Source organism: Myxococcus sp. CA051A, from assembly GCF_013336705.1.
GTDB classification, from domain to species: domain Bacteria; phylum Myxococcota; class Myxococcia; order Myxococcales; family Myxococcaceae; genus Myxococcus; species Myxococcus llanfairpwllgwyngyllgogerychwyrndrobwllllantysiliogogogochensis.
Window position 1 is genome coordinate 971,841 of sequence record NZ_JABUMS010000002.1, and the last position, 57,671, is coordinate 1,029,511.

At 69.8% G+C, this 57,671-nt stretch carries 43 protein-coding genes and 2 riboswitches (2 of these 45 cut by a window edge); of the genes, 27 read left to right on the top strand and 16 right to left on the bottom strand.

Translation table 11 applies throughout. From position 1 onward, the window contains the following. Positions 1-3,599 carry the 5' portion of a MopE-related protein gene (locus tag HUA74_RS09265; protein ID WP_174454215.1) on the bottom strand. 571 nt of this gene lie to the left of the window's left edge, so only the first 3,599 of its 4,170 coding nucleotides appear in the window; it begins with the start codon at positions 3,597-3,599; its stop codon lies off the left edge, out of view. 391 nt (positions 3,600-3,990) lie between these two features. Here HUA74_RS09265 and HUA74_RS09270 point away from each other — a divergent pair, with 391 nt between their 5' ends. After that, complete coding sequence (locus HUA74_RS09270) at positions 3,991-4,512, top strand: RNA polymerase sigma factor (protein ID WP_174454216.1); 522 nt, start codon at positions 3,991-3,993, stop codon at positions 4,510-4,512. Here the strand turns inward: HUA74_RS09270 and HUA74_RS09275 are convergent. Then, positions 4,481-5,647, bottom strand: a complete 1,167-nt coding sequence (locus HUA74_RS09275; protein WP_174454217.1) for a hypothetical protein — start codon at positions 5,645-5,647, stop codon at positions 4,481-4,483. The two genes, HUA74_RS09270 and HUA74_RS09275, sit on opposite strands and share 32 nt — an antisense overlap. Before the next feature lie 142 nt (positions 5,648-5,789). Between HUA74_RS09275 and HUA74_RS09280 the strand changes: the two genes are divergently transcribed. The 3 genes from HUA74_RS09280 to fliB are packed head-to-tail and all read left to right on the top strand — an operon-like array spanning position 5,790 to position 10,671. Then, a complete protein-coding gene (locus tag HUA74_RS09280) occupies positions 5,790-9,137 on the top strand; it encodes a TIGR02266 family protein (protein ID WP_174454218.1) in 3,348 nt (1,115 codons plus the stop codon). Positions 9,138-9,170: 33 nt separating this feature from the next. After that, the gene (locus HUA74_RS09285; protein WP_174454219.1) at positions 9,171-9,383 is read left to right on the top strand and encodes a ClpX C4-type zinc finger protein; all 213 of its coding nucleotides are present in this window, start codon (positions 9,171-9,173) and stop codon (positions 9,381-9,383) included. Between the two features lie 13 nt (positions 9,384-9,396). Next, positions 9,397-10,671, top strand: a complete 1,275-nt coding sequence (gene fliB / locus HUA74_RS09290; protein ID WP_174454220.1) for a flagellin lysine-N-methylase — start codon at positions 9,397-9,399, stop codon at positions 10,669-10,671. A gap of 67 nt (positions 10,672-10,738) precedes the next feature. Here the strand turns inward: fliB and HUA74_RS09295 are convergent, their stop codons facing one another. Continuing rightward, positions 10,739-11,359, bottom strand: a complete 621-nt coding sequence (locus HUA74_RS09295; protein ID WP_141649156.1) for a DsbA family protein — start codon at positions 11,357-11,359, stop codon at positions 10,739-10,741. A 157-nt stretch (positions 11,360-11,516) separates the two neighbouring features. On the opposite strand from HUA74_RS09295, the gene HUA74_RS09300 reads away from it, so the two are divergent. Next, positions 11,517-13,550, top strand: a complete 2,034-nt coding sequence (locus tag HUA74_RS09300; RefSeq protein WP_141649157.1) for a S9 family peptidase — start codon at positions 11,517-11,519, stop codon at positions 13,548-13,550. Between the two features lie 53 nt (positions 13,551-13,603). On the opposite strand, the gene HUA74_RS09305 is transcribed toward HUA74_RS09300, so the two are convergent. The 8 genes from HUA74_RS09305 to HUA74_RS09340 form a co-directional block, all read right to left on the bottom strand. Continuing rightward, entirely contained in the window at positions 13,604-13,882 is a 279-nt protein-coding gene (locus tag HUA74_RS09305) for a hypothetical protein (protein WP_141649158.1), read from the bottom strand. A gap of 51 nt (positions 13,883-13,933) precedes the next feature. Continuing rightward, positions 13,934-14,377 carry a DUF1622 domain-containing protein gene (locus tag HUA74_RS09310; protein ID WP_174454221.1) on the bottom strand — a complete coding sequence of 148 codons (444 nt, stop codon included), beginning with the start codon at positions 14,375-14,377 and terminating at the stop codon, positions 13,934-13,936. Between the two features lie 153 nt (positions 14,378-14,530). Then, a complete protein-coding gene (locus HUA74_RS09315) occupies positions 14,531-16,285 on the bottom strand; it encodes a peptidase MA family metallohydrolase (protein WP_174454222.1) in 1,755 nt (584 codons plus the stop codon). Positions 16,286-16,296: 11 nt separating this feature from the next. Continuing rightward, entirely contained in the window at positions 16,297-19,440 is a 3,144-nt protein-coding gene (locus HUA74_RS09320) for a DUF4175 family protein (RefSeq protein WP_174454223.1), read from the bottom strand. 557 nt (positions 19,441-19,997) lie between these two features. Next, positions 19,998-20,540, bottom strand: coding sequence for a MarR family winged helix-turn-helix transcriptional regulator (locus tag HUA74_RS09325; protein WP_141649414.1), 543 nt, complete (start codon positions 20,538-20,540; stop codon positions 19,998-20,000). Positions 20,541-20,852: 312 nt separating this feature from the next. Continuing rightward, the gene (locus HUA74_RS09330) at positions 20,853-22,565 is read right to left on the bottom strand and encodes a dipeptidase (protein ID WP_141649415.1); all 1,713 of its coding nucleotides are present in this window, start codon (positions 22,563-22,565) and stop codon (positions 20,853-20,855) included. A 168-nt stretch (positions 22,566-22,733) separates the two neighbouring features. Continuing rightward, positions 22,734-23,087, bottom strand: coding sequence for a helix-hairpin-helix domain-containing protein (locus HUA74_RS09335; protein WP_141649416.1), 354 nt, complete (start codon positions 23,085-23,087; stop codon positions 22,734-22,736). Further along, positions 23,084-23,332 carry a hypothetical protein gene (locus HUA74_RS09340; protein ID WP_163863983.1) on the bottom strand — a complete coding sequence of 83 codons (249 nt, stop codon included), beginning with the start codon at positions 23,330-23,332 and terminating at the stop codon, positions 23,084-23,086. Before HUA74_RS09340 ends, HUA74_RS09335 begins: the two co-directional genes overlap by 4 nt. A 549-nt stretch (positions 23,333-23,881) precedes the next feature. On the opposite strand from HUA74_RS09340, the gene HUA74_RS09345 reads away from it, so the two are divergent. From HUA74_RS09345 to HUA74_RS09420, 16 genes are all read left to right on the top strand, one after another. Beyond that, the gene (locus HUA74_RS09345) at positions 23,882-24,778 is read left to right on the top strand and encodes an MBL fold metallo-hydrolase (RefSeq protein ID WP_174454224.1); all 897 of its coding nucleotides are present in this window, start codon (positions 23,882-23,884) and stop codon (positions 24,776-24,778) included. A gap of 85 nt (positions 24,779-24,863) precedes the next feature. Beyond that, positions 24,864-26,123, top strand: a complete 1,260-nt coding sequence (locus tag HUA74_RS09350; protein WP_174454225.1) for a dipeptidase — start codon at positions 24,864-24,866, stop codon at positions 26,121-26,123. A 178-nt stretch (positions 26,124-26,301) separates the two neighbouring features. Beyond that, complete coding sequence (locus HUA74_RS09355) at positions 26,302-27,408, top strand: hypothetical protein (RefSeq protein WP_174454226.1); 1,107 nt, start codon at positions 26,302-26,304, stop codon at positions 27,406-27,408. A 44-nt stretch (positions 27,409-27,452) separates the two neighbouring features. Further along, positions 27,453-28,049, top strand: coding sequence for an RNA polymerase sigma factor (locus HUA74_RS09360; protein ID WP_174454381.1), 597 nt, complete (start codon positions 27,453-27,455; stop codon positions 28,047-28,049). Continuing rightward, positions 28,046-29,038 (top strand): tol-pal system YbgF family protein, encoded by a 993-nt coding sequence (locus tag HUA74_RS45535; protein ID WP_254623601.1) that lies wholly within the window; start codon positions 28,046-28,048, stop codon positions 29,036-29,038. Before HUA74_RS09360 ends, HUA74_RS45535 begins: the two co-directional genes overlap by 4 nt. Beyond that, entirely contained in the window at positions 29,035-30,306 is a 1,272-nt protein-coding gene (locus HUA74_RS09370; RefSeq protein WP_174454227.1) for a hypothetical protein, read from the top strand. Before HUA74_RS45535 ends, HUA74_RS09370 begins: the two co-directional genes overlap by 4 nt. Before the next feature lie 157 nt (positions 30,307-30,463). Beyond that, entirely contained in the window at positions 30,464-30,988 is a 525-nt protein-coding gene (locus HUA74_RS09375) for an FHA domain-containing protein (RefSeq protein WP_174454228.1), read from the top strand. A 6-nt stretch (positions 30,989-30,994) separates the two neighbouring features. Then, a riboswitch (cobalamin riboswitch) is annotated at positions 30,995-31,242 on the top strand. A 58-nt stretch (positions 31,243-31,300) separates the two neighbouring features. Next, on the top strand, positions 31,301-33,316 hold the full coding sequence (locus HUA74_RS09380; RefSeq protein ID WP_174454229.1) for a TonB-dependent siderophore receptor: 2,016 nt from the start codon (positions 31,301-31,303) through the stop codon (positions 33,314-33,316). Continuing rightward, entirely contained in the window at positions 33,291-34,904 is a 1,614-nt protein-coding gene (locus HUA74_RS09385) for an MXAN_6577-like cysteine-rich protein (protein ID WP_174454230.1), read from the top strand. Before HUA74_RS09380 ends, HUA74_RS09385 begins: the two co-directional genes overlap by 26 nt. 20 nt (positions 34,905-34,924) lie before the next feature. Then, a riboswitch (cobalamin riboswitch) is annotated at positions 34,925-35,139 on the top strand. 147 nt (positions 35,140-35,286) lie between these two features. Beyond that, positions 35,287-36,735: a hypothetical protein gene (locus HUA74_RS09390; protein WP_174454231.1), complete on the top strand. Its 1,449-nt coding sequence runs from the start codon at positions 35,287-35,289 to the stop codon at positions 36,733-36,735. Next, the gene (locus HUA74_RS09395) at positions 36,732-37,466 is read left to right on the top strand and encodes a cell surface protein (protein ID WP_371817217.1); all 735 of its coding nucleotides are present in this window, start codon (positions 36,732-36,734) and stop codon (positions 37,464-37,466) included. The genes HUA74_RS09390 and HUA74_RS09395 overlap by 4 nt, the downstream gene beginning before the upstream one ends. Then, a complete protein-coding gene (locus HUA74_RS09400) occupies positions 37,463-37,954 on the top strand; it encodes a ubiquinol-cytochrome c reductase iron-sulfur subunit (protein WP_174454232.1) in 492 nt (163 codons plus the stop codon). The genes HUA74_RS09395 and HUA74_RS09400 overlap by 4 nt, the downstream gene beginning before the upstream one ends. 161 nt (positions 37,955-38,115) lie before the next feature. Next, positions 38,116-39,798: an FHA domain-containing protein gene (locus HUA74_RS09405; protein WP_174454233.1), complete on the top strand. Its 1,683-nt coding sequence runs from the start codon at positions 38,116-38,118 to the stop codon at positions 39,796-39,798. 83 nt (positions 39,799-39,881) lie between these two features. Next, a complete protein-coding gene (locus HUA74_RS09410; protein WP_174454234.1) occupies positions 39,882-43,169 on the top strand; it encodes a serine/threonine-protein kinase in 3,288 nt (1,095 codons plus the stop codon). Between the two features lie 75 nt (positions 43,170-43,244). Continuing rightward, the gene (locus tag HUA74_RS09415) at positions 43,245-44,936 is read left to right on the top strand and encodes a carbon starvation protein A (RefSeq protein ID WP_174454235.1); all 1,692 of its coding nucleotides are present in this window, start codon (positions 43,245-43,247) and stop codon (positions 44,934-44,936) included. A 19-nt stretch (positions 44,937-44,955) separates the two neighbouring features. Further along, positions 44,956-47,373, top strand: a complete 2,418-nt coding sequence (locus HUA74_RS09420) for a spermidine synthase (protein ID WP_174454236.1) — start codon at positions 44,956-44,958, stop codon at positions 47,371-47,373. Position 47,374: 1 nt separating this feature from the next. Here the strand turns inward: HUA74_RS09420 and HUA74_RS09425 are convergent, their stop codons facing one another. Continuing rightward, positions 47,375-47,719, bottom strand: coding sequence for a histidine triad nucleotide-binding protein (locus HUA74_RS09425; RefSeq protein WP_174454237.1), 345 nt, complete (start codon positions 47,717-47,719; stop codon positions 47,375-47,377). Positions 47,720-47,911: 192 nt separating this feature from the next. Between HUA74_RS09425 and hprK the strand changes: the two genes are divergently transcribed. The 6 genes from hprK (at position 47,912) to HUA74_RS09455 (ending at position 53,553) form a co-directional block, all read left to right on the top strand. After that, a complete protein-coding gene (gene hprK / locus HUA74_RS09430; RefSeq protein ID WP_141644414.1) occupies positions 47,912-48,877 on the top strand; it encodes an HPr(Ser) kinase/phosphatase in 966 nt (321 codons plus the stop codon). Further along, a complete protein-coding gene (gene rapZ, locus HUA74_RS09435; RefSeq protein ID WP_141644415.1) occupies positions 48,874-49,737 on the top strand; it encodes an RNase adapter RapZ in 864 nt (287 codons plus the stop codon). Before hprK ends, rapZ begins: the two co-directional genes overlap by 4 nt. 3 nt (positions 49,738-49,740) lie before the next feature. Next, entirely contained in the window at positions 49,741-50,295 is a 555-nt protein-coding gene (locus HUA74_RS09440) for a manganese efflux pump MntP family protein (RefSeq protein WP_174454238.1), read from the top strand. Positions 50,296-50,445: 150 nt separating this feature from the next. Then, complete coding sequence (locus HUA74_RS09445; RefSeq protein WP_174454239.1) at positions 50,446-51,969, top strand: NAD(P)/FAD-dependent oxidoreductase; 1,524 nt, start codon at positions 50,446-50,448, stop codon at positions 51,967-51,969. 34 nt (positions 51,970-52,003) lie between these two features. Continuing rightward, on the top strand, positions 52,004-52,849 hold the full coding sequence (locus tag HUA74_RS09450) for an SDR family oxidoreductase (protein WP_174454240.1): 846 nt from the start codon (positions 52,004-52,006) through the stop codon (positions 52,847-52,849). Continuing rightward, entirely contained in the window at positions 52,846-53,553 is a 708-nt protein-coding gene (locus HUA74_RS09455; protein WP_174454241.1) for a QsdR family transcriptional regulator, read from the top strand. The genes HUA74_RS09450 and HUA74_RS09455 overlap by 4 nt, the downstream gene beginning before the upstream one ends. A 94-nt stretch (positions 53,554-53,647) precedes the next feature. Here the strand turns inward: HUA74_RS09455 and HUA74_RS09460 are convergent, their stop codons facing one another. The 4 genes from HUA74_RS09460 to HUA74_RS09475 all read right to left on the bottom strand — a co-directional run. Beyond that, a complete protein-coding gene (locus HUA74_RS09460; RefSeq protein WP_174454242.1) occupies positions 53,648-54,106 on the bottom strand; it encodes a hypothetical protein in 459 nt (152 codons plus the stop codon). Positions 54,107-54,528: 422 nt separating this feature from the next. After that, positions 54,529-55,176 carry a hypothetical protein gene (locus HUA74_RS09465; protein ID WP_174454243.1) on the bottom strand — a complete coding sequence of 216 codons (648 nt, stop codon included), beginning with the start codon at positions 55,174-55,176 and terminating at the stop codon, positions 54,529-54,531. Beyond that, complete coding sequence (locus tag HUA74_RS09470; protein WP_174454244.1) at positions 55,173-55,727, bottom strand: hypothetical protein; 555 nt, start codon at positions 55,725-55,727, stop codon at positions 55,173-55,175. Before HUA74_RS09470 ends, HUA74_RS09465 begins: the two co-directional genes overlap by 4 nt. Before the next feature lie 10 nt (positions 55,728-55,737). Further along, positions 55,738-57,671, bottom strand: partial view of a glycoside hydrolase family 2 TIM barrel-domain containing protein gene (locus HUA74_RS09475; RefSeq protein ID WP_174454245.1) — the 3' portion only. The gene runs 1,402 nt beyond the window's last position; 1,934 of the gene's 3,336 nt are visible here — the last part of the coding sequence; the start codon falls outside the window, past its right edge; it ends in the stop codon at positions 55,738-55,740.

The window sequence follows — 57,671 nt, forward strand, 5'->3', positions numbered from 1 at the left end:
CCAGGCTGGGTGCAGGAGGCGGTCGGTAGGGTGGGGTTGCCGTAGCCGTCCGCATCCGCATCCCGATAGAAGGTGAGCAGCACGCCTTCGTCCGCGGAGCCGTTGCAGTTGTTGTCCAAGCCGTCGCAGCTCTCCGTCCTCCCGGGAGAGACATTCGAGCGGGCGTCGTCGCAGTCGGAGCTGTTCGCGACGTAGCCGCCGGGCCGGGCACAGGTGGACGCGGAGAGGCTCGAGGCGCCGTATCCATCGCCATCCGCATCCCGGTACCACGTGGGAATCACGCCTTCATCCGCCTGCCCATTGCAGTTGTTGTCCACGGAGTCGCAGACCTCCGAGGCGCTGGGACGGATGCTCGCGCTGCTGTCGTTGCAGTCGGTGGCATCCGCGACATATCCACCGGGCCGCGAGCAGGCCTGGGTGGGCAGGCCCGCGTTGCCATACCCATCACCGTCGGCGTCACGATAGAAGGTGGACTGCACCCCCTCGTCCGCGGCGCCGTTGCAGTTATTGTCCACCGAGTCGCAGACCTCCGTGGCGCCGGGACGAATGCTCGCGCTGGCGTCGTTGCAGTCGGTGGCATCCGCGACATAACCACCGGGCCGCGAGCAGGCCTGGGTCGGCAGGCCCGCGTTGCCAGCCCCGTCACCATCGGCGTCACGGTAGAAGGTGGACTGCACGCCCTCGTCGGTGGCGCCGTTGCAGTTGTTGTCCGCACCGTCACAGACCTCCGTGCCCCCGGGGCGGATGCTCGCGCTGGTGTCGTTGCAGTCGCTGGCGTTCGCCGCGTACCCACCGGGCTGGGCGCAAGCGTGTGTCGGCTGGCTTGCGTTGCCGTACCCGTCACCATCCGCGTCCCGGTAGAAAGTCGACGTCACGCCTTCGTCCGTGACGCCGTCGCAGTTGTTGTCCACCGAGTCGCAGACCTCCGAGGCGCCAGGACGGACGCTCGCGCTGGCGTCGTTGCAGTCAGTGGTGTCCGTCACGTATCCAGCGGGCCGTGAGCACGCCTGGGTGGGCAGACCCGCGTTGCCGTGACCGTCCCCATCCGCGTCCCGATAGAACGTCGACGTCACCCCTTCATCCGTGGAGCCGTCGCAGTTGTTGTCCACGGCGTCGCACGTCTCCGTCGCGCCCGGCCTGATGCTGGCGCTGGTGTCATTGCAGTCACCGGCAATCGACACGTGCCCCGCGGGCTGGTCGCACTTCTGCGAGGTGCTGGAGGCCATGCCGTACCCGTCGCCATCGGCGTCGCGGTACCACGTCTGGGTGGCGAGGCCCTCGTCAGCGGAGCCGTTGCAATTGTTGTCGGCGCCGTCACAGGCCTCCGTCGCGCCCGGCTGGATGCTCGCGTTGCCGTCGTTGCAGTCGCTGGCGTTCGACACGTAGCCGGAAGGTCGCGCACAGGCCTGCATCGACTGCGCCGCGCTGCCGTAACCGTCCCCATCCGCGTCGCGGTACCACGCGCTCATCAGGCCTTCGTCGACCTGGGTGTCGCAGTCGTTGTCCACGCTGTCGCAGACCTCGCTGCCACCGGGCTTGATGGCCGCGTCGCCGTCGTTGCAGTCGACCGCGTTCGACACGTGGCTGGGAGGTTGACGGCAACCCTGGACGGCCTGCCCGACAGCGCCGAAGCCGTCTCCGTCCTGATCGCGATACCACGCCTGCGTGGCCAGCCCTTCGTCCGCCTGTCCATCGCAGTTGTTGTCCACGGCGTCGCACACCTCCGTGGCGCCGGGGTGCAGGCTCGGCTGGACATCGTCGCAGTCACCCGCGTTCGGCGCATGGCCCAGGGGCCGAGCACACGCCTGCGTCGACTGGGACGTCACGCCGTAGTTGTCGCCGTCCTGGTCCCGGTACCACGCCTGGAAGGTGAGCTCCTCGTCCGACTGACCGTCGCAGTCATTGTCCAGGCCATCGCATGTCTCCGACGAGGCGGCCTGCTTCTGCACGCACTCGATGGCACCATGGGAGCAGTGCGTCACGCCGTCACCACAGACGCCCTGGGCACCCGTGGGGCACGCCACCAGGCCGCCAGGGTTCTCCTCGTCCGCCTGTCCATCACAGTCATTGTCCAGGCTGTCGCACGCCTCCGTGGACGCAGCCTGGTTTTGTGTGCAGACCACGCTTCCTTGCGTGCAGGCCGTGGTGCCCGCCGCGCACACGCCGGGCAGTCCCGTGGCGCAGCCCTCGCCGCCGCTCGGGTTGCCGTCGTCCGCCTGTCCGTCACAGCTGTCATCCACGCCGTTGCACTGCTCCGGTGCGCCCGGATAGGTGGTGGGCATGTAGTCGTCGCAGTCGATCTCCTCGACGAAACCGGGAGACGGTGTGCAGGCGGACTCGAAGAAGAACTCATCTCCGAAGCCATCCATGTCCCCGTCGAAATAGAACGTGTTGGTGAGCAGCGTGGACGTGGGCGTCGTCGTCGGCGTGGTGGACGCGAGGGTGGTGGTGCCGAGCTGTCCATGGCTGTTGTTGCCCCAGGCCCACACGGGACAGCCCGGTCTCACCGCCACCACGTGCTGGGCTCCCGCGGAGATGGAGGTGGCGTCAGTGAGCCCTGTCGCGTCCACCGGCGTGGCGCTGTTCACCGTGGTGCCATTGCCGAGCTGGCCCGAGGCGTTGTGGCCCCACACCTTCACGAAGCCGTTGCCCATGATGACGGTGGACGTGTTGTGGCCCGCCGCGATGGCCGTGGCCGCGAACACGCCTCCTACCGGCGAGGGCGACAGTACGGGCGTGGGGGTAGCGCTGCCGGTCCCTGTCTGCCCGAAGGTGTTCTGGCCCCAGGCCCACACATTGCCGAACTGCTCGTCGATGATGAGCGAGTGGCCCGCTCCCGCGGCCATCGCCCTGGCGCGCGGAATTCCCGCCACCCGCGTGGGCGTCAGCACCATCGAGGGCGAGGTGCTTCCGGTGCCCACCTGCCCGGCGCTATTGAAGCCCCAGGCCCAGACCTGCCCGTCCGCGTCCAGTGCGAGGGTGTGATTCAAGCCCGCGGCGATGGCGCGAATGGTCGGCAGTCGCGTCACCTGGAAGGGCGAGGGCACCGATGCGCTCGTGGCCCCCGTGCCCAGCTGTCCCGAGGCGTTCTGTCCCCAGGCCCAGACCTGTCCGTCCAGTGACAGGGCCAGGCAGAAGCTGCCATTGGCCGCGATGGCCTGGATGTTGGACAGCCCGGGCACCTGGGTGGGCACCAACACGAGGCCGCCTGTGTTCCCGAGCCCTGCTTGACCTGAGGCATTCTGGCCCCAGGTCCAGACATGTCCATCCACATCCAGCGCCAGGGAGTGGGCCGTGCCGGCGGCGACGGCCTTGATGGGGGGAAGCCCGTACACCCGGGTGGGCTGCGGCAGGGCCGCGGGGGTGATGCTGCCCGTCCCCACCTGTCCGAACGAGTTCTGTCCCCAGGCCCAGACCTCTCCGTCCTTCTTCAGGAACAGGGAGTGATAGGCGCCTGTCGCCACCATGCGCGGCACTCGCACGGAGGAGAGCCCTTGTCGCTTCGTGGTGAGGCTTGTCTCCTCGGAGACCTTCGGGGCGAGCTCCGGCTCTTCCCCGCAGCTCACGGATGCGACGACGACGAGGACCGCGCACAACACGCGGACTCGTGACGCTTCAGAACATGGACTTTTCAAGGCACGGCTCCTGAGGGCCAACCCAGACCCGGCCTCCCTCGGGTCATGGATGTTTTTGCTGGGGGAGTCCCGCCGGATAAGGCCTGAGTCAGACAGGTCCTTCGGGGTGTCTGAGATACCCCGGATATGGTTGCGAACCGGAGGGAGCGGGAGGCGGAGCCTTTGTCGCCCGAGATGGATTTCCTGGGACAGCGTGCCCGTCATCCATGGGACTGGCTGTCTTGCCAATGTCTTGCAGTCTGGATTATGAAGAGAGGTCTTCGTCGACTGGCTGGTGGAAGGTGGACTCCGGTCGCGATGCGGTCGTGACGCTTCATGTTTCCGAACCGTGCGCCGACGACCCGGGTGGTCAGCCATGTCCTTTCCGCCAGCGCGGCGGCGAATCCCAGCGGGGGCATATCCCCCATGTCTGGAGTTGAGTGAGCTCTATCTCCGACATGGGCGGGCCTTGCGTCAGCGGGCGCGGGCGTTGCTCGGAGGCGTGGACGAATCCGAAGACGTGCTCCAGGACGTCTTCCTGGCCATGCTGGCCAGCCCGGAGCTGCACCGGGGAGAGGCGTCGGTCTTCACGCTGCTGTCCCAGATGGTGACGCACAAGGCCCTGGACCGGTACCGGGCGCGAGCGCGCCGTCTGGTCTGGCACGCCCGACTGGGAAGTGAGGCCCGCTCCGATGATGGGGGCGAGAGCCTTCAGCGCGTCGAGGCAGCCAGGGATTTGCGTTGGATGGTCCGTTCCACGCCTGCCCAGGTCCTCACCGCCGCCCGCCTGCACTTCGTCGAGGGACACACGCAAGGCGAGGTCGCCGAGGTGCTCGGCGTGTCTCGAAAGACGGTGGTGCGCCTGCTCAAGCGACTGTGGGTCCAGGCCCGCTGCTGAGCGGCGCGCTGCCCAGCTTCAAATCCTTGTGCAGCCCCGCGTCGCGACTCACGCGCCAGATTTTCTGGTCCAGGTAGTAGTGGTGCAGCGCGAAGCCCCAGATGAAGCCCGACATGAAATCTCTCAGCGTCAGGCCCGCTCCCAGCGCGAGCTTCGCGTCGAACCCGCCACAGCCCGGATGCGCGCCAAAGCCACACCCCACGCCCCGGTACACCAACGTGAAGACCACGCCGCACACCGCGTAGATGAGGAAGCGCTGACTCACCTTCGGTGCCCAGCCGAAGGACGCCGCATCCGCGCCCGGTGAGTGATAGCGATTGCGGTGATAGAACCAGACGACGCCGTGGTACTGCACGTTGTGGAACGCCGTCACCGCCACGGCGAACATGATGAAGTCCATCCGCGCCGACACCGACGGCCAGAACACCACCGCCGACAGCCCCACCGCCGCCCCCATCATCAACAGCTTGGGCCCGTTCACCCGCTGCCCTGTCCTCCACCGCCACGCCTGCCGCCCCGCGCTCAGCACCCCCACCGCGAGCACCAGCGAGAAGCACGCCGCCGCGACCACCGGCTCCCAGGTGGGCGTCCCCGTCAGCCCCAACTGCTTGCGCGCTCCCGGATGCGTCACCGCGAACGCGACGAAGGGCGCGAGCAACCCCACGTACAGCGTCACGCTGTCGAGCCTCCGGTCCACGAGCGACGTCTCGCCACCCTTGCGCTGGTACAGCGACATCAGCCCGTAGTGCTGTCGCACCACGTGCCAGTACGCCCACAGCGCGGCGAACGTGAGGAACAACAGGAAGGGCAGCTTGCTGCCCACCACCGTCGACACCGCGAAGCACAGGGGCCCCAGCGCGAACCACCCCAGACTCCCCAAGAGCAACCCGCGCCGCGTCTTCCACTCCCTCGCGTCCAGGTACGTGCGCGACACCGTTGCGAACAGGTGCGGCCCGTCCAGCACCAGCACCCACGCCCACCACAACGCCAGGCTGCTCACGCCACCCCAGACGTGAAGCCCGACAAGAGCGAGGCTCGCGCAGGCACCGCCCACCGTGGAAATCAGGTCGTGCTGGCGGTCGACGAGCCAGCCCGCGCGTGGCGCCTCGGAGGCGGTGAGAGGCAGAGTGCTCATGAGGCTCCTCGGGGACTCCACAAGATACAGGAAGGTGCAGGTAGGCCGCAGGCCCACCTGTCGCCGTCCATTGGCCGGTCGACCGACCAAGGGCCCAAAACCCTCTTGAGCCGGGCGCTGCGTACCGCGATGGTGGTGCGTTATGGATCAAGGCAGGCGCACCACGGACCGGAAGGCAGTCGGTCTGTTGGTGAAGCTCAAGCATGAAAGCGTGGGGAGCTTCGCGGAGGAGTTCGCCACCAACCTGAGCCCGGGCGGGATGTTCATCCGTTCGCGCACCCCCCAGCCCGTGGGGACACCCGTCAAATTCGAGGTGCAGATCGCCGGCGGCGTGCGCGTGCTGCATGGCACCGCCGATGTCCGGTGGATCCGCGAAGTGGGAGACCCCTCGGGCCCTCCCGGCATGGGCCTCCAGTTCCACGAACTGGACCCGGCCAGCCGCGCCCTCGTCGACATGATGCTCCTGCAGCGCAGGTCGGAGGCCGCCGCCGCCGTCGTCTCGCCGCTGCCCGCCATCGCGCCCTCCGTCGCCCCGCTGGCTCCCGCCATCGCGCCCCTGGCGCCGGCTGTCGCGCCCGTGCAGATCCGTCCCGCCGCGAAGCCCGCGCCTCGCGCGACGGAAGGCGTGGCGCTCGATTCGCTCTTCGACGACATCGAGGCCCCGCCCACCCCCACGCTGGATGAGCCCTTCGACTTCTCTCCGCCCGCCTCCGCGGAGAACGACGTGGATATTCCGCTCGAGGAGCTCATCGCGAGCACGCCGCCGCCCGTCTCGCTTCCGGATGACGAGCCGCTGCCCGGGTTCGAGTTCGAGATAGAGGCGGGACCGGGTGACGCACCCCTGGCCTTCGGGGAGGTGCTCGATGAGCCGGTGAGCCTCGACGAGGCGCCCATCGAGGTCGGCATCACCGTGGAAGAGGAGTCGGCTTCTTCCGCGCCGTCGCGCGCCAGCGGACCGCTGGAGTTCGACCTGGATATGTCCGAGGCGGCCCTCGCGCCGCCTCCTCCCGCTCCACGCGCGGCGCCGTCGCGGGCCAGCGGGCCGCTCGAGTTCGACCTGGACCTCAGCGAGGCGATGGAGGAGTCCCCTCCCACACCGCCCTCGCGCCCAGCCCCGCCTCCCGCGCGTCCCGCCGCGCCGCCGCCGGCTTCCAAGCCGAGCGGTGGGAGCTTCGAGTTCGAGCTGGATTTCAGCGAGGCCGTGGAGGAGTCCCCTCCCGCGCGCCCCGCCGCGCCGCCGCCCGCCGTGGCCGCCAGGCCGAGCGGTGGAGCCTTCGAGTTCGACCTGGACTTCAGTGAGGCCGTGGAGGAGTCCCCTCGCGCACCGCCTCCGCGCCCGGCCGCGCCGCCGCCTCCTCCGGCGTCCAAGCCGAGCGGTGGGAGCCTCGAGTTCGAGCTGGATTTCAGCGATGCCGTGGAGGAACTCCCTCCGGCGGCGCCGCCTCCGACGCGGACCTCGCCTCCGCCGCCTCCGTCCGCCACTCGCCCCGCTGGTGGCGGCCGCGAGTTCGACCTGGACCTGTCGGGGATGGGCGCGAGGCCCTCTCCCGGAGTCGCGGCGCCTCGGATGCCCGCGCCGCCTCCCGCCGCGGCCCGTCCTCCGCCTCCGCCCGCCGCGTTCCAGCCTCCACCGCCGCCGCCCTCGTTCCAGCCGCCGCCTCCGTCACCCGTGGCGGCCGCGTCGCTGCCCAATGTGCGCCGCGAGGCCCCTCGGGCTCCCGAGCCGGTGGGGACTCCCACGCTGCTCTCGCCGGCGTCAGCGAAGCCCGCGACACCGCTCGCCGCGCCCGCGCTGGATGAGCGGGGCCTGCCGAAGACGGTCTTCCTCCCGCCGCCTCCGCAAATCGTGGGCACGGGGCCCGTCATCGGCATCGACCTGGGCACCACCAACTCGTGCGTGGCGCTCTTGTCCAACGGGCGCCCCATGGTCCTTCGCTCGCGCGAGGGCTACAACACGATTCCGTCGGTCATCTCGCTCAACGCGCAGAACAAGCTGCTCGTCAGCCACCGCGCGAAGAACCAGCTCGTGTTGCGCCCGCAGCACACCATCTACGGCGCGAAGCGACTGGTGGGTCGTCCCTACGACAGCGCCGTGGTGAACCAGGTCCGCGAGCGCTTCCACTACGAAATCGTCCCCGATGCCGCCGGCCGCGCCGCCGTGCGACTGGCGGACAGCGTGCTCTCGCTGGAGGAGGTGCAGGCCATCATCCTCCGCGAGTGCAAGGAGATGGCGGAGGCCCACCTCAACCAGAAGGTGGAGCGCGCGGTGGTGACGGTGCCCGCGTACTACTCCGAGCCGCAGCGCGAAGCGGTGCGCAAGTCCGGCATCCTCGCGGGCCTCAAGGTGGAGCGCATCCTCAACGAGCCCACCTCGGCGGCGCTCGCGTATGGCCTCAACCGCGAGCTGAACAAGAAGGTCCTCGTCTACGATTTGGGCGGCGGTACCTTCGACGCCACCATCCTCAAAATCGAGAAGAACGTCTTCGAGGTGCTCGGCACCGGCGGCGACATCTTCCTGGGCGGCATCGACTTCGACAACCTCATCGTCGACTTCCTCCTCCAGCGCTTCCAGGAGAAGGAGGGCATGGCCTTCAACGGCGACGGCATCGCCCTGTCGCGCGTCAGCGACGCCGCCGAGCGCGCGAAGATGGCCCTCTCCGAGCGCGCCAGCTTCGAGGTCCACATCCCCATGTTGATGATGGACGATGCGGGCCGCCCTCGTGACTTGCGTGTCGTGATGACGCGGCAGGAGCTGGAGAAGATTTGCGACCCGCTGCTCAGCCGCACCGTGGACGTGGTGCGCGACGTGCTGCTGGACGCGAAGCTGAAGGCCAGCGAGGTGGACGACATCATCCTGGTGGGCGGTATGAGCCGCATGCCCCTGGTGCGCGAAAAGCTCAAGGGCCTGTTCGGCAAGGGCCCGCAGGCGAGCGTCAACGCGGACGAGGCCGTCGCCCTGGGCGCGGCGCTCTACTCGGGCTCGGTGGACAAGGTGAGCAGCGTGGTGCTCATCGACGTGCTGCCCATGACGGTCGGCGTGGCGATGCCCGGTGGCGTCTTCAAGCGCGTCATCGAGCGCAACAGCCCGCTGCCCGCGCAGCGCTCCTTCGCCCTCAACACGACGAAGGACAACGAGGAGTTCCTGGAGCTGTCCATCTTCCAGGGCGAGGACAACCACATCTCCGCCAACGAGTACCTGGGCACGGTGCGCATCGAGGGACTGCCTCGGGGGCCGAAGGGCTCGGTGCGAGTCGCCGTCACAATCAAGCTCGATTCGGAGTGCGTGCTGCATGTCGAGGCTCGCGAGTACTCCACGCGCAAGGAAGTGAAGGCCACGCTGGCCACGCGTTACTCACCCGAGGAGCTCCAGAAGCAGCTCCAGGTGAGCAAGGAGTCGGTGAAGGCCGCCGAGGAGCGCCGTGGCGCGGACCTGAAGGAGCGCGCGGGTGGCTTCTGGGGCTTCGTGAAGAAAGCGCTGGGCCGCAAGTAGCGGGCACGCCGAGGGACGAAAGGACCGTACGTCTTGAGCCAGCACACTCCCTCCCGTCGGCGCTGCTCCTTCTGCGGCGCCCCCGAGCATCAGGCGGGCCCGCTGCGACAGGGCACCGGCGGCGCCACCATCTGCGATGCGTGCGTGGTGCGTCTGTTCGCCGAACTGGACCGGCAAGCCTTCGCCCCCAGCCCGAATCCGAAGGGAAACACCGCCACGCTCCACAGTGGCTCGGACGACGCCTGACCTCGGGAGTTCCATGTCGTCCGTCTCAGCGCCCCGGTACCTGACGCGCTTCCAGTGCCTCGCGGACGCGTGCGAGGACACCTGCTGCGCGGGGCTCGTCGTGCCGGTGAGTGATGCGCGCTGGCGCATCCTTCGCGACGTGGTGGCCGGTGGGCCCGATGCGGCCCGGGTCCAAGCGCTCGTGCTGCCGGACCCGGGCAGCGGCTCGGGCGCGGAGGCCGCGTACATCACCAAGCGCGAGGATGGGAACTGCTCATTCCTCGACGAGCGCAAGCTGTGCGCGCTGCACCGGAAGTATGGCGAGGTCGCGCTGCCGGATGCGTGCGCGATGTTTCCGCGCGTGGCGACTCGCAGGGCAGGGCGGCTGGAGGTGACGGGCTCGTTCGGCTGTCCCGAGGTGGTGCGTCTGTGTCTGCTCGCGGAGGATGCGCTGGAGCAGGTGCCGGTGGACGCCTCGCTCGCGGCGCGGCCGGAGATTGCCCGGGTGCTGGGGGACGAGGACGCGTGGTCGGTGCACTCGGAGCGGGTGCGCGCCGTGGCGCTGCGCATCCTGGAGCGGCGTGAGCATCCGTTCGCCTCGCGGCTGTTCATGCTGGGCGAACTGGCGCGGCGGCTGGGGCCCTTCTACTTCCGGGGCACCGAGGTGTTCCGGGAGGAGGGCGCGGAGGCGCTGTTGACCCAGACGCTCGCGACGTTCGAGGACCCGGAGACGCTGGCCGCATTGCATGCGGCGGTCTCCCAGGTGTCGCTGCCTGGAGGACCGTGGGCGGGCATCTGCGGCATGGTGCTGAGGTCGCGCGTGGGGGCGGTGGGCAGCGAGCGATTCAGTGGCTGGGCTCGCGCGGTGCTGGCGTCCTACGGAGGGCCGCAAGCGGCGCCGGATGACGTCTGGGCCCGTTATGCGGCGCGCAGGGCTCGACTGGAGCCCGTGCTGGGCGCGCGCGTGGAGCAGTACTTCCGGCACCACGCGGTGAACCACTGGCTGCGCCATCCGTTCACCGATGCGCCGTCGGTGCTCGACTATGTCTTCAAGCTCGCGCTGCGGGCGGCGGTGTTGCGCTGGGTGCTTCTCGGCCATCCGACGGTGGTGGCGCTGTGCGAGCGCGACGACCTCGCGGCCACGCCAGAGGTCCGCGCCCAGCTCGACGCGGCGGCGGTGGAGTGCTTCCAGTTGAGCGCGAAGCACCTCGAACAGTCTTCCGAGTTGCACACGCTCGCCCAGGGACTCTCGGGCGGCGCGGGGCCGGACTCGCTGCCCCGGATGCTCGTGCTCCTCCAGGGCCTCTGAGCCTTGGGCTCAGGTCGCCGCGCGTGTCCGCACACGCGGCCGACCTTCGGCGGGAGTCTCCGCGCGCTCAGGTCGCCGAGCGCGGCTTCGCGCCCAGCCGCTCCATCGCCTGACGGAACACGGCGTAGTCCTGCGCGCCCTGGATGCCGAAGCGGTCTCCGAGCACGAACGTGGGCACCGCGCTGACGCCCATCTCCCGCGCCTCGCGCACCGCGTCGTCCACCACCTTCTCGAAGTGTCCGCCCTCCACGGCCTGCTGGAGCGCGTCCGGCTCCAGGCCCACTTCCTCCGCCGCGCCGCGCAGCGTCTCCCACTGCCAGAGGTCCTGTCCCTCACTCCAGTACCGACGCAGCAGGGCCGCATGGTACGGCTCCAGTTTGCCCTGGGTTCGCGCGTACTCGGTCGCCTGGTGCGCCCGCTTCGTGGACGGAATGACGTCCCGGTCCACCATCTTCAACCCCGCCTGCGCCGCGCGCAGCTTCAGCGGGTTGTTGGGGTCCTTCATCTTCTCGCGGATGTGCGCGGGAAGGGGCAGCCCCTCGGGCGGCGTCTCCGGGCGCAGGAAGAACGGACGCCAGTCCACCTGGAGGTCGTACTCCTGGCTCAGCTTTTTGACTTCCTGCAGGCCGACGTAACACCAGGGACAGACGAAATCGGACCAGACGCGGACGGTGACGGGTTCGCTCATGGCCCTCTCATTAACCCGGGCATACACGGGCCGCTCGCATGTTCCGAGGCCCCAGGGTGGACAGCGTCCAGAGGAGCGGGCACGGTCCACCCCCGTATGCCCCCAACCCGAGCGCTCGCCTGGAGGCCAGCGCCTGGGTCCACCCCAGGAGGACACCTTGTCGCTGTCGCTTGTCGCGGCCCTGGCCATCGCCGCCTCTCCGGCGCCCGCCCGGCCCCAGCCGTTCACCCACCACGACATGATTTCGATGCGCCGGCTGAGCAACCCGCGCGTCTCCCCGGACGGCAAACAGGTCGCCTACGTCCTGCGCTCCACCGACCTGGAAGCCAACCGGGGCCGCAATGACTTGTGGCTCGTCAACATCGACGGGAGCGGCTCGCGCCAGCTCACCTCGCATCCCGACTCGGACTCGGACCCCACCTGGGCCCCGGACGGCAAGAGCCTCTTCTTCCTCTCCTCGCGCGGCGGCTCCTCGCAGGTGTGGCGCCTGCCCGTGGACGGCGGCGAGCCCCTCGCCGTCACGAAGCTCCCCCTGGACGTGGGCAGCTTCCGCCTGTCCCCCGACGGCACGCGGCTCGCCGTGTCCATGGACGTGTTCCCCGACTGCACCTCCGGGCTGGAGTGCAACACCCAGCGCGAGACGGAGCGCTCCAAGCGCAAGTCCACCGGCCGCACCTACGACAAGCTCTTCGCCCGTCATTGGGACACGTGGAAGGACGGAAAGCGCTCGCACGTGTTCGTCGTCCCCGTCGCCGGCGGCACGCCCGTGGACGTGATGAAGGGCATGGACGCGGACGGCCCCACCAAGCCCTTCGGCGGCCCGGAGGAGTACACCTTCACCCCGGACAGCAAGAGCGTGGTCTTCACCGCGCGCGACGTGGGTCGCACCGAGTCCTGGTCCACGGATTTGGACCTCTTCGTGTCCCCGGTCGACGGCAAGGCGAAGCCGCGCAAGCTCACCGAGAAGAACCGCGCCACCGACACCAGCCCCGTCTTCAGCCCCGACGGCAAGACGCTCGCGTACCTCGCCATGGCCCGCCCGGGCTTCGAGGCGGACCGCTACCGCGTCATCCTGCGCACCTGGCCGGGTGGCCAGGAGCGCGTGCTCGCCGAGGACTGGGACCGCTCCGCCGGCTCGCTCGCGTGGAGCCCGGACAGCAAGACGCTGTACGCGTCCGCGGGCCACATCGGCCTGGTGCCCCTGTTCGCGCTGGACGTGGCAAGCAACCAGGTGCGCCAGCTCACCAAGGACGGCACCGACGACTCACCCCAGCCCGCGGCCAACGGCAGCCTGGTCTACGTGCATGACGACCTGGACTCGCCCGCGGACCTGCACGTCCTCAACGCGGACGGCACCTCCAAGCAAATCACCCAGGTGAACCAGGACGCGCTCGCGCGCATCCGCTTCGGCGGCTTCGAGCAGTTCGAGTTCCCCGGCTGGAACAACGAGACGGTGCGCGCCTACGTCGTGAAGCCGGTGGACTTCGACCCGAAGCGCCAGTACCCGCTGGCCTTCCTCATCCACGGCGGACCGCAGGGCTCCTTCGGCAATCACTTCCATTACCGGTGGAACCCCCAGGTCTACGCGGGCCGGGGCTATGTGGCCGTGATGGTCGACTTCCATGGCTCCACCGGCTACGGGCAGGCGTTCACCGACTCCATCCGTGACGACTGGGGCGGCAAGCCGCTGGAGGATTTGCAGAAGGGCCTGGCCGCCGCGCTGCAGCGCTACCCCTTCATCTCCAAGGAGAAGAAGTGCGCGCTCGGTGCCAGCTACGGCGGGTACATGATCAACTGGATTGCCGGCAACTGGCCGGACGGCTTCAAGTGCCTGGTCAACCACGACGGCATCCTCGACGAGCGCATGGGCTACTTCGACACCGAGGAGCTGTGGTTCCCGGAGTGGGAGCACAAGGGCACGCCGTGGGAGAATCCGGAGGGCTACGGCAAGCACAGCCCCATCAACCACGTGGCGAAGTGGAAGACGCCGATGATGGTGGTGCACGGCGGCCAGGACTTCCGCGTCGTGGAGACGCAGGGCCTGGGCACCTTCACCGCGCTCCAGCGCAAGGGCATCCCCTCCAAGCTGCTCTACTTCCCGGAGGAGAACCACTGGGTCCTGCGTCCCGCCAACAGCATCCAGTGGCACGACGAGGTGCTGGCCTGGCTGGACCAGTGGACGCGCAACTAGGCGCGTGACACCCCGGGGCCCGCGTCAGGCGAGCGGGCCCCGGTTGCTTTTCCCTACGGAACGACGAAGCAGTCGTCGATGCAGCGCTCCAGGTACTCGGAGCAGCTCTTGTCGGCGGCGCAGTCGGCACACTCCGCCACGGCGTCCTTCCGGTCGTCGGAGTCGCGGTCATCCACCCAGTCGTTGATGGTGTCCGCGCACTTTCCCGTGTCGAGTTTGGAGTCGAAGCACTCCTTGCGATGGTCACAGATGGTGTCGGCGTTGCTGGAGCAGCCGGTGAGCACCGCGCTGAGCGCCAGGAGGGTCGTCACTGCGAGGTTTCGGATGGACATGGGGCGGTGTCCTAGCGCACCCAGTCGTCTTCGGGAAATAGCCCTTCTTGCTCAGTGTCGAGCGGCCTGCCGTGGGGGCTGAGGTCGGACGACCTTGACGTGACGCGGAGGGGGCGGTGGTGGGCGGGGAGGGGATGCGGTGGGACGCGCGTGTTCGCGCTCGGGCTGCCAGGGCCAGCGGCCCTCGAGCTCCACCGTCAGGGTGAAGCTGAGGAACGTCCGCACCAGGACGATGAGGCCCAGCACCAGGACATCGCGCAAGGTGGGCTCGTTGCTCACGGTGCGCAGGATGTCGGCGGCGACCAGGAACTCGAGGCCGAGCAGGATGGCGCGGCCCAGGTTCAGCCGGAAGAGGCGATAGGCCTCGGCGGGCGGGAGCCCCCGGTGCCGGAACAGCATCGCGACGAGGGCGATCAACGCGCCCAGGACCATGGCGCCGACGCCCGCGGCTTCCATCAGCCGGGCGGACAGCAAGACGAGCGGCCGGATGTCCATGACGACGCCTCCCCGGCTGAACCTGGACACTGCGAGGGCGGGCCTTCAGTGGCGGGCAGGCCCCTGCCTGTCAGCTCGCTCTCTGCCTGCTCCAGGCTCCACGCCGAGGCGCGCCGCAGGGACGAGCGCGCGCCCTGCCTTCCGTGTCGCGCCTCAGCGCCCCGCGTCCGTCGGTCCCGTGGCGGGCGCGGCGGGCTTGCTCGGAGCGCCTCCGGTGGCGGGGACGTTGGTCTCCGACAGCACGCCCTCTTCGCGCAGGAACTGCTGCGCCAGCTGGTCGACCTCGGCGGGCTCCAGGCCGGTGAGCACCACCGTCGCCGCCTTCGCGCGGGTCGCCAGCGCCGTCTCGCCCAGCGCGCCGTGGATGCGCGTCAGCGCCACGTGGATTTCGGGGTCGAACGGGTCCGAGGCGAGCGCCTCCAGATAGGCCGTCTTCGACTTCGGGTAGTCCTTGCGGTGCAGGAGGATGCGGCCCAGGTGCACGTTGGTGGCGGGAGAGCCCGGGTGTACGCGCAGGCTGCCGCGCAGCACGGACTCCGCTTCATCCAGCCGCTTCAACTCCAGGAGCGCCAGCGCGTACTTGTTGGAGACGGACTCGTACTTGTCGCCCACCAGCTTGTGCGCCTTGGCGTACTCCTCGGCGGCGGCCTTCACGCGGTTGCGCTCGCGCAACAGTTCACCCAGGTGCGCGAACTTGCGCGCCGGCACCTCCGCCACCTCGTTGAAGTCGCCGAAGGAGATTTCACGGCCCTTCTTCTCGCCGTCCTCCTTCGACTTGTTCTTCGCGTCCTCCTTCAGCACCACGCGGTCGTCGCGCGGCACCAGCTCCGAGGGGAAGGGCTGCTTCTTGATGTGCGAAAGCCACGTCTTCTCGAAGAGGGCGAAGGGCATGCCCATGGCCGCCTCCACCGCCTTCTTGTCCGTCTGTCCGGCCTTCAGCTCGTGGACGACGGCGCGCAGCCCGGCCGAGCCCTTGGACTGGTGCACGTAGTCGATGGCGTAGAACACCTCCGCGAACGCGGTGGCCGCGTCCTCCGCGGTGGGCAACAGCGCGATGGACGGGTGCATCTTCTCGAACGGGATGAGCGTGTCCGCCTTCACGCGCTTGCCCAGGAGCGCCTGCGTGGACGGCGTCATCGCCAGGCCCGCCTTGCCGCGCCAGCGCGACTCCAGGAACTTGGCCAGGCCCTCGTGCAGCCAGATGGGCACCGTGTTGCGGCTCATCTGACTGACGACCAGGTGGATGTACTCGTGCGCCAGCGTGTCCTGCCAGTCGTAGCCCTGCGCCACGGCCTTGGGACTGGTCACCATCAGCTTGTTGAACTTGCAGATGGCGATGGTGCCGGTGGTGCGAATCTGCTTCTCGGTGAGCGTGCTCACCTTGGACAGCTCGCGCGCGTTGTTCACCACCTCGACGCGAATCTTCCCGCCCGGCGGCGTCCAGCCCAGGTCCTCCGCCATGGCCCGGTGGATGGCCTCCAGCGTCTCCAGCGCGTAGGGCACCAGCACCGCTTCCTTGCCCTTCGGGTAGAAGAAGATGAAGTGCTCGCTCTCCGCGCGCTCGTGGCTCTTGACGATGTCGCGCGTGTCCTTGGCCAGCCGCAGGTAGCTGCCCGGCTTGTCCTCGATGTTGGCGCCTTCCAGCAGCCCCACCGCGTCGTCGTAGCGGCCCTCCTCGAAGGCCACGCGGCCCTGGTAGTACTTCAAGGGCTCCACGTCGAAGGGAATCAGCTGCTCCACCGCGGCCAGCTCGCGCTTCGCCCCGGGCACGTCCCAGTCGTCCAGGCCCTGCTCCACCTGGCCCAGGCGCGTCTTCACCTCGTCCTTGAGGGAGGACGCGTCCTGCGCGACGGCGGGCGCGGCCACGCCCAGTCCCAGGGCCAGCGCGAGGGCCACCCAGCGATTCATCCGGCGGTCTCTCACTTCACCAGCTCCTCGTAGTAGCGCTTCACCTGCTCGCGGTACTTCTCCGGCGCGCCCTGCTTCATCGCGTCCAGCAAGTCCTTGCGGAACTCCTTGGGGGCCTGGAACGCATCCTCATCGGGCAGCTCCACCTCGTCCTTCGGGTCCCTGCCGGAGTTGCCCTGCTTGCGCCCGCTCATCCCACCGGGAAGCGGCAGTCCGCCCTTGCGGCCCTTCTGGCCCTGCTGCATCTGCTGCTGGAACTGGCGCAGGCCCTCCAGCGCGGCCTGCTGCTCGCCGTAGCCCCGGCCCGGGTCCTTGCCCTGCATCCGCTGCGCGGCCTCGCCCATGCGCTGGCCCACGCCCTCCATCTGCTGCGCGGCCTCCTCGCCGAACAGCGGCGCCGTCTGCTCCATCTCCTCCATCTGCTGGCGCAGGTTCTGCGCGCGCTGCTCCAACTGCTGCTGCTGCTCGGAGAGCTGCTGGAGCTGCTGCTTCTCCTGCTGGGAGAGCTGCGAGCCCGGGGGAGGGAAGAGCGACTGGAGCTGCTTGTTCACGTCCTGCACGTTGCGCGCGTCGCGGTCCAGGCGCTGGGCCAGCTCCGAGGACTGCTGCCGCACCTCGGGCGGGTTGCCGAACATCTCGTCGAGCTGCTTCTGCTGCTCACCCATGCCGGCCAGCTGCCGGGCCGCGTCCTCGGCCCGGGCGGCGGCCTCCGCGGCCAGGTCGAAGTCGTTCACCTTCAGCGCGCTCTCCACGTTGCGCAGCTCCGACTGGGCCTCTTCCAGCGGCCGGGCGGCGCGGCTGTTGAGGTGCTCCGGGTTGAGCTTGTCGTAGCTCTGCTGGGCCTGCTGCACCTTGCGCATCAGGTCGTTCTTGATGGACTCGCCGCGCTCGGAGAGCCGCTCCTTGTTCTGCGCGCGGGCCTGGTCTCGCAGCTGTCGAGTCTGCTCGGCCACGCGCTGCTGCTCGTCCACGGTGCCCTTGAGGTCCTCCATGAACTTGCCGAACTTCTCCGCGAGCTCCGGGTACTGCTCGCCGCCGAACTCCTCGTTGGCTTCGTCCAGGCCCTTGAGCATCTCGTCCATCTGCATGCCCAGCTCTTGAAGCTTCGCGAGCGCCTCGTCCGTCTTGCCCTCGCGCATCAGCTTCTCCACCTCGTCCAGGGCGCTCTGCATGTCCTGGTCCTTCATCATCTCGGACAGGGCCTCGGCGTTGAGGTGCTCGTCGCGGATGCCCTTGCGCATCTCCGCCATGCGCTGCATCAGCTCCTGGATGCGCGCCTTGAGCTGCTGAATCTGCTCCATCACCGCCTGGCGCGCGGCCTCGTCGGGGTTGGCCTTGAACTGCTCAATCAGGCGCGACAGCTCTCGCCGCTCTCCGGCCAACTGCTTGCCCATCTCCTGGAGCGCCTCCAGCTTCTGCCGGTCCAGCAGCGCCTCCAGGTAGAGGATGTCCTTCTCCAGCTCCGCGATTTCCTCCGTCACCACGCCGGACAGGCGGTTGCCGGTGCCCCAGTCCTCGCCCCGCGCGCGCTGGGTGCGCAGGTAGAGGCGGCGGAAGTCCGCGGTGCCATTGATGTGGCTGCCCAGGGACTCGGAGATGTTGGCGAGCGCGGAGACCAGCTCGGTGGGCACATCGCGCTCGCGCGACAGCGCCTGCGCCAGGGTGCGCATGTCGGTGATGAGCTGCTGGCCACTGGTGTCCACGGACGCGGCGGTGGCGATGGCCTGGGCGTCCTTCTGCTTGTCGCGGTCCGGGCCCTCCAGCCGGTCCGCCAGGTGGTCCACCATGCGGCCCCACAGCTGCTCGGCCTTCTCCAGCGCGGCGCGGTGGTGCTCGGCGGCGGAGTAGATGCGCAGCACCTGCGTGCGGCTGACACCCTTCTTGGGGCCGTCCACCGCGTCGTTGTCCTGCGCCTCCACGAAGTAGGTAATCCGGTCGCCGGCGTCCATCTTGAGCGAGCCCAAATCCCAGGTGTACGTGTCGCGGCTGCGCCGGCCGTCCTCGCGACGCAGCGGCACGCGCGTGTCCTTCTGCGCGCCGGGCGTGCGGAAGACGAGCGACAGGCCGGACAGGCCGTAGTCGTCGGTGGCTTCGTACTTGAGCGTCACCTTCTGGTTGGGGTCGACCTCCAGCTCCGCGGCGGGCGTCATCAGCGTCACCTGGGGCGCCTTGTCCGCCTCCACGGTGAGGGGGATGTCGGGGCCCACCGCCAGGGGCTTCTCGCGCCGGGCGTAGAAGACGAAGTGGTAGTGGCCGGTCTGCTTCGCGATGAAGGTGCCTTCCAGGTCGCGGTTGCCGGTCACCTTGAGCGGCACCGACTCGGTGTTGATGACCAGCTCCGCGCGCTCCACGGGGCGGTCCGAGCGCGTCTTGATGAGAATCTCGGTGCCGGCCGGGGCGCTCACGGCGCCGTCGGTGCCGGGCACGGTGCGCTGGGACAGGCCGGTGTACGCGGGGTAGCGGTACGTCAGCTCGATGTCGCCGGTGATGGGTTCGACCTGCGTCGGGGCCTCCGGAGCGCGCGCCACCTCGAGGATGCGCTTCAGGCCCGCGGCCCACTTCTCACCGAACAGCCCCAACACCAGCGCGAGCACCAGCAGCACGCCGCACGCCGCCAGGGCGCTGCGCTGCACGGGGCGTCCGTCGACGATGGAGCGCACGTCCACGGTGCGCACCCGCGTGTCCATCTGCGCGAGGAAGGCCTCCGCCAGCTCCGGCGAGCCGTTGGCGTGTCCGCCCTGCTCGCGCCGCAGCTCCACCGCGGCCAGCACGTCCAGCGACAGCTCCGGCCGGCGCTGGCCCACCAGTCGGGCGGTGAGCAGGTCGTCGCCCACCCGTCGCCGCGCGAGCCACAGGCCGAAGCCACATGCCACCGCGGCGCCCACGGGCACGGCCATGCCGAGCAGCGACCCGCCCAGGCGCGGGGCCACGAGTCCCAGCAGGCCGCCCCCCACCCACAGGAGGCAGGCGGCCATGAAGCCCAGCGCGAGGCCCTGGAGCCACAGGTACCGGCGCTGCCGGGTGCGCACGGCGGAGAGCAGGGCTTCCACGCCACGGCCCCGCGAGGACCTGCCCACCAGGGTGGGCGAGGCCGGAGGCGGAGGTGGCGGGGGCGGCAGCTCGGGGCCTGGGCTCTGCGGGGTGTCGAGGTTCACGCTGTCCTGTCCGCTCAGTGGCGAGGCAACTCCCGGCGGAGGTGCCTATTTCCCGATTCTCTAGCAACGTCCGACGGGCCGCGAGGTGCTTGGGCCCACGGATTTCACCCAGGATGGGCGGGGCTGTCCGCCGCCGGAAGCACGCGACCGGCGGAGGGTCCGGGAGGCAACGCGGCAAATGCCCCCGTTCGTCCCGTTCGAGTCCGCCAAGTGCCCGTCATGACTCGCGAGTGGGGGACGCAGCCCCTTCCCTCGGACTGGGCACCGGGGGACACGGACGCCGGGTCGGCGGGGCCGCGAGACGGAGTCCCACCCAGCCTCGGGTCTCTCGGCGGTGGGGTGGGGCGCGTCGAGGGTCCGCCCTGAACGCGCCCTGACGGCGGTGATGGGGCGCGTCGCCCACGCTGAACGCGGCCCTAACGGGCCAGGGGTTCGTGGAGAGGGGGAGGGGGCCGGGAGCGTCGAGGGCCTGCGCGGAGGCGGCACCGGTCGACGCTCGTGGAGTTTGAAGCGACCGAGCGGAGGCCCGCCGAAGGGGCGGGCCGTGACACGCCTGTTCAGCGAGCGTCCGACTTCTTCGCGGTCGGGTCGGCGAGGTCCTCTTCCGGAGGCGGCACGCCACCCAGCTCCTGGGCGAGCGCGGTGAGCACGTCCTGGGTGCAGAGGATGCGGTTGCGCGACATCCGGGAGAGGACGCGCGCCACGGCCGACTCGACGGTGCCCTCGGAGGGAACGTCCAGCCCGCGTCCAGTCTCCGTGAGGGCGAACAGCGCCTTGCGTCCGTCCAGCGGGTCCGACTTGCGCTCCAGCAGGCCGCGCTTCTCCAGCCGCTTGAGCACGCCCGTCAGGGTGCTCGGGTGGACGTGGAGAATCTGGGCGAGCGTGCCGGCGGTGATGCCCGGGAAGCGACCCACCAGGCGGATGACGAGCCGCTGCGGACCGGTGAGGCCCAGCGTCGACTCCATTCGCTTCGAGGTGGATTGGAGCCCGTGGTCCACGGCCCACAGCAGGCGCATGAACTCGAGCACTTCTCCGAGCGGCGGGCCCTTGGGCCGCTCACCTTCCTGGGGTTCAGGCTCCCCACTGGCCGTGTCCTTCATGACTTCATCTTCCCTCACCTGCCGCCTCCCTGTCTCTGCCAAGTCTTTTGAGTCGCAGGAGGTCTATCTCTTCGCGGTCCCCCCTGCCGTGTAGATTTCGTTGTGTATCAGTCACCGGCAAGACGTGGGTGAGGCATTCAGCGCCCGCCAGGTCTGCCTTCCAAAGCCCACGCCCGGAAGCCCTCGAAGGGGGCGCCCGTCTGCCCACCTCGTGGGGTGGGAGGCGGGGGCGCCCTGCCCGAGCGCCCCCGCTCGGTGGAACAACCCTGGGCGCCCCTCCCGGACCCGGATCCGGGAAAGGGGCCAGCGGGCCTACGGGGCGGGCGCCACCGTGGGCTTCGACGCGGGCGCCGGCGCCTTCTGTGCGGGGGCGGGGGCCGGAGCCGCGACGGGCTTGGGCTCCTCGGGCTCGGGAGGCATCTCCACGCTCTTTCCGCGCTCCTGGGCGATGCGCCGGTACCAGCTGTCCGGGTACTTGGGGTGGTTCACCTTGCCCTGCTCGTCGCGGACGTTGCCGTCGATGTACTTCACCAGCAGCGTCTCCCCGAGCTTCTTCCAGCGCGCATGGACCTTCTCGCCCTGCTGCACCGAGTAGGTGGTGAGGTACTGCCGCGCCTCTTCCGGGCTGCGCTTGTAGTGCTCCAGCGCCGTCTTCTCGATGTCGGCCTGGTCCGCGAGGAACTGGCCCTCCAGCGCGCCCTGCTCCTTGTGCACGTCCACGGAGATGTCGCTCCAGCGCGCATACGCCTGGTTGGACACCCAGTTGAAGACCCAGAAGGAGGAGTCCCAGGAGAACGCCCCACGGCTGGCCACGCCCTGGGAGAAGTTCCTCGGCACCTGCCGGATGCCCGCGTACATCGGCGTGTAGACCGTCATGGACGTGTCATCCACGCCGAACCAGAGCACCCCGCCGATGGGCGCCGGCATGGAGGCGCGCATCTGCGCGACGAAGGAGAAGCCCGTCTGCTGCGTGGAGATGGCGCGCTCGTGGACGTACTTCTTGCCGTCCACCTCCCACGTCATCGGCCGCCAGCGGTAGGGCGCCGCGTAGGGGCCCGCGCCCACGTCCTTGGACATGTCGAGCGGCGTGTTGTCGAAGTGGTCCCTCATCAGCGACATCACGTCCTGCACGGACAGCTTCTTGTCCGGCTTGACCCACAGGGGCAGCCGCTTGGCCGGCGCGGAGCCATCCGCGTACTCCGGACCGTAGTTCTTCGACGGCGCCGCGCGCCGGAAGATGCTCCACACCCGCGCCTCGGAGAAGCGCTGCCCGCCGAAGTCGAGCGGGTTGTACGTCTGCGCGAAGCTGAAGTCCTTGTCCGCGCCCTTGAACCAGCCCTTCTCGCGCGCGAAGGAGACGACGTCCGGCGAGAACAGCACGTTGTCCGGGTCGTTCATCGGGAACTGCTCGATGCGCGCCTGGTTGGCGTGCGCGGTGATGTGCCCCTCCGGCAGCCGACGGGCCACCCACACCGCGCCCTTCTGACCGGCGCCCTTGCCAATCAGCTCCAGCAGCCACGCCTCCTTCGGGTCGGCGATGGAGAAGGACTCACCGGTGGACGCGTAGCCGTGCTCGGCCACCAGCTTCGTCATCACCGTGATGGCCTCGCGGGCCGTCTTGGAGCGCTCCAGCGCGATGTAGATGAGCGAGCCGTAGTCGACGATGCCCGCCGGCCCCTCCAGCTCCTTGCGGCCGGAGAAGGTGGACTCGCCGATGGACAGCTGGTGCTCGTTCATGTTGCCGACGACGGAGTACGTCACCGGCGCCTCGGGGATGCGCCCCAGGTGCTTGCCGGTGTCCCACTCGATGATGTCGCGCATGGCGCCCGCGGCGTGGCGGCGCGCGGGCGTGTAGTACAGCTCGCCGTACAGCTCGTGCGCGTCCGCGGCGTAGGTCATCAGGGTGGCGCCGTCCGCCGTGGCTCCCTTGTTGACCAGCATGCTGGTACACGCGAGCACGGGCGGAGCAACCAGCGCGGCCGAGACGGGCAGCGCGGTGAGCAGTCGGGGCAGTCGTCGGTTCATGGCGGCGGATGCTCTACCAGCCGGGTTCCAGATACAAACCTCACGTGCACCGCGCCTGGCCGCTCCCCCGGCGCGAAGCCGGACTCGCGTTCCTCGACAGGGCCACCGCCCGGGCCACGAGGTAGACCCGGGCGGCGACCCCACTCCCCAGTGAATGGATGCGTCGTGTCAGTTGTTCGTGGCGACCACCTCCTTTCCTTCGGGAGGCGGAGGCACCTGCTCGACCTTCAAGGTGGTGGGCCCGCTCAGCGTCAGGTGCGGCTTGAGCTTGAGGAACTTCTTGCGCCCGAAGCCCTTCACCCGCACCAGCTCCTCCACGCGCTGGAAGGGGCGCTTGCCCCGGTGCTGGATGATGCGCTGCGCCGCCGAGTCACCGACCCCCGGCAGCAAGTCGAGTTCCGCGGCCGTCGCTTCGTTGAGGTTCACCACGCCCGAGTACTGGGTGCGCAGCCGCGCCGCGTCCGCCACGCCGGGCTTCCCCACCAGGAGCACCAGCGCCAGCAGTCCCCACGCGGCTCTCACGAGTGGCCCCCCACTGGCGCCGCGTCCAGCCCCACTTCGGGCGCGTACCGTCCGCCCACCCCCGGCGTGTCCCGCTTCTCCGCCGCCTCTCGCACGTGCAGCTTGCCGTCCAGCGGCAGCACATCCAGCAACACGTTCAGCGAGCCGTCCTTGTTCACGAACGCGCTTCCCGCCCGCACCCAGATGCTCCCGCCCTTGCCCTCGCGAATGGAGAACACCGCCAGTCGCTTCCCCGCCATCAGCATCTTCCGCCTCCACACTCCACACCGCGCCACCACGGCGCGACCGCCTCGCCGGCTCGACCGCCTGAGGTCGACACCTGCTTGAGCAGTCGCCGTGCCAGGGCCGTCTCCCCCGGAGGAGCGTCCTGGCCCCCGTGCAAGCATCCGCGAGGTGTCCCACCGCGAGGACGGGCGAAGAGGCTCCAGTGGCTTCTCAAGAGGCAAGAGCGCGTCGGCACCCGGTTCCACGCATCAGGGGTGGGGGCACGCGAGTCGGCGTGGAGGTTCGGGGGATTCCGCTCGACGGCACCCGGCTCCACGCATCAGGGGCGGGGGCACGCGAACCGTGCACGCGTGTCGGCGTGCAGGTTGGGGGATTCCGCTCGTTGGCACCCGGCACCACTCCGCGACGGCATGGGGCTCGCGAACGGTGCACGCGCTTTGGCGTGGAGGTTCGGGGGATTCCGCTCGACGGCAGGGGTGGCGTGAGAGAAGTGCACCTGCGTCGGGAATGAATGGGCTCCCGGTTTGCTAAGACGCCCGCCGACGCATCCCCCGTCGTCTGGAGGTCGCATGAAGGCCGTCGCCGCCGTGCTCGTCCTGCTTCCCTGTCTCGCGCTCGCGCAGGAGCGTGACTTCTCCCAGGTGGAGGTGCGCGCCACGCCGGTGGCGGGCAACATCCACCTGCTCCAGGGGGCCGGCGGCAACATGGCCGTGTCGGTGGGGCCCGACGGTGTGCTCCTCGTGGATGACGACTTCGCCCCGGTCATCGACAAGGTGCGCGCGGCGCTGAAGACGTTGAGCAAGCAGAAGCTCGTCTATGTCCTCAACACGCACGTGCACAGCGACCACACGGGAGGCAATGGGGTGCTCGGGCGCGAGGCGACGCTGGTGGCGCATGACGCCGTTCGCGCGCGGATGTCGAAGCCGAGGGTCCGCCGGGGCGAGACGCTGCCTCCCGCGCCGGAGCATGCGCGCCCCGTGCTCACCTTCCAGCAGGGGCTCAGCCTCTGGTTCAACGGCGAGGAGGTGCGGATGACGCACCTGCCATCGGGCCACACGGATGGCGACAGCGCGGTGCTGTTCGTGGGCAGCAACGTGCTGCACCTGGGCGACCAGTTCTTCACGGACCGCTTTCCCGTCATCGACCTGGAGGCGGGAGGCAGCGTGGAGGGCTACGTGCGCAACGCGGAGGGCGTGCTCGCGAGCCTGCCCTCCGGCGTGCGCATCATCCCGGGCCACGGCGCGCTCGCGGGGCGCGAGGACCTGGAGCGCTTCGTCGCCATGCTGCGGGAGACGACGGCGCTCGTGCGTCGCAAGAAGGTGGCGGGCCTGACGCTCGACCAGGTGAAGGCCGAGGGCCTGCCGGAGCAGTACCGGAGCTTCGGCGAGGGCCACGTCAAGACGGAGAAGTGGCTGGAGGTCGTCTACACGGGACTGGGGCTGGTGGGGCAGGGCAAGCGCCCCTGATGAGTCCAAGGTGGACCGTCGCGACTTCATCCCGCCCTGGCTCCGTGGGAGAGTCCCCCGCGTCCCGTCGTTCCGAGGTGTCCGCGTGAACCGCTCCGTCCTCGCCGCCCTGCTCCTCCTGGGCGCGCCCTCCCTCGCCGCCGCTCCCGCCGCGCCGTCGCCCAGCTCCGCGAAGGCTCGCGCCATCCACGAGTCGGCGCTCATCATCGACACGCACGTGGACACGCCCCTGCGCATGCTCGGAGAGGGCTTCGACGTGGGCTCCCAGCCGCCCAATGGCCAGGGGCACCTGGACTTGTCCCGCGCCCGTGCCGGCAACCTGGGCGCGGCCTTCTTCTCCATCTGGGTGGAGCCCAAGGAGTTCGCCGGCCAATTCACCCACCAGTCGCTGCGCATCATCGACTCGGTGCTCAGCGCCGTGGAGAAGCACCCGGATCAGATGGTGCTCGCCCTGTCCTCGAAGGACATCGTCGCCGCGCGCGCCGGCAAGCAGAAGAAGCTCGCCACGCTCATGGGCGTCGAGGGCGGCCACTCCATCCAGAATGACCTGGGCGTGCTGCGCGACTTCTACCGGCTGGGCGTGCGCTACATGACGCTCACCTGGTCCAACACGAACGAGTGGGCGGACTCGTCGGGCGATATCAGTGACGCGTCGGTGAAGCACCACGACGGCCTCACCGACTTCGGCCGCGACGTCGTCCGCGAGATGAACCGGCTGGGCATGCTCGTGGACATCTCCCACGTGTCCGACAAGACGTTCTTCGACACGCTGAAGGTGACGCGCGCGCCCGTCATCGCGTCGCACTCGTCCGCCCGCGCGCTCACCAACCACCCGCGCAACATGACCGACGAGATGCTCAAGGCCGTCGCCACCAACGGCGGCGTGGTGATGGTGAACTTCTTCTCCGCCTTCATCGACGACACCTACCGCACGTCCTACGCCGCCATGGCCACCGAGCGGAAAGCCGCCCAGGACGCGGTGGAGGCGAAGCACAAGGCCTCGGACCCCGTCACCCGCTACCGCGCGAACTCCCAGGCGAGCTGGGAGTGGGCCGCGAAGGTGCAGCGCCCTCCGCTCGAATCCCTCATCAACCACATCGACCACATCGCCAAGGTCGCGGGCGTGGACCACGTGGGCCTGGGCTCGGACTTCGATGGCATCAACTCCTCGCCGCAGGGCATCGACTCGGTGGCGGACCTGCCGCGCATCACCGAGGCGCTGGTGGCCCGGGGCTACACCCGCGAGCAGCTCCACAAGATTCTGGGCGGCAACCTGCTGCGCGTCTTCCGCGAGGCGGAGCGTGTCAGCCGTGAGCTGCGCGCCCCCCCGAGCGTCCAGCGCTGAGTCATCCGCGACGGGCGCGAGGGCAGACTGGAGTCCAAGGCCCATGCCGCCCGTCCGCCGGAGGATTGCAGGCGCAGCGCGTCTTTTCCGGTGCGCCTGCCAGAGTGCGTCAGTGCGGTGAAGTGTGTTTGTCCCCGGGGCTTCCCGCGCGCACACACGAGACGCTAGCCTTCAAATCATGGCATCGGGCGTCGTGTTGATTCGGCTGGGGCTCGTCGCCGCCCTGTGCCTGGGCGGGGAGGCGCGCGCGGCGGACCGCGGCGGCTCGTGGCTCGCCGTGGCGCGTGTGGCCTCCGAGGAGGATGGCGCCCTGCTCGAACGCGTGCGCGGCCAGAGCAGCGACCTGCCCGTCGAGCTGCGCGCCATGCCGGGCCCGTCCATGGAAGGCTCGCCCCAGGCGCAGTGGCGCTCCGTCGTCGAGCTGGCGGATGTCCACCAGGCCCGCGCCGTCCTCTGGTTCCAGCGCTCGGGCTCCGAGCTGCGCGTCCACTTCGCCGAACCCGGCAGCCGTCACCTCTTCGTGCGCACCGCGCGGCTGGAAGGTCAGCCCGGCGCGCTCGAGTGGTCCGCGGGCGCCGAGGCCGTGGCGCTCGTCGTGCGCTCCGCCCTGCGCGCGGTGGAGGCCGGCACGCCCCTGGGGGAGGTCGTCGAGGTCGCCGCCCCGCTGTCCGCGCCCGCCACCCCCGAGCCCGAGCGTGAGCCCACGCCCATGCCGCCGGAGCTCTGGGCCATGCCGCCGGCTGCCCTGGACTCGGTGCCGCTGCGCTGGGAGGTGATGGTGGGCGGGATGATGACGCTGGATGGGTATGAGCGGTCCGGCCATCGGGGCCTGCTGCTCGCCTCCGGCTGGGAGTTCCGCAGGGTGCGCCTTCGCCTTCAGGTCCTCGCGGGACTGGAGGCGAAGCTGCCGGATGGCCGCACGGACGTGAAGCTGGAGCAGTACGCCGGAGGGCTGTGGGTGGACACCCCGCTCCTCGAAGTGGGGAGCCTGCGCTGGGGCGTGGGCGCGGGAGTGGGCCTGCTCATCTTCGGTCGCAGCACGGAGTCGTATTTCCTGGGCATCGAAGCCGCCAAGCCGCGCTTCATCCCCGCGCTGCTGGCGGGGCCCGACACCTCCCTGCGCTGGCGCTTCTCCCAGTGGATGGGCGTGGAGGCCACCGTCGCCGCCGATGGCGTCCTGGGGCGGCCCCGGCTCGGTTACTCCGAGGACGGAAACTTCGTGCCACGCAACGAAGGCTGGGCGGTGCGGCCAAGGTTCGCCCTGGCGCTGGTGTTGTTGCCGTGAGTGGGGATGACCCGTTTTCGGCTCGACCTTCCTCCATGGGGTCGATGACGAGCACGGGACGGGAAGCCATCGGCAGAGCACGTCCTGGAGCGGACCCCCGCATCCAGGCGGCCATCCAGGGGCGCAGGGAGGCCGCCGAGTCCTTGTTGATGGAGCTGTTGCCTCGGGTGCGCAACCTCGTCCGCTATCTGGTGCACGGGGATGGGGAGGTGGAGGACATCGCCCAGGAGGCGCTCATCGCCTTGCTGCGGGGGCTCTCCACGTACCGGGGCGAGGGGCAGTTCCAGTCCTGGGTGGACCGGGTGGTGGCTCGCACGACGTTCGCATGGCTGAAGCGCGCCCGGGGCAACGAGGCGCGGCGCGTCGATGAGTCCGCGGAGTTGATGGCGGTGCCTTCCGAGGATGCGCCCCCGGATGAATACGTGCATCGCCGTCGCATGGTGATGTTGTTGGACCGTATCCCCGACGAGCAGCGACATGCGATGGTGTTGCATCATGTGCTCGGCATGAGTGTGCCGGAGGTGTCGGACGAGCTGGGAATTCCCTTCGAGACGATTCGGAGTCGTCTGCGGCTGGGGCGCGCGGCGCTCCGCGCACTGGCGACCGAGGACGGCGGCGTTCCGGATGGAGGCGCGGAATGAGTCGGCTCCTGGATGAAGAAGGGCTGCCTCCGGGGATGCTCGCGCCGCTGGACGAGGACCCGGGGCCTGCTCGTCGACTGTCTCGGCAGAAGTCCGCGGCGCTGGTGCAGGCCGCGGTGCTCGCCGCCCTGGACGCGCCTTCGCCGCCTCCGCGTTCCCGTCGCCGGCACGAGTGGTTGATGGGAGGGGCGCTGCTCGTGGTGGGCGCGGCGGCTGTCGCGACATGGCACCTGTCCCGCCGGAGCGATTCGCTGGCGCCCGTCGAGACGTCTGTCGTGGCAGCGCCCGCCGTCGTCGAACCCGTGCGTCCCGAGCCGGTGGTGCCGACGGTCGACGTGGAGCGGGCCGAGGTTGCCGGCGTCGGAGTCACGCGGACCGGAGCGGAGGTCGGCGTCGACGTGGAGCGGGCCGAGGTCGCCGGCGTCGGAGTCATGCGGACCGGCGCGGAGGTCGGCGTGGCACGGGCCGAACCCGACGTGGCTGGCGTTGGCATGAAGCAGACCGCGACCGGAGGGACGGAGGTCGGCGTGCCTCGGACCACTCCGGACGTCGCGGTCCCTTCGCCGTCCGCGAAGCCCCGTGGGACGGAGATGCTCCCCAGCGCGCCCGCTCCGGAGGACTTGTTGCGCCGGGCCAATGGTCACCGCGCCACGGGACAGTGGAAGGCCGCGGAGGCGCTCTATCTGCGCGTCATCCGGACCGACCCACAGGGCATGTCCGCGTATGTCGCGCGCGTGGCCTCGGGCTCGCTGCGGCTGGAGCACCTGGGCGATGCGCGAGGGGCGCTGCGTCAGTACCAGGAGGCCCAGCGGGGCTGGCCTGGGGGCGTGCTGGAAGAAGAAGCGAGCCACGGCGTCACGGAGGCCCTGCGGGCCCTGGGCGACAGGGACGGCGAGGCGCGGGCGCTGGAGTCCTTTCTCGCGCGCCACCCCGATTCGCCCCATGGAGTGGCGGCTCGGACCCGACTGAGGGAGATTTCAGGTCGATGACTCGCGCCTTCGCATCGCGGTGGAAGCGTTCTCCGGGCAGCTTTGTCCTGCTGGGCTTGCTCGTGGTGGGGGCCGCGTGCACGGTGAGGGACCCGGTGGCCTTCATCAACACGCCGCACAGCGACGCGGGCCCGGTGGCCTCGTCGGACAGCGGGACGACAGGGGAGGGCGAGAACCCCTCCGATGACCCCGCGGCCTTCTGTGCCTCCACGGGCCCGCTGCTGCTGGTGGGTGACAGCGTCACGGGCGCCAAGGTGTGCAGCGGTCACCTCGCGGAGCGCGCCTTCCGTTACGCGCTGTGCTCGTGCGACAGGCTCGCGTTCAGCGCGACGCTCACCACGGATGCGTTCCGCGGCTCCATGGGCAAGTACGTGCCAGGAGGGCAGGGCGGCGCGGTGGCGACGAACGGCGGCGTCGCGGCGAACGACACGCTGAAGGTCGGCGGTGGGCTGAGCGCGGGCGGCGCGGATGGAATCTCCCTGGGACGCGGCCTGTCGGTGGGCGGTGGCCTGTACAGCGGAGGTCCGCTCACGGGCAACGTGTCCGCCCAGGTGACGGGGGATGCGTGGGTGCGCGGTGACGTGGGTCTGGCGTCGCTGACGGTGGAGGGCAAGCTGGCCGTGCCCGCCGAGCGCATCATGTCCGGCACGGTGACGGCCTCGGAGGTGCTGCGAGAGCCGGTGGACTCGGTGGCTCCGTGCGCGTGTGATGACGCCTCGCGGGTGGACATTCGCGGCCTCATCAGCAGCCACGCCGAGAACAACCACAACGAGGCCATCGGCCTGGATGCCTCGTCGCTTGCGGGCTTCAATGGGGAGCGCACGCTGGAGCTGCCGTGCGGGCGCTTCTTCCTGACGAACATCGAGGGACAGGGACGGTTGAACCTCGTCGTGCGCGAGCGCACCGCGCTGTTCGTGCGAGACGACGTCGTCATTGGCGAGCGGCTCTCGGTGGAAGTGGTGCCGCCCGGAGAGCTGGACCTGTTCATCGGCGGCGACGTGACGGTGGCAGGGCAGTTCCTCCTGGGCTCCATCGACGCGCCGGCCCGCGTCCGCGTCTATTCGGCGGGCACGGGGACGCTGGGCATCTCCGCGGGCAGCGTGCTCGCGGGGAACTTCTACGCGCCCGGTGCCACGATGACACTCAGTGGCAACGCGGAGGTGTACGGCTCCCTTTTCGTGCGCCACATCGAGTCCTCCGGCGCATTGGCGCTGCACTACGACGCGGACGTGGCCACGCTGGGGAGCGCCTGCGGCCCCGAGAAGTGAGGCCCGGATTGTTTCACCGTGGCTGGCGCTGGGGTCGCGTGTGCGACCCGCGAGGTTCCCCCCGCGAAGGCGTCCTCGTGGACGTGTGGGGGTGGACAGACGGAAGGGGCGTGCACAGCTTTGCGAGCGCACCTTCCTTCCGGCCTGGAGGACCCTCGTGCTCCACCGTTTGTCCGCGCTGACGGCTCAGCTTCGGGAGGACCGCGAGGCGCTGCTGCGCGATGTCGGGTGGCCCGTGTTGGTGTGGGACTCGATGCCGAGTCGCCCGCGCCCGGTGTCTCCGGTGGATGCGCCGACCTTGATGGGCCCGTCGCCCTCGCGTGTCGTGGAGCCCGTCGTGTTCGAGCTGCGGCCGCGCCTTCGGGGAAGTGGTCCCGAGGTGACGGTGGGACGCAGCCCCGAGTGCGACATCGTCCTGCCCGAACCCACTGTGTCGCGTCAGCACGCGCGGTTTCGTCCGGAGCCGCACACGGAGGTGTGGAGCGTGACGGACCTGGAGAGCCACGGCGGCACGTATCAGGAAGGCGTGTTGATAGTGCCGGGCCGCTCCTCGCCGCTGTTCAGCCGCGCGTCGTTGCGACTGGGTGGCGCGGAGGTGGTGTTCCTCCAAGCGAGTGCTTTCGAGCAGTACGTGCGCTCGTGTGCCGCGCTGTCCCGGGTGCGCTTGACGCGACGGAGGTGACCCCCTAGAAGGGGTGCGCCCTTGGGTGCCCATGTCGGGCTTTCAAGAGGGAAGCCGGTGCGAATCCGGTGCGGTCCCGCCACTGTGATTGGGCAGCCCTGAGGACAGGGCCGGGGACTTCGGACAGTCGCCACTTCGGCAGCGGCCTTGAGGCGCTCCGGGGGAAGGCGGAAGCCCCCTTCCAGCCAGACGCGCCGTGCGCCTGAGGCCGGAGCCCATCAGCCAGGAGACCTGCCCAGGGGTGCGAACGTGTCGCGTGGCGACACGTGCGGACGGCCTTCTCTCTTCGATGGAGAGAGCGGAAGGCGGAGCATGCGGCGCACCTTCCTCGTCGGGCACCTGGTGTGCCTGGCGCTCAGCCTCCCTGTCGAAGTCCGCGCCCAGGTGCCGGACGATGCCGCCGCGGAGCCGGACAGCTCCCGTGCGCGCTCCACCGTGGTTCGCGGCAAGTCGCCGCCACCGCCGGACTCGCCCGAGCGCAGGGACCCGACGGGCGCCATCACCGTCATCGATGCCACCGCTCGCGCGGGTGAAGCGCGCGACACGGCGGAGCTGCTCGTCGGCTCGGTGGGCCTCGCGGTGCAGGACTCGGGGGGCTACGGCCAGAGCAAGAGCCTCGTCGTCCGAGGCGCCGCGTCGAACGGCGTACTGGTGTTCCTCGATGGAATCCCGCTCAACGGCGCGGGCGGCATGGCGGACCTGTCCCAGGTTCCCGCCGCGCTGGTGGAGCGCTTCGAGGTGCTGCGCGGTGGCGCGGGCGCCCGCTATGGCTCGGGAGGCCTGGGCGGTGCGGTGAACATCGTCACGCGCGCGCCCTCCTCGCACACGCGCGGCAGTGGTGAGGTCACCTACGGAAGCTGGAACACGGCGCTGGGACACGTCGCGGTGACGGGCCCGCTGCTCGACGGACATGGACTGGTGCTGCTCCATGCGGGGCGCTCGGATGGAGACTTCGCCTACGAACTCGACGAGCTGCCAGCGGTGGACGACAACCCCGTCACCGCCGAGGCCCGTGCCCGCAACGACGCGAAGGGTGGTGGCGTGCTGCTGCGCTACCGACGTCGACTGCCCGGAGGCTCGCGTCTGGATGTGCTCTCCGAGCTGGCCCTGGAGGACCGTGCCATTCCCGGCACGGTGCAGAATCCCCAGTCCGCCGGGCGACAGGACCTGGACCGGCTCTCGCTCGGGGTGCGCTGGTCGGGAGCGCTCGGTGGCACTGGCACGCAAGGCAGCGCGCGAGGCTTCTTCCGGCGCGATGGCCTGGAGGTCACGGGCGGCCTCCTCGGCGCGGGAGGCCCGCAGCGCCACCTCGTCGGCGGCGTCGAACTGGAGGGGCGTACTCCGCTGGGCGGCGCTCATACGCTGACCACCACCGTGGCTTCCTCCGGCGAGCAGGTCACCGAGGCCCGGGGCGCGCAGTCCGCGGGCTGGTGGCGCGGAAGCGTCATGGTCATGGACGAGTGGGCCCTGTTGGGCGGCGTGCTGGAGGTGGTGCCCTCGTTGCGGCTGGAGCGCGTGGGGCCCTACTGGCTCTTCTCTCCGAAGCTCGGCGCGGCGGTGTCCCTGGGCGGTGGCTTCGGGCTGCGCGCCAACGCGGGCCAGTCCCACCGCGCGCCCTCGTTCCTGGAGCTGTACATCCGCCAGGGCACGCTCCTGCCCAACCCCGGCTTGAAGCCCGAGCGCGCCCTGTACGCGGACGCGGCCCTGGTCTGGGACTCCGAAGAGCGTGTCTCGGGTGCGCCCCGTTGGAGCGCGACGGCGGGCGGCTTCGCGGCGTTGTACGAGAACCTCATCGCCTACGAGCTGTATCCCCCGATGATGGCGCGGCCCTACAACTTCGACGCCGCCCGAGTGTGGGGCGTGGAGCTGGAGGGCGAGGCCCGGCCCTTCTCCTGGCTGTCCGCCAGCGGCAGCTACACGTGGCTGCGCACGCAGAATCGTCTGGGCGACCCACGCTTCTACAATCAGGACCTGCCCTATCGCCCGCGCCACAAGTGGGTGGGCCGCGTGCGCGCCGGGCCCGACTGGCTCAACGCCCGCACGGAGGTGCTGTACCAGGCCTCTCAGCTCGTCAACCGCACCGGCACGCGCGACCTTCCGTCACGCACCCTCTGGAGTGTGGGTGCCTCCAGCACCTTCCTGCACGCTCCGGACGTCACCCTGTCGGTCGAGGTGAAGAACCTCCTCGACTCGCGGGCCCAGGACTTCACTGGCTTCCCACTGCCAGGGCGCGCGGCCTACGCGACCCTCGCGGTGTCGCTCGAGCCGAACCCCCCGTCGCCTCCCTCCTCCGAGGACTCCCATGCCCCGCGCGCCCCGTCCCCTTGAGTCCACGCCGCTGGCGTTGCTGTCAGTCTCTCTCCTGGCCCTCGTGCTCACCGGCTGCCCGGATGAAGGCGTGGTGTGCACCGCCGGCCTCACGGTCTGCGAGGGCACCTGCGTGGACCTGCGCGGCGACACCGCCCACTGCGGCGCCTGTGGCAACACCTGCTCCACGGGCGAAGTCTGTCAGGACAGCGTCTGCGGCTGTCGCGCTGGCACCGAGTCCTGTGATGGCGCCTGTGTCGACACCGCGACGAACGTGGCCCACTGCGGTACCTGCGGCACGGCCTGCGCCACAGGTCAGGTGTGCGAGGCGGGCGCGTGTCGCGAAGGTTGCTCGGAGGGGCTGCTGCGCTGCGGTGGTGCGTGCGTGGATGCGCGGACGGACGTGCTGAACTGCGGCGCGTGCGGCGTCGCGTGTCCGGACGTGCAGTCGTGTCACGCCGGACGGTGCGCATACGACGTGGTGACGGCGTGCTTCACGAACGGACAGCTCGTGGGCATCCAGGCGGGAACGGACCAGCTGGGGCCCCGGCGCGAGTTCGGCGCGGGTGTGCAGTCGCTCGCGTCATGGGACGGCTTCGTGCTGGCGGCGGACATGACGAACGGCAAGCTGCTCCAGGCGGCGGGAGGCAACCTGGGGACCCTCGTCGAGGAGGACTCGCTGGGCGTGGTCTCCGGCTCGCCCAACGACATCCTCGTGGACCCGCCCTACGTGTACGTCGTCGACTCGGTGAACAACACGCTCCAGGTGCTCAAGCGCGAGGGCACGGCGCAGGGCAATGGCCTGGGCCTGCGCACGGTGGGCCAGGTGAACCTGGGCGCGAACACCAGTCCCCAGGCGCTCGCGCGCTTCGGCGATACGCTCTTCATCCCGCTGTTCGGCACCGCGAGCTCCAACTTCCAGCACGGCAACGCCGTGGCGCGGGTGGACATCTCCAACCCCGAGCAGCCGCGCAAGGTGGACACGCTGTCGCTCACGGGACTGGACCTGAAGCCCTTTGGCGGAGGCCCGGTGATGCCGCTGCCGTACTCGGTGACGGCGACGCGCTCCGCCGTGTACGTGGCGCTCACCAATCTGAATCCCGCCAATGACTACCGTCCCAACGGGCCGGGCATGCTCGCGCGAATCGACCCTTCCACCGGCGCGATGAGCGCCATCGACCTGGGCGCGGAGCGCTGCCTCAACGCGGGCTACGTGGAGGCGGTGGGGGACCAGCTGGTGGTCGCCTGTATCGGCGAGGCCCTCTATGACCCGGAGAATGGCTACATCGCGACGTCCGTGCGCTCCACCGGGTTGGTGCTGGTGAAGGACGACACCGTCGTGGCCTCCTACGCGCTCAACCCTGGCTGTCAGCCGGGCGCGCCCGGGTGTGTGCTCTCCGTGGCCAGTCGCTTCGCGGTGGCGAAGGGCTCGGTGTACCTGGCGGATACCAACGCCGGCCGCGTCTTCGTGGTGGAGGTGGGAGACGGCCGCCTCACCGAGCGTCGTGGCTACTCCACGCCCGAGGCGAAGGGCCCCGCGCTGGAGGCGTGCCCGTTGGACCCGCGTCGCCCCGTGTCCAATGCCATCGACGTCACCGCGCTCCATTGACAATGCCGGTCACCCGCCATATCCCCGCCGGCGTCCTCGGTGCTGACGTGGAAACACGGCGGCTCTAGGGAACCCGGTGTGAATCCGGGACTGCCCCGCAGCGGTGTGCAGGAACGACCGCCGTCACGAAGCACTGGTCCCTCCATGGGGCTGGGAAGCGACGGCCACTAGGTGGGTGCCCCCGGGGCATCCGCGCCTGCGAGTCCGAAAACCTGCCAAGGACCCGTGCCCTTCGGGCACGGACATCACCGAGGCCTCCGAGGGGAGGCGGCGGAGGCGTCAGCCTTTCTTCCGTGCACGTGGGTGTGCCCGGGCCCGCCTTCGACCGCGTCCTCCTGGATGCCCACCCGCCCGTGGGGGCGGAGAGGGACTGAGGACGCCGATGAAGACCGCTGACTGGAAGCGCGTAGCTCCCTGGACGAAGTCTGTTTCGCTGGCTGTGACCACCTTCGCGGTGGCGCTGCTTGGCACGGGTTGCAACCCCGAGTGCGTGGACACATTCGACTGCCGCGCCGACAACGGCGAGCCCCCCGCGGGCCAGCAGTGGGTCTGCGTCGACGAGAAGTGCGAGACGGAGCCGATTGGCCAGCCCCCGGTGCCTGACGCGGGTCCCGTGGACTCGGGCACGCCGGATTCAGGTCCGGTGGACTCGGGCACGCCGGACGCCGGTCCCGTGGACTCTGGCACTCCGGATTCAGGCCCGGTGGACCCCACGCCGGACGCGGGCCCCGTGGACTCGGGCACGCCGGACGCCGGCCCCGTGGACCCCACGCCGGATGCGGGTACGCCGGACGCGGGTACGCCGGACGCGGGCCCCGTCACCTGCGAGACGACGCCGCACGACGCGAAGCTGGGCACGCTCCAGCTCCAGGCGGGCTTCGTCGCCACCGAGACGGCCCCGCTGCCGGATGGCATCTCCGCCCTGGGCTCGTCGCCGGGTCCGACGTACTCGTTCTACGCGGTGCAGGGAGGCGGCAAGGACGCCGCGCTGTATTCGATGGGCACGTGGCCCGACCTCCAACTGTCCCCCACCAAGCTCTATGACGTCGTCACCCCCGAGGACCGCGCTGGCAGCGTCGCGGTCTACGCGGGCGGCTACCTCATCAACGACGGGCAGCGCGTCTTCACCGGCTACACCACGGGCGCCTCCGGGTCTCCGGGCTCCCTCTCGCTCTACGACATCGCCACGCCGGCCTCGTCGTCCTTCCTCACCGCGCCGAAGAACTACTCCGCGGCGGCCTTCTCGAACGGGGACACGAGCGCGGTGCTCCTCAACGGTGGCGGCCTGGGCACCCTGCCCACGGGGCTCGGCATCTACGGCGTGGTGACGTCCGCGAATCCCCTGGGCACGGTGCGCGTGGCCAACTTCCCGGCCGAAGGCGTGGTCGCCAGCGGCTTCACCGCCGTGGCGGACAATGGCGTCGCCGCGCTGGGCTTCTTCAACGGAGACTTCGTCAACGTCATCTACGGCGTGGCGCCGTCGGTCGTCGCCCAGGCCATCACCAGCGGGACGCCGCTGGAGCTGGGCAGCCAGTCGCCCATCGAGGTGGGCAGCGACTTCGACAGTGCGTCCTCCTTCGGCGCGGGTGTCGTCGTCAACCGCGGCGGGTATGACGAGAACTTCAGCTTCGTGAGCACGGATGTGTCCCGCTTCGCGCTGTCCACCAGCACGGGGAGCGACACTGTCACGGTGGGCGCGCGCGCCGCCGTGCTCGACTACGTGGACCAGTGCACCACCGTCACGATGCTGGAGCCGCTCGGCTCGGACGTGCTGGTGGGCGTTGCCGACAAGAACGGCCAGCGACTGGTCCGCCTCCAGGTGGCCCCGTGAGTCGCCGCGTGTCCTGGCCGCACCAGCGGGGCGCGGCGCTCGCCCTGCTCCTGAGCCTGTCGGCCTGCGGTGGTGAGGACCCGTCCTCGCCCTCGGAGGACGCGGGGCCGGGGGACTCGGGCTCGCCTGAAGACGCGAGCGTCGCCGTGCCCGCGGACCCGTACGCGGACGAGGTCGTGGAGTTCCTTCCGGGCCCCGGCGCGGGCTTCGGACAGGACCGCTTCCCGTCCATCGTCCTGGGCCCGCCGGTGGGCTCGGGGTTGGACAGCGGCTCGCTCGACGTCCTCTCGCTGGGCAAGTCGGGCTCCATCACCCTGCGCTTCACGGACCTCGCGGTGATGGACGGGCCGGGCGTGGACCTGCTCGTCTTCGAGAACGCCTTCCTCATCGCCGGAGGCCCTCGTGCCTTCACCGAGCGGGCGAAGGTGTCCGTGAGCGACAATGGCGTGCAGTGGTTCGAGTTCCCCTGCGCCCCCTCGGACGCGGCGAACAACTACCCGGGCTGCGCGGGCGTACGTCCCGTGACGGCCAACCCCGCCGCCGGCATCAGCGCCACGGACCCCGCCGTCGCGGGCGGAGACGGGTTCGACCTGGCCACCGTGGGCCTCAGCCGGGCGCGCTACGTGCGCATCCAGGACTCTGGCACCAGCGGCTCCGTCGGCACGTCCGCCGGGTTCGATTTGGACGGCGTCGCCGTGGTGAACGGCGTGTCGCTCACGGCCGCGCCATGACGAAGCTGGACCGCCGCGCCGCGCTCCTCACGCTGGCCCAGGGTGGCTGTGCCCTGGCCGCGCTGGGAGTGGGGTGCGGCGGGGAGTGGCGGGAGGCCATCGTCCTGGACCTCCCGCCCGACGGCGCCGCCTGTCCCGGGGCGCCGGTGCCGGGCACGGCCGAAGAGGGCTGGGTGGAGGTGCGGCTCGCGGACCACCCGGCGCTGCAATCACCAGGAGGCCACGCCGAGGTGCGCGTGCCCGAAGCGCTCCTGGACGTGGTGCTCGTGCACACGCGGCCCGGCTGCTTCGTGGCGCTGTGGCGCATCTGCACGCACGGAGACTGCGCCGTGGACTGGCTCCCGGCCGAGGGCGTCATGGAGTGTCCCTGTCACGGCTCCCGCTTCGCGCTGGATGGCGCGGTGCTCCAAGGCCCCGCCCAAAGAGCGCTGACGGCCTTCACCGCGGTGCGCCACGGACAGTCCGTCTTCATCCACCGGCCGCGCTGAGGACTCGCCCTGGCGGGCACTTGCGAGTCGCCCGGAGCACTGTCAGTCTTGACGCGGCGCGAAGCACTTGCGCCGGCAGTCCGGGTCACTCCTGTCCCCCCTCTCGAAGCGGTGTCTCCTTCTCTCATGAGACGGGAGAGTCGTGTAATGTCGGGCATTCGATGTGGCAGATCATCATCAACGGGCCCGGCTACTTCGATACGTCCTACGATTTGCCCGAGGGCGTGACGAGCCTCGGCCGCGCGGACGAGAACGATATCGTCCTGGGTGGCGACCTCGTTTCGCGCCGGCACGCGCGCCTGTACGTCGAGGCGGACATCCTCCGCATCGAGGACCTGGGCAGCCGTAACGGCAGTCGCGTCAACGGCGCGCCCTTGCAGGGCTCACGACAACTGTCCCCCGGGGACACCGTCGCGCTGGGCGAGAACACGCTCGCGGTCCGCCAGCCCAACACGGTGGAGAACGCGGCCACGGAGATGGTGGACCTGGGCGCGGGCGGCGTCGTGCGCTTCGGCCATGGGCAGGACGTGGGTCCCTCCGTGCTGCTGGCCAAGAGCGTGCGGGACGCGGACGTGCTGCGCCTGTTGGACAACGTGGGGCCCATGCCCTTCGAGGACTTCAGCAGCGCGTCCACGCCGATTGCGCCCGCAAGTCCCCGCGTGGGCCAGGAGACGCTGGTGCTGATGTTCCGCACCGCGGAGGCGCTCTCCACCGCCACCACGCTGTCCACCTTCCTGGACATGACGATGGACCGGCTGCTGGAGCGCACGGACGCCACGACGGCCGTCGTGCTGCTCAAGCACCCCACGGGCGCGCTGGTGCCGGCGGCGGTGCGTCACCGGGGCAAGCTGGCCAAGGGCGAGGTGCCCGTGTCCGACGCCATCGTCGACGAGGCGCTGAAGCAGGGCCGCGCGCTCGCCGTGGGTGACGTGCGCGACGACCGCCGCTTCGCCGCCCGCGAGAGCGTCATCCTCTACGGCGTGGACAGCGTGCTGTGCATCCCCATTGGCGCCGAGCCCCCGTACGCGGGCGTGCTCTACGTCAACACCTCCGCGAAGGGGGATGGGCTGGAGCCGATGCTGGATGCGTGCTCGGCGGTGGCGCACCTGGTGGCCACGGGCGTGCAGAAGTTCTCCCCGAAGGAGGGCGGCGCCACGCTGGAGCGGATGCGCCGGATGCTGGAGCGCTTCCACCCGCCGGATATCGCGGAGCGCCGAGCGTCGGAGGCCTTGCGTCAGGGGGGACGGTTGCCGGGGCTGGAGGAGCGCACCCTCACCGTGCTGCACGTGGAGTTGGTGGGCTTTGGCGCGCTGGCTCCGCGCATCGGCGCGGCCAAGGCCACCCAGTTGCTCAACGAATTCCACTCGCGGGCCACCGGCATCGTGTTCAGCTTCGAGGCCACGGTGGAGGGCTTCCAGGGCGACTCCATGCGGGCGCTGTTCGGCGTGCCCTACGTGAAGGGCGAGGACGCCGTGCGGGCCGTGCGCGCCGCCCTGTCCCTGCGCGCGGACTGGGAGCGGGCCATGAGCCGCCGTCCCCTGGACGAGCGCTGTGAGCTGCGGCTGGCCCTGCACACCACGCGCGCGCTGGTGGGGATGATCGGCAACGAGGTGCGCTCGGACTACACGGCGGTGGGCGAGGGCATGGCCGTGGCCGGATGGCTGGCCGCCACGGGCAACCCCGGCCAGGTGCTGATGACCGGCAAGATGCTGGCCTCCGTGGGGGCCCGCTTCGACGTGATGCCCCTGGGGGAGCGGATGGTGCGCGCACCCCGGGAGAAGGTGGCCGTCTTCGAGGTGCTCGACGAGGATGTCGGCACGCTCACCAACCCGGGACTGCGGTGAAAACCCCTCGCGGCAGGTTGACGGGTTGATGCCGTGGCCCTGGACGGGGTTCAATGGGGCCCGAGTGGTGGACCCCCGCCTCCATGAACGCCCATAACCCTTCCGCCCGGCTGCGTCCGTTCCGGCCCCAGCCCTTTGGCCGGTACACCCTCCTGTCCCATCTGGCGACGGGCGGCATGGGAGAGATTTATCTCGCCCGCCTGGAGGGCGCGCAGGGCTTCGAGAAGCTGTGCGTCATCAAGAAAATCCTCCCGCAGCTCGCGGAGGACAGCGACTTCGTCGAGCGCTTCGTGGGCGAGGCGCGCACCCTGGTCCGGCTGAGCCACGGCTCCATCGCCCAGGTGTTGGACATGGGGCTGCACGAGGGCGAGGCCTACATGGCCCTCGAGTACGTGGACGGCAAGGACCTGCGCAAGGTGGCCGCTCGGGTGCGGGACAGGCAGGTGCCGCTGCCGCTCACCTTCATCCTCTACATCATGGGCCGCGTGCTGGACGCGCTCGCCTATGCGCACCGCAAGAAGGATGACGACGGCGAGGACCTGAAGCTGGTCCACCGGGACATCTCTCCGCAGAACATCCTCATCTCCTACGAGGGGGAGGTGAAGGTCGTCGACTTCGGGCTCGCCAAGAGCCGGCTGTCCGCGGCGAAGACGAACCCGAGCATCATCCTGGGCAAGTTCCTCTACATGTCCCCGGAGCAGGCGCGGCACCAGCCGGTGGACCGGCGCAGTGACTTGTACGCGGTGGGCCTCACGCTCTACGAGCTCATCGCCGGCAAGAACCCCTTCGACGGCATCCACCCCGGCGAGCTGATGTCCGTGGTGGCCAACCCCAAGGTCGCCCCCCTGGACAACGTGGAGCCGCTCACGCCGCGCTCGGTGACGGCGCTGGTGGCCAAGGCGTTGGAGGTGGACCCCACGCAGCGCTTCCAGACGGCGGAGGAGTTCCGTGGCCGGCTGCAGACGTGCCTGATGGAGATTGACGCCAGCGCGGGCCCGGAGAGCGTCAGCCGCTTCATGCGGGAGCTCTTCACGGCGGACTTCCAGTCCGAGCGGCGCCTGTTGGCCAGCCTCAAGGACGTGCCGCGCGGAGGTGTCCCCGAGCCACGGGCCGCGGCGCAGGAGCAGGACGACGGCGGCACCGCGCCCCGCGCGACGCTGCCGGCGGGGGCCATCCTCCCCGCGAAGACCATCCGGTTGGATGGCCCGGTGGAGGCGCTCTCCTTCCACCCCACGCCGCGCAGCCGCGAGGCCGGCGGTCCGGTGAATGACGGCGAGACGCGTCCGGGCATTCCCATGGACGAGGCCACGCGGCCCGCCTTCCCGCTGGAGGCCTTGGAGGAAGAGGCCCGCGCCCGGGCGAGCCGGCTGAATCCGGACACGTCGCCCTCGGTGGAGGTGGAGCCGGAGGCCTTCAACCGTCCTCCTCCCACGCCGCCGCCCGCCGTTGCTCCCGTGATGCGTCCGCCCTCGCAGACGCGGGAGGTACCGCTGGCCACCGTGCCGCCGGAGGCCATTCCACCCGCCCCCTGGTCCCCGCCCGCGCCGCCGCCCCCGATGCCCGCGCGTCCGGACATGCGGCCCACCGAGCTGGAGCTGCTGCCCATTGGCGCCGTGGTCGGCCCCGCCGACTCGGAGCCCTCTCCGTGGCCGGTGGAGCCGACGGAGCCCCGCGCGGAGCCGCTGCGCGTGATGGGGGGCGAGCCTCGTCCCGGCGCGCCGATGTCCCGGCCCCCGGTGCCCGCGTCGGGTCTTCGTCCCGGTGGGCTTGCGCCTCCCGCGTCCCAGCCGCCGCCCGCCGCGCCGGTGCCTCCTGCCTCCGCGGTGATGCCGCAGCGGCAGGCGCTGAGCGCTCCCGCGGGCTCGCCTCCGACCGGGGCTCCCGCGCGCTCGGGGGCGTTGGTGATGCCCGCCGTCTCCGCGACGAGCGGACCGTTCTCCTCGCCGCCTCCGAGCGCCCCGACGCGCTCGGGAGCGATGGTGATGCCCGCCATCTCCATCCCCGCGAGCACGCCGGTGCGCACGAACCCGGGCGGTGCGCCTCCCTCTAGAAGTGCCGAGCCGGGCGTGGTCGTCTCGGACACGGGTTCCGAGCCGGAGAGCGCCGAGCTGCCGGTGCTCACGCCCGAGCAGATGGGGCACGACGAGCAGGCGGCGCGGGTGGAGGAGATGGACACGAATCCGCGCGCGTCCCGGCCGCCGCGCGCGGAGCGCTCCGACGACACGCAGCCGCGTGGGCCTCGCGACGCGGACACGGACCCTCGGGGGCCTCGCGCGGCCGACACGCAGCCCCGTGCCGCCGCCGGCCTTCATGAGGACACCCAGCCTCGCGTGGTGCTGGACGAGAGCTTCCTTCGCGACGCGGAAGGCGCCGCGCGGGAGCAGGAGGAGCGGTCCGGTCCCTCGCGTCCGAAGACGGGCTCACGCCGCGTTCGCCCCTCGTCTCCCGGCATGGCGCCCGTCTCGGGCCGGCGCACGGGGTCCGCCTCCGTCATCCGCCCCGCGCCCGCCCCGGCGCCCGCGCCTGTCGAGGACGAGGAGGAGGACGTGGACGTGCGCGTGTCCATGCCCTCGCATGACGAGACGCGCCGCACGGCGGTGCCCGTCCGTCCGAATGCGCAGCCCGCCGCGCGCCGCCCGGGAGAGGACACCCGGCGGACGACCATCCCCAGGCGCTCCCAGCGCAGGTCCGTCGTGGCGTGGGTGGTGGTGCTGGGCGGACTGGGTGCGCTGCTGGCGGGAGCCGCCGCGCTCACCCTGGACCCCGTGCTGCGCAGGCGCCTGACGCAGCAACTGGGGCTCACCCAGGTCCTGGAGGGCCCGCCGCCTTCCAGGCCCATCGAGCGGACCCCGCCGCTGCCCTCCGAGAGCGCCGTGGCCCGCGGGGAGCCCGCGCTTCCAGAGGCCGCGCCGGGCGAAGGGGCCGCGGCGCCTCCAGCCACGGGTGACGTGGCCGCCGTGAACAGCCCACAGGCCGCTGCCGACAGTCCCCCCGCGCCTCCTCCGCCGAAGCCTTCGGACGAGAAGCTGTCCGACGACCTGTTCCTGGCCCCGCTGAACAGCGCCCCGAAGTCCGCGCCCCCGAAGTCCACCCCGCCGAAGCGCGCGGCGGCCCCGCGCGTGCGAATCATCTCCGGCAGCACGAACAAGTCCCAGGCCGAGCTCAAGAAGGAGTGGAAGGAGTCCGTTGCGGTGTTCAAGACGCTCCAGGAGTTCCGCTCCTGCGACGACCTGGGCTTTCTGTGCCAGCAGCGGGACGACCTGAAGGAACTGGTGGAGGCCTCCGAGGGAGAGGTGGACCCCGAGCTCCTCGGGAAGGTGAAGCGGCTCAAGAAGGCCGCGCAGCGACAGCTGGACAAAGTGGGGCAGTGAGGACGCTGATTCGTTCCCCGAGCGTCCAGGAGTCATGGAGTTGACCGGAAGTCCCGGGCGGGAAAGCCTTCAGGGATGAGCCTCCCCCTGATTGCCGGCGTGTTCCTGGTGGTGCTGGCCCTCGGCTATCGTTTCTACGGTGGCTTCATCGCCCGGCAGTTCCGGTTGGACGGTGAGGCCCAGACGCCCGCGCACGCGAAGAACGACGGCGTGGACTTCGTGCCGACGAAGCCCTTCTACCTGTTGGGTCAGCACTTCAGCGCGATTGCCGCGGCGGGTCCCATCGCGGGTCCCATCCTCGCGGCGCAGCAGTTCGGCTGGTTGCCGGCGCTGTTGTGGATTGCCGTGGGCGCGGTGTTCATCGGGGCGATGCATGACTTCGCCACGCTGGTGGCCAGCGTGCGCCACGGGGCCGTCTCCATCGCGGAGGTGGTGCGCACCCACCTGGGGGCAACGGCGGGGTTGGCGATGCTGGCCTTCATCTGGGTGGCGCTCGTCTACGTCATCGTCGCCTTCACGGACGCCACGGCCGCGACGTTCGTCAGCGGCGACGCGGAGCTGGAGGGGCTCACCTTCCGCTTCAACCCGGGCGGCGCGGTGGCCTTCGCGTCGATTGCATACCTGGCGCTGGCGGTGGTGATGGGGTTGGTGGACCGGTACCTGAAGCCGCCGCTGTGGCTGCAGACGCTCATCTTCGTGCCGGCGACGCTGGGGGTCGTGTACCTGGGCACGCGCTTCTCCACGCTGCTGGTGCTGGATGCGCGGGGCTGGGCGGCGCTCATCCTCGCGTACTGCTTCGTCGCGTCGCTCACGCCGGTGTGGGTGCTCCTGCAGCCGCGCGGTTATCTGGGCGGCTTCGTGCTCTACGCGGCGCTGGCGGTGGGTGTGGTGGGCATCTTCTACGGTGGGCTGAGCGGGGAGCTGTCGATTCAGCAGCCGGCCTTCGCGGGCTTCAACGTGCCGGGGGCGGGAGGCGCGCTGTTTCCCTTCCTCTTCGTCACCATCGCCTGCGGAGCGTGTTCGGGGTTCCACGGGCTGGTGTGCTCGGGCACCACGTCGAAGCAGATCGACAAGGAGCCGCACTGCAAGCCGGTGGGCTACGGGGCGATGTTGCTGGAGGGCTTCGTGGCGGTCATCGCGCTGGCGACGGTGATGATTGCCACGAAGGGGGAGCTGACGGGCAAGGCGCCGGGCGCGGTGTACGGCGCGGGGCTGGGACGCCTACTCGTCACGGTGCTGGGCAAGGAGCACCTCGTCTTCGCCACGACGTTCGGCGCCATGGCCTTCTCCACGTTCGTGTTCGACACGCTGGACGTGTCCACGCGGCTGGGGCGCTACATCCTCCAGGAGCTGACGGGGCGGAAGGGCCGGGTGTCGGCGATGGTGGCCACGGCGGTGACGTGTGGGGTCCCGCTGGCCTTCGTGCTGCTGGCGGGCACGGGGGCGTGGCGCTCGTTCTGGACGTTGTTCGGCACGTCCAATCAGTTGCTCGCCTCGCTGTCCCTGCTGGGCGTCTGTGTGTGGCTCAAGAGCACGAGCCGGCCGTATGTGTACGCGCTGGTGCCCATGTTGTTCGTGGGGGCCGTGACGCTCACCAGCCTGGTGCTCCTGGTGCGCGAGGCGCTGCAGCCGGCCAGCTCCGCCGTCTCCCGGGTGAACGGGGTGGTGGCGGTGGTGTTGCTGGCGTTGGCCCTGTCTCTCTTCACCGCGGGGGCGCGTGCGCTGCGCTCCCGGCGAGCACCTCCGGCCACCGCGCCCGCGGTCTGATTCAGCCTCCAGGTTCGCCATGCTCCGCTACGCCGTCGCCATCTTCACCAGTGCCTTCCTTCTGTTTGGTGTGCAGCCCCTGGCGGGGCGGTATGCGTTGCCGTGGTACGGCGGCACGCCCGGCGTCTGGACCGCATGCATGCTGTTCTTCCAGGCGGCGCTGCTGGGAGGGTATGCGTATGCGCACGGGCTCGCCTCGCGGCTGACGCCACGGACGCAGGCGAAGGTGCACCTGGGCGTCCTGGCGGTGGCGGTGGCGGTGCTGGGGGCGCGGGCCTTGTGGGTGGGCTCGCCGGTGGCACCGGGGCCGGAGTGGCGTCCGGTGGGCACGGACCTGGCGGTGCCGAGGTTGCTGGCGATGCTGGCGGCCACCATCGGCCTGCCGTTCTTCGTGTTGAGCACGACGGGGCCGCTGCTCCAGTCCTGGTTCGCTCGCGCGAGGCCCGGCCGCTCACCGTATGCGCTGTATGCGCTGTCGAACGTGGGCTCGCTGCTGGCGCTGCTGGGCTACCCCTTCCTCGTGGAGCCGTGGGTGGGGCGAGCCACGCAGGCGTGGGGCTGGGGCGTGGGCTTCGTCCTCTTCGTGGGGGCCTGCGCGGTGTGCGCGCTGGATGTGTTGCGGCACGAGCGCGTGGTGGCGAGCACGGAAGCGACAGGTCCACGAGAGGCTTCCCTCGTGGAGGGCGCCACGGCCCGAGTGACAGCGGGCGAACTCGCATCGCAGGACGTCAGCGCCCGAGTCGGCGCGATGGCCACGCAGGATGCAGGCGCAGGTTCAGCGTCGGCGTCACGGTTTCAGACGGACGCGGAGGCGGCCCGGGAAGCCGCCTTCGAGGCGATGCGGCGAGAAGCACGAGGCGCCTCACTGGAGGCCGCGCCCGCCGACTCCGAGGCTCGACCCGGTGTGGGCCGGACACTGGCGTGGCTCGGGCTGGCCACGTGCGCGTCCGTGCTGTTGCTCGCGACGACGAACCAGCTCTCGCAGGACGTGGCGGCGGGTCCCTTCCTCTGGGTGCTGCCGTTGGCCGTCTACCTGCTCACCTTCATCATCGCCTTCTCGCGAGAGTCCTTCTATTCGCGCACGGTCTACTCGGTGCTGCTCATCGGCTCCGGAGCGATGGTGGCGCACGCGCACGCGGCGGGGGCCCACTTCCCGCTCACCCTCCAGCTCATCGCCTACGCCGCGTCGCTCTTCGCCGGTTGCATGGTGTGTCACGGCGAGCTGTACCGGCTGCGTCCGTCACCGCGCCATTTGAGCGCCTTCTACCTGTGGGTGTCCGCCGGTGGCGTGCTCGGAGCGCTGTTCGTCAGCGGCGTGGCCACCGCCTTCTTCCGCGCGTACTGGGAGTACCCGCTGTCCTTGGGAGGCTGCTGCGCGGTGGCGCTCGCGGGCATGGTGCGCGGGCCGGCGGCAGAGACGTGGAGTCAGCGCGGCCGACGGGTGCTGCGCGGCGCGATGCTCGTCATGGTGACGGTGAACCTGTTCCTGTCGGTGAACCGGGAGCTGGACAAGGCGCTGTTCAGCGAGCGGAACTTCTTCGGCGTGGTGAGGGTGACGGAGCAGAACGAGGAGTCGCCGGACAAGCACCTCTACAGTCAGCGCCACGGCGCCATCACCCATGGCATGCAGTACGTCAAACCGGAGCTGCGCTCGTGGCCCACGACCTACTACACGCGAGAGGCCGGTCTGGGACTGGCTGTCGCCGAGCAGCGTCGGCTGCGCGCGGCGGTGGGACTGCCTCCGGGTCTGCGCATGGGTGTGCTGGGGCTGGGCGTGGGGACGAGCGCGGCGCTGCTGGAGAAGGAGGACCGGGGGCGCTTCTATGAAATCAACCCGGTGGTCATCTCCCTGGCGCGAGGCGAGGGCGGCTTCTTCAGCTACCTGGGCGACTCGCCCGCGACGATTGAGGTGGTGGAGGGGGACGCGCGCATCTCCCTGGAGCGCGAGCTGGAGCGGGGCGAGCCCGGTGGGTTCGACGTGCTGGCGTTGGATGTCTTCTCCTCCGACTCCGTCCCCGTGCACCTGCTCACCGAGGAGGCCGTCGCCCTGTACAAGCGGCACCTGGCCCCGCACGGAGTCCTCGCGTTGCACATCAGCAACGTGCACCTGGACCTGGTGCCAGTGACGCTGTCGCATGCGCGCCGCCTGGGGATGTACGCGGCCTTCGTCTTCCACGACACGGAAGGAAGCGCGCTGCGCAGCAACTGGATGTTGCTCAGTCCAGACCGCGAGTTCTCCTGGGGCCCCACCTTCACCCGTGCCAAGGCGCGGGTGCGCCGCCTGGGGCTGCGTGACGAGCAGGACTTCGCCTGGACGGATGACCGCAGCAGCGTGCTGCGGGTGCTGCGCCAGATTGGCCCCGACGCGAACGTCGTGGATGTGGAGGCGCCCTCGGGCCCGCCGAAGGTGCCCATGGCGAAGCCCGCTCCGCGGTGACTCAGCCTGGAGGCCAGAGCAGCGGCCGACCCGCCAGGAGGTGCAGATGGATGTGGAACACCGTCTGCCCCGCGTCGCGGTGGGTGTTCATCACCACCCGGTACCCGTTGCTGTCATGGCCCCGCTGCTTCGCCAGCTTGGCCGCCGCCACGAAGAGGTGGCCCACCGTGGCCTCGTCCTCCGCGGTGACGTCGTTCACCGTGGCGATGTGCTTGCGGGGGATGAACAGGACGTGCGTGGGCGCCTGGGGATTGATGTCCTCGAAGGCCAGGCAGGCGTCGTCCTGATAGACGACCTTGGCCGGGATGAGGCCGTCTCGAATCTTGCAGAAGAGGCAGTCGGACATGGCCGGGGGCTTAGCAACGCACGAGGCGGCGGGAAATGGCCTCGGCACTCATTGTTGAAGTCCCAAGCGATTCCCCCAGCGGGCGACCAGGGCTTCGCTCGGGTGGGTTATCGGGGGTAGAGGTAGGGGACGACATGCCAGGTGGGCACCTCGCCTCAAAAGGTCCCACCAGTGATATTCCAGGCCCCGACGATGAAATCCATCCGCATCTCCCAGCTCATCGAGGACCACGACTACGACTTGCGGCTCACGCTCATCGCGGGCGCGAGCGGGCTGACTCGGACGGTGGACTCGCCGCGCATCCAGAAGCCGGGGCTGGCGCTGGCGGGCTTCACCGAGCACCTCCACCCCCACCGGGTCCAGGTGTTCGGAAACACGGAGATTTCGTACCTGGCCACCCTGCCGGAGTCGCGGCAGCGCGAGGCGCTCTCCAAGCTCTTCGAGGAAGAGGACCTGGCGTGCGTCGTGGTGACGAAGGAGCTGGAGATTCCGCCCGTCCTGGTGACGGCGTGTGAGTCCGGCGGGCTGGCGCTGATGAAGACGCCGCTGCTCTCCAGCGAGTTCATCACCCGGGTGCAGTCCTTCCTGGAGGAAGCGCTCACCGAGTCCAGCAGCCTGCACGGCGTGCTGATGGACGTCTTCGGCGTGGGCATCCTGCTGCTCGGCAAGAGCGGCATCGGCAAGAGCGAGATTGCCCTGGACCTGGTGATGCGGGCCCACCGGCTGGTGGCGGACGACATCGTCGACGTCACCCGGCGCAAGGGGGCGGTCTACGGCGCGGGCAACCCGGTCATCAAGCACCACATGGAAATCCGGGGCCTGGGCATCATCAACATCAAGGACCTGTTCGGCGTGGCGGCGGTGCGCGAGCAGAAGAAAATCGAGCTCGTCATCGAGCTGCAGGAATGGGACCCCCATCAGGAGTACGACCGGCTGGGCGTGGAGGACAAACATCTCCAGATTGTGGGTGTGGACATCCCGCTGTCGGTGGTACCCGTGCGTCCAGGCCGTAACATGGCGACCATCATCGAGGTGGCCGCCCGCAACCAGTTGTTGAAGCTTCAGGGCCACCACTCGGCGAGGGAATTCGCCGAGCGGCTCAACCGAGCCATCGCCGAAGGGGCGATGCGCCGCACCCTGGGAGAAGAGGTCGAGTGACCGCGCCCGCGAAACAGTTGGTCGTCATCACCGGCATGTCCGGCTCCGGCAAGTCCACCGCCATCAGGGCGCTGGAGGATGCGGGGTTCTTCTGCATCGACAACCTGCCGGTGCTGCTGCTGCCCAAGCTCACGGAGCTCGCGGGCGGGGGCAACATCGAGCGGATGGCGCTGGTGATGGACGTGCGTGAAGGCGTGTTCCTCAAGGACGCGCCCCGGGTGCTGGACGAGGTCCGCCGCGCCGGTCACCACGTGGAGGTGCTCTTCCTCGACTCGAGCGACGACAGCCTCATCCGTCGCTTCAGCGAGACGCGCCGCCGCCATCCGCTGGCGCCCAACGGCACCGTGGCGGACGGCATCAAGGCGGAGCGCCAGGAGCTGCGTGACTTGCGCGAAATCGCCGACCAGGTCATCGACTCGTCGGTGCTGAACGTGCACGACTTGAAGCGCATGGTGCAGGCGCGCTTCAGCCCGGAGCCCGCCGCGGGGCCGAGCCTGTCGGTGATGTCGTTCGGTTACCGGTACGGGGTGCCGCCGCAGGCGGACCTGGTGCTGGACGTGCGCTTCCTGCCCAACCCGTACTTCGTCCCGGAGATGAAGGGGCTGACGGGCAAGGTGCCCAAGGTGGCCGCGTACGTGCTGGACCGCGAGGAGACGCAGCAGTTCCTCGAGAAGGTCGTGGACCTGTGCCGCTTCCTCTTCCCCCGCTACCAGAAGGAGGGGAAGGCGTACCTCACGGTGGCGCTGGGGTGCACGGGTGGCAAGCACCGCTCGGTGGCCATCGCCGCGGAGCTGACCCGACGGCTGGCCGACGAGAACACCCGCGTTCAGCTCTGGGACCGCGACATCGAGAAAGAGTAGTCCGTGGCCTCCGTGACCCTGCTTCTGCTCGCGCTCGGCGTGGCGATGGATGCCACCGCTGTCTCCAGTGGCATGGCCATCCGGGGGGCTCGGCCTCCGGATGTCCTCAAGCTGGCGCTGACCTTCGGCCTGTTCCAGTTCGGCATGTCCCTGGGCGGTGCGCTCGGGGGCAAGGCCATCCTCACGCACTTCGCGGCGGTGGACCATTGGATTGCCTTCGGGCTGCTCGCGCTCGTGGGCGGGCACATGATTTGGGAAGCGTTCTCCCATGACGAGGAGACGCGGGCCGCCACCGGCATCCCCCTGCCCATGTTGCTGACGCTCGGCGTGGCCACCAGCATCGACGCGCTCGCCGTCGGCGTGACGCTGCCCGCGCTGGAGCTGGGCATCGTCCTCTCCACCGCCCTCATCGGCGTGATGACCTTCGTGCTGTCCATCGGCGGTGCCTGGGCCGGCAAGCGGCTGGGCGAGCGCTTCGGCACCCGCATCGAAATCCTTGGCGGCCTGGTGCTCATCGGCATCGGCCTCAAGACGCTCGTCGAGCACCTGTCCGCGTAGGCCTCCCGGCGGTGGGCCCGAAGCCTCCGCCTAAGCCTGTCGTTCATGCGACACCCTGGCGGGCCACCGCATGTGTGCGTCATCCTTGTGAAGTGACTCATGGCGCGCCATGCTGGGAGTCCGTAGCGCGGATTCCCACTGGAGGCCTGGATGTCCCTTCCCCCGACGCGACACTTCCACGTGGCCATCGCGGGCAGTGGGTTCGGCGGCCTGGGGATGGCCATCCGGCTCAAGCAGGAGGGGCTGGAGGACTTCGTCCTCTTCGAGCGCGCGGACGACGTGGGCGGCGTCTGGCGGGACAACGCGTATCCGGGGTGCGCGTGCGACGTGCCGTCGCATCTGTATTCGTTCTCCTTCGCGCCGAACCCGCGCTGGTCCCGGGCGTACTCGCCCCAGCCGGAGATTCACGCGTACCTGCGCGACTGCGCGGAGCGCTTCGGCGTGCTCCCCCACGTGCGCTTCCGTCACGCCGTGGAGGACGCGCGCTGGGATGACGATGCGCGGCACTGGCGCCTCCAGACGTCGGAGGGGCTCTTCACCGCGGACGTCTTCATCCTCGCGGCGGGGGCGTTCGGCGAGCCGGTACAGCCCGCGCTCCCGGGGCTGGAGCGCTTCCAGGGCAAGGTGATGCACTCGGCGCGGTGGGACCCTTCGCATGAGCTGACGGGCCGGAAGGTCGCCGTGGTGGGCACGGGCGCGTCCGCCATCCAGTTCGTCCCGGCCATCCAACCGAAGGTTGAGCGGCTGGTCCTCTTCCAGCGCACGCCTCCCTGGATTCTGCCGCGCAATGACCACGCGATTGCCGGCTGGAAGCAGTGGCTGTACACGCGCGTTCCCGGAGCGCGGTGGCTGATGCGCGCGGGCCTCTACGCGGTGAAGGAGCTGTCCGCGCTGGCGTTCATGTATCCGTGGATCATCCGGTGGGCCCAGCGGGGTGCGTGGCGGCACTTGAAGCAGTCCGTCCCGGACCCGGTGCTGCGCGCGAAGCTGCGGCCCTCCTACACCATGGGTTGCAAGCGAGTGCTCGTGTCGGACGACTACCTGCCGGCGCTGACGCGGGAGAATGTCGAGGTCGTCACGGACGGGCTCCAGGAGGTGCGCGAGCACTCCGTCGTCACGGCATCGGGCGTCGAGCATCCGGTGGACACGCTCATCTTCGGGACGGGCTTCCAGATAACGGAGCCGTCATTCGCCCGGCACATCCGGGGGCGGGACGGGCGCACGTTGGCGGAGACGTGGGCGGGGAGCATGAAGGCGCACCTGGGGACGTCGGTGAGCGGGTTCCCCAACTTCTTCATGTTGCTGGGGCCGAACACGGGGCTGGGGCACACGTCCGTCATCCTGATGATTGAGAGCCAGCTGGCGCATGTGCTCAGCGCGCTGCGCTACCTGGAGGGCAGGGGGCTGGCGGCGGTGGAGCCGACGGTGGAGGCGCAGGAGGCGTTCGTCCGGGACGTCGACACGCGGATGGCGCGGACGGTGTGGATGCAGGGCGGGTGTGTGAGCTGGTACCTGGATGCGACGGGGCGCAACTCGACGCTGTGGCCGGGCTTCACGTTCGACTACAGGCGCCGCGTCGCCACCTTCGAGCCCTCGGAATATGTCGCCATCACCCGGCGTCGGCGCGCGTCCTTGAAAACCGGGGCGAGCCCCCGGAAGCAGGCGCACGGCTGACGCGGTGGCGGTGGACGCGGAACGGAGCCAACGGATGAAATCGGTGAAGGACAAGGTCGCGGCGATTACCGGAGCGGGCTCGGGCATTGGCCGGGCCACGGCGGTGTTGCTTGCGCGTCAGGGGTGTCACGTCGCGCTGTCGGACGTGAATGTGCAGGGACTCTCCGAGACGGAGACACAGTGCCGTGCGCACGGCGTCCGTGTCCGGGCGGACCGGGTGGATGTCGCGAAGCGCGAGCAGGTGCATGCGTGGGCGGATGACGTGGCGCGGGAGTTCGGCGCGGTCCACATCATCATCAACAACGCGGGCGTGGCGTTGGGCGCCACCATCGAAGACACCCGGTACGAGGACTTCGAGTGGCTGATGAACATCAACTTCTGGGGGGTGGTGTACGGCACCAAGGCGTTCCTGCCTCACCTGAAGGCAGTGGACGAGGGGCACATCGTCAATGTGTCGAGCGTCTTCGGGCTGATTGGGGTGCCGACGCAGGCGGCGTACAACTCGGCGAAGTTCGCGGTGAAGGGCTTCACGGAGGCGCTGCGGCAGGAGTTGGAGGTGGATCCGGGGACCATCGGCGTCACCTGTGTGCATCCTGGGGGCATCAAGACGAACATCGCGCGCAATGCGCGGGTGACGGTGCGTCGGGGGTGGACGGACGAGCGCTCGTCGAGTGACTTCGAGAAGGCCTTGGCCACCACGCCGGAGCGGGCGGCGGAGGACATCCTCACGGCGATTCGGAAGAACCGGCGGAGGCAGCTCATTGGCGGGGACGCGGTCCTCATCGACCTGTTCCAGCGGTTGTTGCCGACCTTGTACCAGCGGGTGCTGGTGGCGGGGATGCGGCGGCGGCGGCGGAAGATGCTGAGCGCGGCGACATGAAGCGCACGCGCGTGAAGGACTCGCGGCGCGCGACGAAGGAAGCGCCTTCGAGGACGCGTCGGCCGGCCTCGCGAGAGAAGGCGCGGGCGCGGGTGACGCCGCTCTCGCAGCGGCTGGAGGTGCCCACGCGGGCGACGCCGCAGGACCTCTTCGCGCTGGCGATGCGGTGGTGGAACGAGGGGGAGCGCTTCGATATCGGCCGGATGGCGCAGGAGCTGGGCGTCAGTCGGGCGACGGTGTTCCGCTGGGCGGGGACGCGGGAGCTGCTCTATGGGGAGGTGCTGTCCTTTCGGTTCGAGGCCGCGCTCACCGCCGCGAGGAGCGAGTTCCAGGGGGAGGGGACGGCGTACGTGGCGGACGTCACCCAGCGCCTCATCCACCTGATTGTGGAGGACGCGCCCCTGCGGCGCTTCATCCAGCAGGACTCCGAGTACGCGATGCGCGTGCTGATGTCGAAGAGCAGCCGGGTGGAGGAGCGCTGCGCGGCGAGCATCCGGAGAGCGCTGGAGGAGGGCGTGAGGGACAAGCACCTCCGACCGGCGATGGGGCTGGATGCGTTGTCGAACGTCATCGTGAGGGTGGGGCAGTTCTTCCTGTACCGGGACGCGCTCACGGGCGACCCGCCGGATGTGCGGGCCGCCATCACCGCGACGCTCATCCTCCTCACCGCGGAGGAGGGGGATGCGCGGTGGAACAGGCGGTGACGAAGAGGTGGGCTCGAAAGTCCACTTCCGTGTCACCGCCCGCTTTCACGCCGTGCGGACCCGCGATGGCCTGGTCATGCACGATTGGGCAGCGCTACTGCCACTCGCCATTGCAGCATCGGGCGTAGCACTCTCCGCTGCCGACGCAGGACCTGCCCGAGAAGGGACCGCCAAGACAGTAGCCGTCGTCCTTGGCGGAGCAGCTGGTGCTGCCGTCGATCGGGTAGCCCTCCCCATCGTTGAACGTCATGCCGCCGTACGTGCACGTGCGGCAGGACTTCGTGACGCCATCACAGGTGACGAAGCCCGTGGTTCCATTCAGCGCCGAGCAGGTGGACGTGCCGCTGCACGTCAACGTCGTGCAAGTGCCGCAGATGGCCGTGGCGGTACAGGCCGCCAGGGTTCCGCCGTTGGACTCGAGTCCCTGCGTTTGTTCATCCAGGGTGACTTCTTCGTTGGAAACCGGCGTCCCCTCCGTGGGGTCGGGGCTGCAAGCGGCGAAGAGCGCGGAGAGAAGGGCGGCGCTGAAGAGTGTGCGGCCAGTTCGCGACATGACGGGAGAACTCCGGAGGCACCATGGCCTGGTGCCTGTGTTGGGGAGTGGATGGAGACAGTGGACGAAGACGGTCCGTCGCCTGCTGTTGCTCCAGGAACACCCCATCGGTCGGCCTTGGGCCCGTCAGCCTGGGATGGTGGACGGCCTCCTGAGGGGAATCAAACCAGAGGCCCCTCCCGTCGCGAGCCCTTCGTCAGGTGGCAACTGTCAATCAGTTGGTTCTGAATGGTTGAAGCACCTGAATTGCAAATTTGGCGTGTGGCTTGTTTTTCTGAGCGTCTGGCGTTCGCGCATGCACCCTACGAAATGCGGGAACTGCCCTCGCTGTAGCCACGGCTCGATTCGGAGGCGCTCGCTGCCCATGGCCTCGACCCAGGCCCGCTCCCCGGAAGCAGGGAAGCGGGCCCGTCGCACAGTCTCTAGTTCGTCGTGAAGTACAGGTTGTCCAAGAGCAGAGCGTTGCCCGAGGGCCCACCGCCGGCGATGAACACGAAGGGCGACAGCACCGCGCCCAGGCTCACGCCCGCGGCGGTGAAGTCCGACAACGGAATGGCCAGGTGGTGCCACTGCCCGTCGTTCACATACCCATACTTCGCCACGTCGAGCTGCACGCCCTCCGTGTCGCTCATCCCAATCTTCACCGAGGCGAACCCCGGGTCCGACGAGTTGAGGCTCACGTGCAGCGTCTTCCACGCGTCCAGGTTGTGGCCCGTATCCCAGTGGATGCCAAACCCCAACCACCCCTTGCCCGCGTGGACGATGCGGTCCGCCGTCTTCCCCTCGATGCGCGTGCTCGAGGACTCAATCGTGACGGTGCCCTCGTACAGGTAGATGTGCGTGTCCACGTCGTTGATGATGATTTCCTCGGACCGGCCTCCCTCGTAGAAGCCGACGAAGAGGCGCCGCTGGCCCGCCTCGAACGGGAACGGCCCCGGGAGCACCTCGTCCTGGGGATTCGTCCCGGCGTCGTCCTGCGAGGACGGCTGGTGGTTCTCGTAGTCGGAGGCACCCGGGTCCGGCCGGCACGCGGCCAACGTCAACAGCAGCACTCCCACGGTCCGCTTCATGGCCGCACCGCCCTTTCACCACCACTCGAGGTCCGCACCAGCACCCAACCGCCCGTCACCGTCCCACCCATCTCCACGATGGCCTTGTAGGACGGCGTCAACAGCTCGTAGGGAATCGTCCCCGTCGAGTCGTACGTCACCGCGTCCGGGAAGTTGTCCAACACCGACTGGTACGAGCGGATGGCCATGTCCCGCACCACCGGCAGGTCCTCCTGCTTCGCCAGTCCGTTCTGGTACACGCCGAGCAGGTTGAGGCCGACGTAGTACTGCGCCTCGCCATACGGTCCCCGCGCGAGCACGGTGGCCCACGAGTAGAAGGCCGCGACCGGCCCCGCGTTGGCCTGGAGCACCCACTTCGTCTCCGTCCCCGGCGTCGAGTCCGCGAACGGATTGTTCGGGTCGTCCAGGATGACAGTGCTCGGATACACGCCCATGGTTGGGTCGTAGACCTCGAGTGTCAGGTCCTCCAGCGGTTCGCCATAGACATAGCTCGCGCGGTCGTAGCACCCGAAGGTGCCCAGCACCGCGAGGAGCACGAGACACGTCCTCATACGTTGTCCCTCAGAGCGAAAGGATTGCATACGCACCCACCTCGTATTCGCGGCCCTTGAGTCCCTCGGCGATGGCCGTCGTGCTCATGCCCTCCGAGTACTCATCCAGCATGCGCACCAGCCCCCGCAGACCGAAGCGCGTGGACACCGCGCCCAGCACCGGCCGCTTGAGCCCGTAGGACACGTCGCCCCCGAGCTGCACCGGATACGTGAGGTTGAACACACGGTGGTAGTCGTACGGACCCCAGTCGTTGAATCGCAGCTGCGTGGCCAACAGCAGCGTGTCGTACAGCACGTTGGCGTCCAGGCCGAAGCGGCGCACCTGCCGCGCGTCCTCGCCTCCGGACTGCACGCTGCCCACGAAGGCCGTGCCGTACAGCTTCAGCCGCTGCGTGGGATTGCCCACCATGCGCAGCGTCGTCTCCCACTCGTCGCGCGCGGGAGGCGCCCCGGCGAAGGCCACCGCGCTGCCGTCCGCGAGGATGGCGATGCTCGCATCCCGGGACGTCGGCTGTCGGCGGTACACCAGGTCCAGGCCCGCGGCGAAGGGCGCGTCCTCGCGCATCTCCCGGTCCCACGCCCAGAACCACGTCCCCGGCGTCGGGTCGAAGGTGATGAGCAGCTCCGCGCCCAGCGTCTCGCGGTTGTCCAGGACGGTGAAGGCATCCTGCAACACGTTGCGAGCGCGCACGGCGGGGAAGTACGTGCCCGAGTCCTGGTCATACGTGTCGGGGATGTTCGGATTCGGGCCGATGAGCGGCTTCTGGTACAGCACGTTGGGCGCCACCTCGATGGTGCCCAACTGGAAGGCCGCGCCCGCCTGCGCTCCGAAGTGGTTGCCGCGACCGCTCTCCCGCAGGCTCCAGCCCGTCAGCACGATGCTCGGCTCGGGACCACCGTCCGCCACCAGCCCGCGGAACGAGCCCTGGGCGAACAGCCGGACGCCGCCCAGGTCATATGTGGCCCGCGCCTTCGCGCCGAGCGTGTCGAGGAACTGCACCTTGTCGCGCAGCACCTCCTGGCCACTGCCCATGTAGCTGGCACCGCCCGTCGCCTCGCGCGTCCACGTGAACTCCTCGCCGATGCGCTGGGGCGCGGCCAGGATGCCACCGATGTCGAGCGCCAGCGGACCCCGGTTCCACTCGAAGGTCAGCGCCGTGCGGCGCGCCACGCGCTCGCGGATGACGGAGGCGGTCTGCTGCGTCGCGCCCCGGGCGATGTCCTCCTGATGCACCAGCGTCAGCGCCATGTCCCCGAAGCCCTTGCGGTACTTGGCGACGACGGATGGGTTTGCGCCCCAGTACAGCTCCGGACCCACCGCCAGCTTGAAGCCCTCGAAGGAGCGCTTGCCGCTGAGCACCACGCCGAAGGGCGCGTTGCCGTGGTAGATGTCGATGTTCGGCCCGTAGTTGGCCTCGCGGTACAGGCCGAAGAAGTCACCCTCCTCGCCCCAGTGGTAGTGGCCGACGCGGTAGAAGCCCTCCAGCGCGAAGTCCGCGCGGTCCAGCTTGAACTCCGCCTGGTACAGCGCGAAGCGGTCAAAGCCATTCACTCCCGGCTGGGAGACGCCCGGCGTCGGCGAGGCCCCCGGTGCCGGCGTCGTCGGCGTCGGCGTGGTGCCCCGGTTCTCGTAGAAGAGGTTGTTGAGGCGGTTGGTGGCCACGTTGCCCACCACGTTGAAGGACGCGCGTCCGTACACGCCGGTGGCGGGCTGGAGCGCCAGGTCGAAGAAGATGGACTCCGTGTGGTCCGCCGCCGTCAGGTTCGGGCGCGTCGTCGCGATGCTTCCACGCGACAGCGAGCTGTCCATGACGAGGCGCAGGTTCGACACCCGCACCGCGCTGAGCTCATCCGCCTTCGCCAGGGCGATGGAGGACTCGTAGCTCTTCGACAGCTCGGAGGGCCGCAGGCCCGCGAAGTGCGCGTGGATGCGGTCCAGGTCCG

Excerpts from the sequence above, each read along its gene's own strand:
- HUA74_RS09270 (WP_174454216.1), top strand. The coding sequence starts at position 3,991 with ATGTCCTTTCCGCCAGCGCGGCGGCGAATCCCAGCGGGGGCATATCCC.
- HUA74_RS09275 (WP_174454217.1), bottom strand. The coding sequence starts at position 5,647 with ATGAGCACTCTGCCTCTCACCGCCTCCGAGGCGCCACGCGCGGGCTGG.
- HUA74_RS09280 (WP_174454218.1), top strand. The coding sequence starts at position 5,790 with ATGGATCAAGGCAGGCGCACCACGGACCGGAAGGCAGTCGGTCTGTTG.
- fliB (WP_174454220.1), top strand. The coding sequence starts at position 9,397 with ATGTCGTCCGTCTCAGCGCCCCGGTACCTGACGCGCTTCCAGTGCCTC.
- HUA74_RS09295 (WP_141649156.1), bottom strand. The coding sequence starts at position 11,359 with ATGAGCGAACCCGTCACCGTCCGCGTCTGGTCCGATTTCGTCTGTCCC.
- HUA74_RS09305 (WP_141649158.1), bottom strand. The coding sequence starts at position 13,882 with ATGTCCATCCGAAACCTCGCAGTGACGACCCTCCTGGCGCTCAGCGCG.
- HUA74_RS09310 (WP_174454221.1), bottom strand. The coding sequence starts at position 14,377 with ATGGACATCCGGCCGCTCGTCTTGCTGTCCGCCCGGCTGATGGAAGCC.
- HUA74_RS09315 (WP_174454222.1), bottom strand. The coding sequence starts at position 16,285 with ATGAATCGCTGGGTGGCCCTCGCGCTGGCCCTGGGACTGGGCGTGGCC.
- HUA74_RS09325 (WP_141649414.1), bottom strand. The coding sequence starts at position 20,540 with ATGAAGGACACGGCCAGTGGGGAGCCTGAACCCCAGGAAGGTGAGCGG.
- HUA74_RS09330 (WP_141649415.1), bottom strand. The coding sequence starts at position 22,565 with ATGAACCGACGACTGCCCCGACTGCTCACCGCGCTGCCCGTCTCGGCC.
- HUA74_RS09340 (WP_163863983.1), bottom strand. The coding sequence starts at position 23,332 with ATGCTGATGGCGGGGAAGCGACTGGCGGTGTTCTCCATTCGCGAGGGC.
- HUA74_RS09345 (WP_174454224.1), top strand. The coding sequence starts at position 23,882 with ATGAAGGCCGTCGCCGCCGTGCTCGTCCTGCTTCCCTGTCTCGCGCTC.
- HUA74_RS09355 (WP_174454226.1), top strand. The coding sequence starts at position 26,302 with ATGGCATCGGGCGTCGTGTTGATTCGGCTGGGGCTCGTCGCCGCCCTG.
- HUA74_RS09360 (WP_174454381.1), top strand. The coding sequence starts at position 27,453 with ATGACGAGCACGGGACGGGAAGCCATCGGCAGAGCACGTCCTGGAGCG.
- HUA74_RS45535 (WP_254623601.1), top strand. The coding sequence starts at position 28,046 with ATGAGTCGGCTCCTGGATGAAGAAGGGCTGCCTCCGGGGATGCTCGCG.
- HUA74_RS09370 (WP_174454227.1), top strand. The coding sequence starts at position 29,035 with ATGACTCGCGCCTTCGCATCGCGGTGGAAGCGTTCTCCGGGCAGCTTT.
- HUA74_RS09380 (WP_174454229.1), top strand. The coding sequence starts at position 31,301 with ATGCGGCGCACCTTCCTCGTCGGGCACCTGGTGTGCCTGGCGCTCAGC.
- HUA74_RS09385 (WP_174454230.1), top strand. The coding sequence starts at position 33,291 with ATGCCCCGCGCGCCCCGTCCCCTTGAGTCCACGCCGCTGGCGTTGCTG.
- HUA74_RS09390 (WP_174454231.1), top strand. The coding sequence starts at position 35,287 with ATGAAGACCGCTGACTGGAAGCGCGTAGCTCCCTGGACGAAGTCTGTT.
- HUA74_RS09400 (WP_174454232.1), top strand. The coding sequence starts at position 37,463 with ATGACGAAGCTGGACCGCCGCGCCGCGCTCCTCACGCTGGCCCAGGGT.
- HUA74_RS09405 (WP_174454233.1), top strand. The coding sequence starts at position 38,116 with ATGTGGCAGATCATCATCAACGGGCCCGGCTACTTCGATACGTCCTAC.
- HUA74_RS09410 (WP_174454234.1), top strand. The coding sequence starts at position 39,882 with ATGAACGCCCATAACCCTTCCGCCCGGCTGCGTCCGTTCCGGCCCCAG.
- HUA74_RS09415 (WP_174454235.1), top strand. The coding sequence starts at position 43,245 with ATGAGCCTCCCCCTGATTGCCGGCGTGTTCCTGGTGGTGCTGGCCCTC.
- HUA74_RS09420 (WP_174454236.1), top strand. The coding sequence starts at position 44,956 with ATGCTCCGCTACGCCGTCGCCATCTTCACCAGTGCCTTCCTTCTGTTT.
- HUA74_RS09425 (WP_174454237.1), bottom strand. The coding sequence starts at position 47,719 with ATGTCCGACTGCCTCTTCTGCAAGATTCGAGACGGCCTCATCCCGGCC.
- hprK (WP_141644414.1), top strand. The coding sequence starts at position 47,912 with ATGAAATCCATCCGCATCTCCCAGCTCATCGAGGACCACGACTACGAC.
- HUA74_RS09445 (WP_174454239.1), top strand. The coding sequence starts at position 50,446 with ATGTCCCTTCCCCCGACGCGACACTTCCACGTGGCCATCGCGGGCAGT.
- HUA74_RS09450 (WP_174454240.1), top strand. The coding sequence starts at position 52,004 with ATGAAATCGGTGAAGGACAAGGTCGCGGCGATTACCGGAGCGGGCTCG.
- HUA74_RS09455 (WP_174454241.1), top strand. The coding sequence starts at position 52,846 with ATGAAGCGCACGCGCGTGAAGGACTCGCGGCGCGCGACGAAGGAAGCG.
- HUA74_RS09460 (WP_174454242.1), bottom strand. The coding sequence starts at position 54,106 with ATGTCGCGAACTGGCCGCACACTCTTCAGCGCCGCCCTTCTCTCCGCG.
- HUA74_RS09465 (WP_174454243.1), bottom strand. The coding sequence starts at position 55,176 with ATGAAGCGGACCGTGGGAGTGCTGCTGTTGACGTTGGCCGCGTGCCGG.
- HUA74_RS09470 (WP_174454244.1), bottom strand. The coding sequence starts at position 55,727 with ATGAGGACGTGTCTCGTGCTCCTCGCGGTGCTGGGCACCTTCGGGTGC.